This is a genomic window from Nostoc sp., from assembly GCF_036917755.1.
Classification (GTDB): Bacteria; Cyanobacteriota; Cyanobacteriia; order Cyanobacteriales; family Nostocaceae; genus Nostoc.
Genome location: NZ_JBALFC010000002.1, coordinates 57,672 through 114,613, shown reverse-complemented (window position 1 = coordinate 114,613; position 56,942 = coordinate 57,672). Strand labels below are relative to the sequence as shown.

Genomic DNA, 56,942 nt, shown 5'->3' with positions numbered 1-56,942 from the left:
TCCCCAACATCTTGACGAAAGGTATTTTTTAGGGCGTTGTTATACGCAATACTAAGATATTCTTGCTTTCTGCCCCAAGATTGTCATGGTTCAATTCGATGAACAGCTACGCCGCTTAGTTACCGAAGCCTGTGGACACCCGTCTGGAAGTCCTCAGCGTCAGAAGCTGCTCACGCAAATTATTCGCTTGACAGCAAGTAGACTCTGGAGGGAAAGTACTCCCTACTATCAAGATGCACTACAACAAACTTGGTTATATTTCTGCCGCAATGTTTGTGAAGGTTTGACAGGTCAAACCTATGACCCCACCTATGGCAGTGTCATCACCTGGCTGAATGCTTACTTAAAACGGAGATTACAAGACTTTTACATTAACCAGAACCGGGAACATGCCACAACAGTCCCTCTTCGGGTTCGTCAGTCTACATCGGGTGGAATAAGTGAAACTATTGATCCTGTAGATAACCTCCCAGCTATCCCCCAAGCACCTCCGATTCTGGAAGACTTGGAGATATGGGTTAAGACAGATTCTCAAGGAGAATTGCGTGGTACTTGCATTAAAGGGCATCCAGATGTGAATTGTCAGGTGTTAATTCTCAAACGCCTACCCCCGGAAGTTAGCTGGAGAGAATTATCTGAGGAATTTGGGCTGTCAATTCCGACATTAAGCAGTTTTTATCAGCGCCAGTGTTTACCACGTTTGCGTAAATTCGCCGAATTGGAAGGATTGTTATAAAAAAGGCATCTGGTGAAAAAAATATCGAGACGTAGCACTGCTCATGCGTGTCAACTTAAGCCAAAACCCTTTTAAAACCTCGTTTCTAGCCTCTGGCTAGAAATGCTCTTCAATTGCGGCTCTGTCGCAACTCCAGAGGCGGCAGCCCTCCCATTAGGTATTCCCAGTCTCTGACTGGGAATGAGATAATCTCTAAAAGCTGCTTCTAGACTGGCTTTCACGTTAAGTTGACACCAATGAACACTGCTACCTCTCTACAAGGGTTCTGGATAAAACATATTTAAATTTTGGAGATGTCTAAAGCTTATTCACTTGGTAATAGACAAAACCCAATCGCCTAAAAGTTGGTTTACTCTATCTGGTACTTCATCATGGGGACAATGACCTGCTGTTAAGAAATGTTCTGTGAGTTCAGGATAATATTGACGAAATTTTTGGGAACGTTCTCTAGGATTCATCCAAGGGTCAGCTTCTCCCCACAACATCAAAACTGGACAAGTTAATTGCTTTAGTAGCACATCAACTTTTTCCCCTTGAGGAGTGCTAAAGACTGACACAAATACATCCAACGCACCAGCGTCGTAAGCAGGGCGATAAATTTCTTCTATCAACTGGTCTGTAATCGCACTCTTATCAAGATAAACTTTTTCTAGAGTTTGGCGGATCACCCAACGTTGTCGCACGTATTGAAATAACAAAAACTGGGCTAAAGGTTGTTGAAGAATCCACTTAACACTCTCACCCAGAAGTTTCTGTAAAGAAGAGGTTTGTTTAGGTGGCTGAATTTCTGATTGTAAAGCTTCAGGCTCAGATGTCGGTTGGCTTTCGCTAAAAGGACCGGCACTATTGAGCAAAACTAAACCAGCCGCACTGTCAGGACGCTGTGCTGCCACACACAAGCCAGCATACCCACCAAGAGAATTACCCGCTAATACTGCTTTTTGACCAATTACTTCACTAATAAAATCATGGAGTTGGTCACGCCATAAGTCGCCACTATACTGTAATTTCGGTTTTGCCGATCGCCCAAATCCCAAAAGGTCGATCGCAAATACTTCAAAATTTTGACACAATCCTGTGATATTCTTGCGCCAGTGGTCTGTGGAAGCACCAAATCCATGTACCAAAAGCAAGGGCGGACGTTGCGATTGTTTTTCTCCCGCACGCACATAGTAAACGTTGTACCCTCGCCACTGCCAATATTTACCAGGAGTTGGGGCTGTAGTTGCCTGCATAATCAAAAGAAATGTTAAGTAGCTTTTAATAATTGTAGGCTAGTGGGGAGTGGGGATGGGGGAGATGAGGGGGATGAGGGGGATGAGGGGGATGAGGGAGATGAGGGGAATAACTCATGCCCAATAACAAATGACAAATGACAAATGACAAATGACTAAAGAAAGATTGATTACAGGCAAAACTAAACTGCTAGGGGTAATTGGACATCCAGTGGAACATTCGCGATCGCCACTGATGCATAATGCCGCGTTAGCGCAGCTCGTCGTTGGCGAAGCCTCTCGTAGAGAAGACATCGCACATTTAAAATTAGATTACGTTTATCTTCCCTTTCCTATCGAACCACAGAATCTAGAGATAGCGATCGCAGGTTTCGCCGCTATTGGTGTTGTCGGTTTTAATGTGACAATACCTCATAAACAGGCAATCATACCCCTTCTATCAGAAATTACACCCCTCGCTCAAGCTATAGGCGCAGTTAATACAGTTAGTCGCCAAAATAATAAATGGGTGGGGACAAACACAGATATAGAAGGATTTATCGCCCCTTTGCAAACAACCTATAAGCAGGATTGGAGCCAGAAAGTAGCGGTAATTTTGGGTAATGGTGGCGCGGCTAGAGCGGTTGTCGCAGGTTGTCATCAACTAGGTTTTGCCAAAATTTATGTGTTGGGGCGCAATGTGCAGAAATTACAAGCATTTTGCGATAGTTGGAGTAATTCACCTATAGAAGAGAATTTGCAAGTCGGTACATGGGATGAACTAGCAAAATTGATTCCTCAAGCAGATTTGCTAGTAAACACAACCCCTATCGGGATGTATCCCAAAGTTGATGAGTCGCCTTTGAGTGTTGAGGAAATAGCGAATTTACCAACGGGTGCGATCGCCTACGATTTAATATATATTCCGAAACCGACGCTATTTCTAGAGCAAGCAGAAAAACAAGGCGCAATTGCGATCGATGGATTAGAAATGCTAGTCCAACAAGGAGTAGCAGCCTTAAAAATCTGGTTGCAGCAGGAAACTATACCTGTAGAAGTGATGCGCCAAGCGTTGAGAGAGGATTTGGGCTTAGATTGATAAAGAAATAATTTCAAAGGGCGGTTAGAAACCGCGTGCCAGATGCAACAAGAGTGGCTCGCCGGGCGCCAGTCGCCTCAAGTCGGGAAACCCGCTCTTACCGCCTGGCTCCCCTTAATCCCCTGACGAAGCGTAGCTTTGGCGGGGTGGGGTTCTTCGGGTTTAATAAGTAATCAAGCGGATATGATATTACTCATCTCCGTGGGTTACAAACCCTCAATTTTTTCTTATACCATTTCTTTGTGAGGCTGCGCCAAACCCTTTTAACTTCTTCCTTTGCGTCCTTTGCGTCCTTTGCGGTTCGTTTTTCTTTCTTGTACTTAAATATGGTTTAGCGCATCTTCATACAGAATTGGTATTAGTCCGCGAAGGCGGACGAGAGTTTGTGTAGCCGCGAATTCTATGAGACTGTTGGCGAATTGATCGGAGGTCTAACCCATCAGCCCCAATCCATCTTAATTTCTTTAATTTCAGTGCGTTTCAACGTACTTTAGCTATTAGCCCGCAATTTATTGCAGGGCGGGAAAGCAACGCAAAGCCGAGGTTTTAGGGCTGGGGGGTTTAACCCCTCACTTATTCGCCAACAGTCTCATTCTATTCGCCAGGGCTACAGCATCGTCTATTTAACTGAAAATAGCTGTAACTATTGCCAACCTGAGCATTTGCGAATAAATTGTACTTCTTTAAGTCGTTATTACCGCACTTTAATTTATGTTTGCTAAACCAAAAATACTTTTATCATGGCTTGCATTATTACTCAGTTTTGCAAGTCTATTTCTTAGTTCTTGGATTATTCTTCCGGCTCCAAATATGTTTTTACTCACCCTAGCAGTGGGAGCGCCAGAAGTCAGTCCTTGGTTATTATTATTAAATTTGCTCTCTTTATTACTTTCTTTGTTCTACATTCGTCGCCGTCAACTACAACGCCTAGCTTGTATTTTCAGTTTAATAGGATTGCTAATTTGTGGATGGGTGCTAGTGAATATCCCACTAACTCAAATACAGATGGCTAAAGCAATGAAACAAGGGTTGGGAGCAGATTATCTAGAGCAAATTCCAGTCCAAGTAAGTGCTAAGATGCAAACCCATCCCTTTAACTTAGTTAATTTATTTCGCGGTATTCCATTAGGTAAAACGCGTCATCAAAAAGATATTCTCTTTGCTTCTCCTGCGGGAGTGCCTTTAAAAATGGAAGTTTACCAACCCTCAAAAGTGGGGAAATATCCAACAGTGGTAGTAATTTATGGTGGAGCTTGGCAATATGGCAATCCTCATGCAAATGCCGAGTTTAATCAATATCTTGCTAATCATGGATATACGGTATTTGCGATCGACTATCGACACGCACCTAAATATCGGTTTCCATCTCAGTTAGATGACGTGCGTACATCTCTAAATTTTATTCGTAAACATGCAGCCGAATATGAAGCTGATTCTGAACGTATGGTACTTTTAGGACGTTCTGCGGGAGCGCATTTAGCAATGTTAGCGGCTTATCAAACAGATGCACCACCGATTCGTGGTGTGGTGAACTATTACGGGCCTGTTAACTTAACTGAAGGATACAAAACACCGCCAAATCCCGATCCCATCAACACTCGCGCTGTTTTAAAAGCATTTATTGGTGGTTCTTTAGAAGAATTGCCTAATCAATATAAAATTGCTTCACCGATAAATTACATGACGCACCCTTTACCGCCAACTTTATTAATTTACGGTAGTCGTGACCATTTGGTAGAAGCGCGATTTGGCAGACAAATGTATAAACGTTTACATGACTCTGGTAATACTGCGGTTTTTCTAGAAATTCCTTGGGCAGAACACGCTTTTGATGCCGTTTTCAACGGTGTGAGCAATCAATTAGCGTTGTATCATACCGAGAGGTTTTTGGCTTGGGCGTTGTTCAAGCAATGATTTTATTAACATACAGCAGCAGTCAGAGTATAAAGACTCATCAACGAGTATCAAAGACTCATTAACGGAGTTCTGATGTGGATGAACGGAGTTCCGATGTGGATGAACGGAGTTCCGATGTGGATGAACGGAGTTCCGATGTGGATGAACGGAGTTCTGAGACTCAATTAGATTTACTCAGCACTCAGCACTCAGCACTCAGCACTCAATACTCAGCACTACTTTTGAGGCCAACGCCAATTGTAGCGATTCCATTCGTAGATTCCTTGAATTTCATACTCAGCACCATTGAAGAAGCGGACGACACAATTAGTAGAGGAATCATCGCGTAGGCGTAGCCCGTCGTAGACATCGCTAATTTCCTCGATCTGAATCACCATACAGGGAAACCATTCGCGCTTACAAGGCCCATCCTCTTGCACCCATTCCCATAGTGCATTGGAAACTTCAATGCGATCGCCTACTCTCAGCTTTAGTGCATCCTCAAAATAAGAATACTTATCAAAATGACATGACTCAACACGATTGAGCCACTGTAAACCATAGCGTTTGCGAATAAATTGTACTGTTCCAGAGTCATTTTCCAGCAGCCAGTCGTTGAGTAGTTGCACTTTCCAAGTGCGGTTGCGTTGTTCTTCATCCTTAACAAATTGTAAAAATGCTTCTAACTCCTCTGCGGTAAGTTCGTCTAAGGGATTAGCAATACCTGATGCCCCAGAGGGAGAATTTCCCTGAATTTGCTCTATCACTTGCAGTAATATCTGCTTTTGCGTGTCAGTGAGAGGACAGCTTACTGCATCACAACGATTAAAGGCTGCAAGCATAGCTGCTTCAATCTCATCTGGAGTCATAAGTTAATAGGAATTGAGGGTTTATTTCCCTAATTATTACAAATGTTAAATTAAAGTCTCCAATCCCCCTGTAGCTAAATTCAGGTAAGCTGAGGTTGTAAGTTATATAGCATCTTCAAAAATAAATGTAGAGAAGTAGCACTGCTACGTCTCTACAAGGGTTCTGGATAACGCATATTTAATTTCTGGAGATGTTATTGTTTGTTAAATTAAGTCACGGGGTATTTTATGCGGTTGCGCTCACTCACGGTCGTTTTTATTTCCTGTCTGATCACCTTTCTATCGTGGGCGATCGCTCCCCCAGTTGTAGCCCTGACACAGATTAAACTATTTGATGTTTCTTATAAAGATTGCCCACCAGAACTAGCACAAGGGGCTGTTATCAGTAGTGGTAGCGCAGCTGCCAATTGTTTTATGGTCATTGGCAAAGCCGAAAATGGCACTTACAAAACAGTCTACGACGCAGATATTTTTGGACGCATCTATGATGCCAACAATGACTCGGTGATGCAAAACCGCACTCGCTTAGGTTCTATTGCTGAGGTACCACCAGGCATTAGCGATTTTGAATTGAGAATTTCTGTACCTGCGAATCAGCCGTTACCTTTGAAGCTAAAGCAATTTAAAGCAGCCGGATTTAGCGGTCAAGTCCGGCGTTAAAATAATTCGTAATTCGTAATTCGTAATAGAGCCTCCGGCACGCTACGCGAACGTAATTAAGTTTTGTGACGGGGATTTCAATTAGGCTTCAATTCGCGCTGGCAATTGATAGCAGGGGACTTAAACCCCCAAACTTTGTTAAGATAGGACTCGTATTTGATTTTTGAAAAAAATCAGTACACCCCGAAAAGGCTTCTTCTCCACTCCCCACTCCCCACTCCCTACTCCCTACTCCCTACTCCCTGTCTACGCAAATAATTATGGCTACGCCACGCTGCGCGAACAAAAATCAAAGCAGACTGCTATAGATACTTTAAAAAGTCTGGACTAATTAGCCCAGACCTAAAATTCTTTACTTGAAGTGGAGGAAAATGCAAGTTCTGTGTTACTAGACGGCTTGTAGACCACCACCTACTACTTGAAGCAGTATAATAGCTAACATTGGCGAAAAATCCATACCGCCTAATGGGGGAATGATTGAGCGGAACAGATTCAGATAAGGGTCGGTTATCTGGCTCAAAGCGGCAAATGGTTGGTTGTACCAGTTGATATTGGGGAACCAGGTCAATAAAACCCGAATAATTAGCAAAACAGTATAAATCTGGATGAAAGTAGCCAGAGTGGTAATCAGAAGGTACATAGATTTATTGGTTTCCTACTTAAGTTTCAAACGCGGTCTTATCTTTTAATTTTAATTTAGTCCATGTCATCGTGTCTGCGGATTCCACATTTATCACACTTGACACTTTCACCACGCCTGACCAAATCTCAGGAGTCTTTAGTGAGGGAGCGATCATGGGTTGTTTCGGGTGAACTGCCATTGACATTTCCCAGTTGGTTCCGCACTTCATCAATTGTGGTATTTAGCTGGGCAATTTTATCTTCTAGCGATCGCCGGGCTGTTTCTATACCAATATTCTGACTTTCTGAGGCTTTCATCTGACGTCGCTTTGCTGCTATTTTCTTAGCTTCGGCTTGGCTATCTGTCAGTTCTGTCTCCTCCTCTGTGAGCAATTCTGGCTCGCGTCGAGAAGCAATTAGTGCCCCGATAACACCGCCAAATACGCCACCAACAAACGCCCCGGCTAAAAAACCACTACCAAAACCATCTCGCTGACTCATATCTTTACCGCCTTCAACAAACCTTGCAACTTTTACAGTAGTTATGCTATTTTCCTGCCCTAGCTGCATACTAGCTTAAGTCCCAAAGATGCGATCGCCAGCATCTCCCAATCCCGGTACAATATATCCCTTGTTGTTCAGTTTTTCGTCAATAGTCGCCGTGTAAATTATTAAACCTGGATAAGCTGCACTCAGTTTTTGCAAAGCTGGTGCAGCCGCCACTACACAAACAATCCGGCTCAGGGCTGGATCAGCACCCCGTTGTGTTAATTCTGCCATTGCCGCCATGATCGACCCTCCTGTTGCCAACATTGGATCGGTAATTAACACTCGTGTTTGGGGGTCAAATTTTTCTGGTAACTTGTTCAGATAACAATGAGGTTGCAGTGTCTCTTCGTCTCGTGCCAAGCCCAGATGATAAATCGATGCTAAAGGTAATAAAGTCTGCGCTCCCTCAAGTAATCCTAGTCCAGCCCGCAGAATCGGTACTACTGCTATAGGCACCTGCGGATCAATCACCGTTGCTGGACAGATATCCAAAGGACTCTGCACCGATATTTCTTGGGTCGGCAACCAGTCTCGCACAGCTTCATAAGTCAGCCATCTTCCCAACTCGGTCATGGCACTCCGAAATAATACTGAAGGTGTGCCTGCATCACGGGCAACTGCCAGCCAGTGTTTGATCAGAGGATGGGGTGGAACATAAACGCGCAATTGTAGCGTCATAGCCAGAAATAGGAGCCTTTTTATTGTATCAGAACTGAAACACCATAATACTCTTTCCTGCATCCGGCTGACAGCTAAAATTAACCTGAGTTCGATACATTTGGTCTGACCTGCTGTCACAAGCTGTATTCTGGTGCAACTTTGAGCTTCTGGCAATTTCTGATAAAACAGATGTTAACTCATCCCCCGGCTTGAAGCCAGGGGCAAATCGAAGTCATTAGTCATTAGTTGTTAGTACCAATGACTAATAACTAATGACTAAATCGGCGGGCGGCTATTCCTCCCATCCCTTGAAGGGATGGGAGGAATAGCCGATTTTCGTTGATCTGACTCTGCTGGGGTAAGGAAGTGTTCGGTTGAGCAAGAGCTAGTCACAGACATGATTGAACTAATCACCGTATTCTCAGCACGTCTATATGGCTCACCTAGTGGCAAAAACAAAAATCTACTGGATAATGTGGCTAAAGTCGTACAAGAATCTAGCTAAATATGTTGATGTTGGGTAGATATGGGGATATAGATATGGGGATATATTAGAGAAGTCAGCAAAACATTGAATGGTATTACGATGTTACTCAGTTTTAGAACAGCATTAATACCTAACAACAAGCAGATAACAGCTTTCCGTAAAGCTTCTGGCACTGCACGACACGCCTATAACTGGGCTAATGCTGCAATCATAGAGATTTTAAAAGTGCGGGAAAATGATAAATCTGTCAAGATTCCGTCTGCAATTGACTTGCATAAGAGATTAGTTGCAGAGGTGAAATCTCAACATGATTGGTATTACGAAGTTAATAAGAATATCCCACAAAAAGCAATAACCGACTTACGCCAAGCGTGGGATAGATGCTTTAAAAAAGTGTCTAAACAACCCAGATTCAAGAAAAAAGGTCAGCGTGATTCTTTTTATTTGGAATCTGGGACTAAAGCTAAACCAGCAATAAAAAATGATGAATTGCGTGTAAAACTTCCTACTATTGGATGGGTGAGATTAGCCGAACCATTACCAGTTACAGCTATTCATAATTGCGTTATTAGTCGGCAAGCTGATAGATGGTTTATAGCCATCAAATACGAAATAGAACAGCCTATTATCAATGCTGAACGCCCTACTGTGGGCGTTGACATAGGTATCAAAGAATTAGCTGTTACTAGCACAGGTATTGTATTCTCTAACCCCAAAGCTTACCGTCGGCTCAATAAGCGTTTAAAGCGCTCACAGCGTCGTGTAAGCAAGAAATTTATTGGTTCTAAGAATCGTGCTAAAGCTGTTAAAAAGCTTGGCAAGTTACACGCTAAAGTGTCAAATATCCGCAAGGATGCTATCCACAAATTGACTCAGTATTTAGCTAAAAACCACAGCGTCATAAAGATAGAAGACTTGTCAATCAAAGCATTCCTCAAAAACCATAAATTAGCAGGCGCAATTGCTGATTGTGGTATGTACGAGTTTCGCCGTCAGTTAGCATACAAAACTGAGAAATTCTCTAGCCAATTGGTTTTGGTTGATAGGATGTTTCCTAGCTCTCAAATTTGCTCTAACTGCGGTAATCATCGACATAAGATGCCACTTAAGAACCGCGTTTATATCTGTCCTGACTGCGGTCACATTGAGGATAGAGACTTAAACGCTGCCAAAAACATAGACCGATGGTTTGAGAATATTTTTATTCCTGAACGGTCAGAAACGGTAAGCTCTACCGGGATAGCCTGCGGAGTGGACAAACCTCTTAGGAATCATCCTAAGACCACTGTGAAACAGGAAGTTAACTCCAAAACTACTTTTGGCTAGTTTTGTCTAGACTTAGGTAGTTTTGGGTAGGTTTAACCGAGCGGCAAAATAGAAAACATGACGATTGAATCCAATTCTTCAAATCTACCAACCCCAGAACCAGTCCCCCAAAACGATTTGCAACCAGATGACTTTGACGGTAGTGCAACTGAGAAGAACCTAAGCTCAGAAGTACTGGCGACACAACAAGCTCTAGCAGCGATCGCATCTTTACAATCTCCCCAACATACAACTGCTCTCAAAGAAGCCCGTTCTGACTTCAAGCAACCCACTAGCAATCAATTTGCAGTTAAGCCGAGGGCATTGCTGATTACTCTAATAGCGATCGCTATCACCTTTATTGGAGTTATCCTGAATAACTGGCTCATCGGCATTATCGGAACGCTGATGACTTTGCTGTTATCCCTAGCGATATTATTACCTTGGTTCCTAGAAGTTTTAAACGAGTGGTTTTCACCCCAAGAACGCACGCTATTTGTGGCCTTTTTGGGACTAATAGTAGCGATTATCGGCTTGATCAGGTTCACCGGTGTCGGCGATCGCTTGCTACTTTGGGGACGCCAAATTAACTGGGAAATTGCTGGAACTCTTGCAGAATGGTTTGGCGCTTTGGGGCAAATTTTCATCGCGATCATTGCCGTTTACGTAGCATGGCGACAATATGTTATTTCCAAAGACTTGACAATTCAGCAAAACCTGCTAACAGTTCAGCAAAATATTATTACTCAGCAACAGACGATTGATTCCTATTTCCAAGGCGTTTCAGACTTAGTATTAGATGAAGAAGGATTATTAGAAGATTGGCCTCAAGAGAGAGCGATCGCTGAAGGACGTACTGCGGCAATTTTAAGTAGTGTTGATGGCAGTGGTAAAGCGAAAATTCTCCGCTTTCTCTCACGTTCCAAGTTGCTGTCACCCCTAAAACGCGATCAACGATTAGGTCGCCCCATTCTCGACGGAAGTGGCGGATATGCAGAAGACCGTCTGGAAGGTGTGCGTGTCATTGATTTAGGCGTAACGCTAGCCGCAGCAGACCTTTCTGGTACTGATTTGCGTTGGACTGACCTCAGCGAAGCTAATCTTGTCCGCGCTAATCTGTCCAGTTGTGATTTAGTAAAAGCCAATCTGTCCCGCACAATTTTATATAATGCTAATCTCAGTGGTGCTGACATGAATGGAGTTCGCCTATTTTACGGTGTAGTGGACAAAGCATCACCCCGCAGTCGCACTGAACGACCAGATTATCAAACCGGCGAACACACTGGCGCTGTGGTAGAAAATGCCGATTTCACGAATGTGCAACGGATGTCTGAGTCTACACGTTGCTACTGTTGCACTTGGGGTGGCCAAAAAACCAGAGGTACTATTCCTGGTGGTTGTGAAGGTATTCCTAATAAGTTGGGACGATAATTATAGTTCCAAATCACATAGTCAAATATAGTCAGACATTTGTGAAATTGGATTTCAGCAGTTTAAATATTTCTCCCCAGAGAGCGCCTAGCGACCCGCGACAAATATCTGTTCTGCGGTCAAATTCAGGTCTGGAAATGTTTGGGAGATGAGGCGTTCTGTTCCCCTAAACTGTTGTCCTTCATAAGTTCCATTGACTAAGTGATAAATCGTGATCACAGGTTGTTTAGACGAGCCGATGTAGCGTTTGCCTCCTAGCCCTAGATAATCTGCGATCCAATACTCCCCAATGCCTAATGTTTCGTAGTCTTCCACTTTCCGGGCATAGTCATTTTGCCAATTGCTACTGACAACCTCCACTACTAATTTAACAGATTTGCCTAGTGTAATAACTGGCTCAGTTTTCCATAATGGCTCATTCGCCAAAGCTGTCTGATCAAGAATCACAATATCAGGTCTAAAGGCTGAATTTTGACCTAATGGTTTAATCAGGCATTTCATCGGAATAAACCAAGGCAAGTTAAGCAGATCAATTGCTACATTGAGCTTACGATTAATTAACCCAGTTACCTGTTGATGAAGTCCAGTGGGTTCCAAGTCGATTAGTTCTCCATCGATTAACTCGTAGCGTAGATCATCCAGATAGCCAGCAACGAATTTCTCAGAACTAAGAGTACCTGTATTAATAGTGGCTGATACCATAGAGATTTATGCTTCCAGGTTCAGAACTAGAGCAGATATTGCTGCTCTTAATTATTCTAACTACCTTTGATCAGGCAAAAGTCAATTGACTAATGCGCTTCAAAATCTGGAGTACATTATATAACTCATTGCCACGGTTACGGACATCAAAAATATCTGAAGTGGCATAGCGAGGAGGATGATCTTTGAGCAGTTTAATGAACATAAAACTGCCACCAGAAGTAATCATGCCAAATACTACATCTTGTGACTGGGGAGCAGCTAGCATATATGCCAGAATTTGGTCAAGTCCTGCTTCTACCGAATAAGCAACCTGTTTAGACTCAATAACTGTTACCCAGAATTTTTGATTGAGAAGTAAGAAGTCAATTCGTCCTTTGATGATAGTTTGGTTGTCTTGGGTTTCAATCTCGATAGATTTCTCTAATTTGAGGTGAAAAGGAGGTAAATAAAACTTGCCAATGAATAGCAGTGGGGATAAAACAATCGTGTTGACTGTATTTTCTAATAAAGGCGGATAGTTTCGTAAATTTATGTAACCTGCCTTTATTTGATCTAATAGCTGCTTTTCTAAACTTGTCAGTTCTGGTAGGTCATCTTGCCACTCTCGAAAGAATTCTTCCGAATCAACTAACTCTAATCCATAGAGCAATATTAGTTGCTCAAGTGTGACGTTTTCCGCAGCAAGAGTTTGAACCATTATGTTAATCAAGTAGTAGAAAAATCAACTAGCCCAGTAATTCTCGCCTTCAGGTAGGGTGAGGATTTCAACGCCATCTTCAGTTACAGCTAAGGTATGCTCACATTGAGCAGAAAGTTTGCGATCGCGCGTCACAGCAGTCCATTTATCGCCCAAAACCTCGACTTCGTAAGTACCTTCATTAATCATTGGCTCAATGGTAAAAACCATCCCTGGTCTGAGGCGCTTGCCTTTACCGCGTGTGCCATAGTGGGGAACATCCGGCGCAGTGTGGAAAATGTTACTGATGCCGTGTCCCACGAAATCTCGCACCACAGAAAAGCCTTGGGCTTCAGCATACTCTTGAATGGCTGCACCAATGTCTCCAATGCGTCCCCCTGGTTTAACTTCAGCAATACCCAGGCGCAAACACTCTTCTGTCACCTCTACCAGCTTTCTGGTTTTTGGGGAAGGAGTCCCAACAAAAAATGTCTTGGATGTATCGCCGTGATAACCCTCAACAATCGGCGTGACATCAATATTAATGATGTCACCTTCCTTGAGAATTTGCTTGGCGTTGGGAATGCCGTGACAGATTACCTCATTTACACTGGTGCAAATCGACTTAGGATAACCCTTATAGCCAAGGGGTGCGCTTTTTGCTCCATGCGCTTGCGTCCAACGTTCGGCTTCATCATTGAGTTCGAGAGTGCTAACCCCTGGCTTCACGAACGGTTCCAGATGCTGGAGAAGCTTGGCTGCTAAACGTCCAGCTTGACGCATTTTGTCTAATTCGCGTTGGGATAAAATAACAATTAGTTCAGTTTTCATCAACTTTTTTCATCAACTTTTATAGAAACACTTGGTAAGGGTAAAACTCAGTCCCTTTTGTCAACAAACAACGGTTTGGTTTAAATCCCCGGCTACAAGAGAAGCCGTTAGTATGTAAGTCTTGTTCTGTCTTGCAAAGTTGCTCCTCTTGGGGATACCCCAAGACCACAATACAGCGCTAAATTCCCGTTACAAAATTGTACTTCCGACTTCCGACTTCCGACTTCCGACTTCTTTAACTAAAGTATCTTTCATAAATATAGTTATCCCTGTCTGTGCAGCTCTTTGTGCAGCATCAGCAACCTTTAGGGTATACAAGCTCTCCTCTGGGGTAACGTACAAAGGAGTGCCATCAAAAAGATGGTCTAACACCATACTCGTGTCTTTGGCGAACAAACCCCGGCGAGGTCCAACCTCTATAGGTATTGTTTCCCCTGGCTGGATCAGAAATCCTGTGTCGCCATCAAAAATTAAACCACCTTTTTCCCCGTGAACTTCAAACTTGCGTTCTGATTGCCAAATACTTTCGCCTTTGCCATAAACTACTTGGGCTAAAAGTCCACTGTTAAAGCAAAGGTCACTAGTGCAGAAACAGGTTTGGTAATATTCCGGTTCTATTTCCCAATATCGCTGGTGACAGTTAACTGTAAATACTTTACCAAACAAATCAGTGAGACGATGTAGGCGAGACAGGGCACCAATTAACGGAAAGCCGAACAACTCGTGGTTATAAGTCCATTTGCGGGGTGCAGGATTCTGGGCATTGATAGTGCTGTAGCGAACATAAAACACCTCACCAATTTTGGCTAAGTTTTCCTTCAAGGCTTGATGTAAACCACCCAAAATTTCTAGATGTTCAACGTGCAGAAGTTTTTGTTGGGCTTTGGCTAAGGCAATCAGTTCTTCAGCTTCGACTACATCCAATGAAAGGGGATACTCTACAATTACGTGTTTGCCGTTGGTAAGGGCTGCACGAGCGATCGCACCATGATCTCGATTAATAGTGCAAATCACTACTAGGTCTATATCTTCACGCTCTACTAGCTCTTGCCAAGAACTCAACGCTTCAATCTGATATTGTTTGGCAAAGGTTTCTGTTTTTTCTGCCCAATGACCAACAACTGCGACTAAATGCGATCGCTGATCGTCAAGAAATGCCTTAGCCCGAAACTTTGCCGCATAGCCAGTACCTACCAAACCTACACGCACTCTTGCTTTTTCCAAAGCTGCTTCTGGATTATACATGATCTTCACTAGTTCTGTTTTTCATCCTGCCAGTTTCCTAAAAGGCGCTAATTTACAAGCGTCTAACCCCAAAAAATCAGGTGATTAAAAAATCTGATCCAATAATTATCATAGCGATCGCAGAGCGTCTTGTAGAGAAGCGCAGAAAGCACTTACAGCGCATTTCAAGGAAGGTGAGGTACACAACCAAAGTCTCAAACCCTGGTGTAAAAGCTGTTTTACTTCTGAATTCTGACCCCTGAATTCGGAATTCTGCTGTAAATTTACGGAGTCCTTGCGGTAATTTTTTCGATTACCAACTTAAAGCTTATTTCTCGCTCATAATAATATTGACAAAATCTCTACCTGCTCGAATGAAACATCTCTGCTTTTTAAGGGAAGTTGAGGATCTCTTCTGCGTAAGTCCGACAAAATATCAACAAAAATCGGCGGGAATACCATCCCTTCAAGGGGTGGGAGGGATAGCCGCCCGCCGATTTAGTCATTAGTCAAAAGTCATTGGTCATTGGTACTAATGACCAATGACCAATGACTAATGACTTCGATTTGCCCCCGGCTTCAAGCCGGGGGATGAGTTAATGGCATTAATCCTATTCATGTTTTTTCATCCCTAAGATAGTTTTTTTTAATCACAGCCTGACTAGGGCAGGAAATAATATAAATAAAACTTATCAGGATTAAGCAACTAAATTTCATTACTAATCGGGTTCAATTTCCAGTTACATCGTTTAATTTTTCTCGTAGTATCAGAATTGAAGCAAATTTTAACGAGCGGCTAATCCCACAGAATAGCCGTGACCTTTGCCTTAAGATAACTTATACTGCCCTTTGCAAAAGAGAGGATTACTCAATGGCAAGTTTTAAAGTCACACTAATCAACGAAGCCGAAGGACTGAACCAAACACTTGATGTTGATGACGATACCTATATTCTAGACGCTGCTGAAGAAGCTGGTCTTGACCTGCCTTACTCTTGCCGCGCTGGTGCTTGCTCGACCTGTGCAGGTAAACTCATAAAGGGTACCGTAGATCAGGGTGATCAGTCTTTCTTAGATGACGATCAAATAGAAGCTGGATATGTACTGACCTGTGTCGCTTACCCAACCTCTGACGTGACAATCGAAACTCACAAAGAAGAAGAACTCTACTAAGAGTTAGTCCCCTCAACAATAAACCTCTTGCAAGAGTTAATGATGTTGACAAAATAGAAGCAGGGCATTTAGGGTCAACACCCTTTCAATGCCGTGTGTACCTCTTAAAGCGACTTTGACAAAAAGCCTAATTTTGTGTTGAGCAGGAACACAGTAAATTTTGTGTTCCTGCTTAATTTTTTAAGTATGCTTAAAGTTTAGTCTCTTTGCTGAGAATTTGAATCTGAGTGCCAGGATAGTAGAATTGGAGAATTTTTGCACTTGACCAACCTAATTTAGCTAAATTTTGAGCGCCAGTTTGACTCAAGCCAACTCCATGTCCTAATCCACCACCAATAAAAGCGTAGCCCCACAGTTCGGGTTTGCCTTTGTTCAGAGGTTCTATGTAAAATAGCGTACTCTTAGGAGCAGCAAAGGCACTACGAACTTCATCTTTGTGGAGAACAAAGGTGCTGTGATCAGTTTTAACCGCGAGTTCAAGGATGCGTCCACTCTGGCTTCGCTTCACTACTGCCATCGCCTGAATTGTCTTAAATTTGGCATCGGGACTGTTTTTCACCTGCAAAAATTTCTGCAAGTCCTTGGTAATATCCTTTAAAGGAGTTTCCTTGTGCCAACGAAACATATCCCACTTGCTTTCATTAAATCCTTGTTGCGTATTAATAAATTTTTGGAAGTTCTTTTCATCTGCTAAACTCTGCTTAGACAAGTTCCAAAAATTAGTCGCAGCATCCAGTACAGGGCGCAGATAAGGACGATCATCGCCATTCCAGACATCGCTGAAGGAGGCGGTGACGCCACCAGTCGTGGAAGAATACAGGGCGTCTACTAGTTCATTTTTATATGTTAGTACCTTACCCCTGGTTGAGGCGATCGCCAGGTCTGTTTTGGCAGCCGCTCCATTCAGTCCATAATAAACTTGGCAGTGAGTATCAGCACACAACTGATAGTTATCTGCGGCAAACCTGCGTAAATTTCTCAAGGCATAAGTTCGCGCGAGAATTGCTTGAGCTTGCAGGGACGCTGTTGGTGCATCCGTGCCGATTTCGTAAGGCAAAACCCCACGCAAATAAGTTTCTAAAGGTACTTGATTAACTAGAGTGTATGTACCGTAGGCATTTGGCTGCAAATTCAGTCGCCCGGCATAAAGACGAGCATTTTCTGGCTTTTCGCTTTTATTCACCCGAATCAAATTTTTATCAGTGCTAATTTCTAAATCATTCGGGCTGTAGCGTTTACCATCCACCACCCAACTCACTCGCGGCACTTGCTTCAAAATTTTAGTATCAAGATATACTTTTTCTTTGGTAGAAGCTTGGATGTTCTGCAATAGCAAGCGTCGCAGTAAAGGAGTGCCGTAAACATCTCGTTTTGCCCAAACCTGCCAGCGTTCTGGCTGGGCTATTTCCACTTCTATTCCCTGAGAACGCCATTTATTAGCACTGTCTTCGGCAGTTTCAAAGGTGCGATATGTGCCTAAAACTACCACTTCTTCGACTGCTGACTGGGGTAAAGCTTGTATTACTGTTTCCAGCTTTACAGGGTTCTTGGTAACTAGGATTTGCTGATTGTTGCCCGTTTTAAATTTTAGCTTTAAGCGATCGCCTTTTGTGGGTTCCAGTTGCAGCTTGGCTGTGGGTTTATCGCCAAATCGCTGCACAATCCCAATTTTCAGTTCCATATCCTGGATGTTGCTCTCAGGTCCTGATGCAGCAGTTAGTCCCAATAGACAAAATGTTGTCAGCAGAGTGTGGGAAAAACGCCAAAACGAAAATTTCATGGCTACCTGATTCTGCCCCTGAATGCGGCGTTGGAGCTGATTTTCCAATTGCTTTATAGCGCGGTTTTTTTGTCCCATGAGTGCTCCAATGATACCATTACCAGTTTTGCCCAAAGTACTTGCAAAACGAAGTCATAATGACTATGATTTATTTAGAGACAGAAAACAGAACTAGTTGGATAAACTCCTTATGGTTAGAGTCCAAGAAATTCCATTAAATCAGATAAAACGGCCATTGCCCCGTGTAAACGATCCAAATAAAGTGCAAGCCTTAATGGAATCGATTGCGGAGATTGGGCAGCAAGAACCTATAGATGTCCTAGAAGTAGATGGACAATATTATGGTTTTTCTGGTTGCCATCGGTATGAAGCTTGCCAGCGTTTAGGCAAAGAAACCGTTTTAGCCAGAGTCCGTAAAGCACCCCGGAGCGTTTTGAAGATGCACTTGGCATAGGGAGTGGGGAGTGGGGAGTGGGGGGATGAGGGGGATGAGGGGGATGAGGGGGATGAGGGGGATGAGGGGGATAACTCATGCCCAATGCCCAATGCCCAATGTCCCATGCCCCATGCCCCATGCCCAATCCTCAAATTACATATAACCTAATTAGGAGAAAATTATGTCATCGAAAGTAACAGTTAAAAATATAAATATCGGCATTAACGAGGCGAGTAGGGCTAAAATTGCCGAGGGTTTATCTCGCCTGATTAAACAGATCGCTTAAGAGGTTAACGAGTGTTAGGGTATTCATGCACATTATCTGATGGTTTTTTATGCAATGGCAACCAATAGAAGATTTACCATCCAACTGGGAAAAATTGGCTAATACTGAGTTCCCACCTTTACTTACTGTTTGGAATGAACAAGCACAGCGTCTTCGTTCCTCTGGCGAGTTCAAAACTTTTATGGAAAGGTTACGCCGAGAGATCGCCATAGAAACTGGAATAATTGAACGATTGTACACGCTAGAGCGAGGAATTACTCGCTTGTTGATTGAAGAAGGAATCAATGAGGCTCTAATTCCTCATGGAGCTACAGATCGCCCAGTTAATTTTGTTGTATCTCTAATCCAAGATCAAGAAGCAGCAATTGAAGGGCTGTTTGATTTTGTAGGTGGACAAAGAACTCTAACGACTTTCTATATTAAAGAGTTACATCAACTTCTAACCCAGAATCAAGATACTACAGAAGCTAAAACATCAACAGGACAAATTACTCGCGTTCCTCTTATAAAAGGTGACTGGAAAAAACTACCTAATAACCCTGAAAGACCTGATGGCTCCATGCACGAATATTGTCCTCCAGAACAGGCCGCCTCTGAAATGGATAATTTGATTCAATGGCATCATCAACATCAAGCAAGACAAATTCCTCCTGAAGTTGAAGCCGCATGGCTGCATCATCGCTTCACACAAATTCATCCATTTCAAGATGGCAATGGTCGAGTTGCTCGCTGCCTCGCTAGTTTAGTTTTCATCCAAGCTGGATGGTTCCCTTTAGTTCTAACTCGTGACGACCGAGGAGTCTATATTGCGGCTTCAGAGCAAGCAGATCAAGGTGATTTATCAAATTTGATTAGCTTGTTTTCTAGGAGTCAAAAGCAAGCATTTATTCGTAGTCTTGGTTTATCTGAACAAATCTTGTCAGAAGGGCGACGCGCTCAAGTTGTTATTGCTTCTATAGCTGACAAGCTGAAGCAAAATAAATCGGCAACTATTCAGGATCGTTGTCGAAAGGTTGAGAGTTTTGCTGCAAACTTGTTTGAAATTGCATCTGAACGTTTACAAGATATTGCTAATGAGATCAGATTATCTGTTCAAAATCTAATAAATGATCCTCGCGTTTTTAGAGTCTCAGCTCCGGCTGGTGATCCAAAATCCTACTATCATCGCTACCAAGTTGTAGAAACAGCTAAACAGCTAGGGTACTTTGCAAATCTTCGTCCATATCACAGTTGGATACAATTAGGTATCGATATAGAATCAACAACAACAATCCTATTATCTTTTCATGTTCTTGGACATGAGTATCGTGGTATACTTGTATGTTCTGCCTGTGCATACCATAGAGATAATGCAGAAGAGGGTGAACGAAATATTAGCGAGATCCAAGCATTAACTGATTCTCCATTTCAGTTTTCCTATGCTGATGAGGAGAGCAATCTTACAGAGCGTTTTAAGCAGTGGTTGGAAGATGTGCTTGTAACTGGTTTAGAGTATTGGAACAAAAGCATCTAAGCTCGACTTTATCCATTTTTTGGCAACGCTCTAGCTGACGCTAAAACCTTTGTGGGACGGTAGCTTTACTTTTTAGATTTCAACGATAATCTGTGACGTAGCGATCGCTCGGATTACGTGCTATGTAGCATGGTAGAAAATAACTGAGAATCATCAATGCCCAATATTGATTTCACCCAAAAGTTGCAAGATTTAATGCAACAGGTGGGTATTTCTAGTTTTAAAGGGCTGAGTCGCGCTGCTGGCGTCTCAGAGCGTCAAGTTTTGCGGTTACGCCAAGGAAAACTAGAGCAGATGCGGTTAGATGTGCTGCTCAAGCTGTCGCCAGTGCTACAGATGCCTTTGAATGAATTAATCGCAACTTTTTCAACCGTAGAGTTGTTACAACAGAAAGCAGCACCTACTCAGGAATTATTAGAAGAAATTGCAGATTTAAGAAAAGAGTACCAGCGATCGCAGCTGCAACTAGAACAGCAGCGAGAGATATTACTACAAGAATTCCAGCAGTCGAATTTGCAACTGCTGGAGTCTTTATTATTGCAATGGCCAACAGCAGCACAGAAAGCGCAAGAAAATCCCCAGCTAGCAGCAGTCAAAATAGTACCGTTGGTGCAGAAACCCCTAGAAAAACTTTTAGAGGCGTGGGGAGTGGAAGCGATCGCACCCGTGGGAGCAGAATTACCTTATAACCCCCAACTGCACCAATTGATTGATGGAACTGCACAACTAGGTGAAATAGTCAAGGTGCGCTACACTGGCTACCTTCAAGGTGAGAAGCTGCTTTACAGAGCCAAAGTCAGTCCTGTTTGAGTAAAATCAATATCTTTATGCCCCAGGTATCGCTCCCCCAATCGCAGCATCCAGACCTACCCCTCACGGCTCTTGCGCCGATGCAGGATGTAACAAACCTCTGGTTTATGAAGGTGATTGCCCACTACGGCAGTCCTGACTACTTTTTCACCGAGTATTTCCGCGTCAATGAAACCTCACGGCTCAATCGTAGCATTCTGGCAGCAATCACCGAAAACGACACGGGTCGCCCCGTTTTTGCTCAAATGATTGGCGAAAGCATTCCAGACTTAGTAAGAACAGCAAAGGAACTCTGCAACTATAATATCGCTGGAGTTGACTTGAACATGGGCTGTCCAGCACCTAGAATCTATCGCAAAAATGTTGGGGGTGGATTGCTACTCTTACCAGAAAAAGTGGATCGGATTTTGGGAGAACTGCGTTCTGCTGTCAACGATCGACCTTTGACCGTCAAGATGCGCGTAGGGTTTGAAAATACAGATAACTTTTACGAAATTCTAGATATAATCAATCGCCACAGCATTGATTTGCTCTCTTTGCATGGTCGCACTGTCAAAGATATGTACCACGGGGCAGTGAAATATGATTTGATTGCTGAAGCGGTAAGACGAGTCGATTGTCCAGTGCTTGCCAATGGTAATATCGACTCTGCGACAACTGCTGTTAAAGTGCTTTCTCAAACGGGGGCGGCGGGTGTGATGGTGGGACGCTGGGCGATCGGCAATCCTTGGCTTTTTAATCAAATTCGGCAGGCTTTGCGCTTCGAGACGATCGCACCCGTTCCTTTAGTAGAGGTACGGAACTATATTGATCGTTTATGGCAAACCCCCACAGCAGCAACCATGCCAGAGCGATCGCGCGTAGGCTACCTCAAAATGTTCCTCAACTACATTGCCCTGAATGTTGACGCTGAAGGTGATTTCTTGCGGCTGATGCGACAGACCCAAACCGAGGTAGAACTGTTTAACCTCTGCGATCGCTTTCTCCTTGCTGATCAAAAGAAAACTTTAGCTTTAGCACCTTCCTTGAGCGTGTAACTGTGGACAACAATCTGATTCTGCCGCAGAAATTTAATAATGACTCATTACTAACTTTGACTACTTTGATTATTTTTTCAATTCTTCTAAATAAACAGCAACGTTTATCATAATGCTGTTACCTTTTTGTTAAGAACAGAGCGATCGCACCCCCACAACCTAACGTTTCATCATCAGGATGGGGTGCGACGATTAGTGCCGGAGTAGAAGCGATCTCGTTAACTTGCGAATCTCACGAAGCGGCTGACGCCAAAGGGGAGAGGTTTGGAAGCGGGGTTTATAGTATACTTTACGACTTTTCAAACATCCTCTTATATGATTAGGAAACGCTGTAATTAAACTACACCACTCCCCACTCCCATTTATTAATTTTTAACTACTCGTTCTTGGTATTCCTGCTCAGTGATCATATCGAGAGTGTTCTCTAAACGATCTACAAATACAATACCGTCGAGATGATCGTACTCGTGTTGAAAAATCCGAGCGATAAAATCGGTTAATTCTTGCTTTTGTAAGTTGCCTTGAGAGTCAGTGTATTCCACTTCAATAGCTTTATACCGAGGAACTAACCCCCTAATCCCTGGAACACTTAAACAACCTTCCCAATCTTTGATAACTTCAGTTGAATGAGCAATGATTTTGGGATTAATCATTGCAGTAGGTTCCATTTCCGGGGCGTTGGGATACCTAGCATTAGGATGAGAAGCCACAATAAACAAACGATAGGATTGTGCTACTTGAGGCGCAGCAATTCCCACCCCGTTAGCCTTGGCAACAGTGGCGATTAAGTCTTCAATTAGTTTTTGGATATGCTCATCTTGAATATTCTCAACCCAAGCAGCTTTTTGGCGCAATGTTGGATTGCCTAATTGAATGATTGGCGCTAATTCACTCATGATAAAACTCCTTTAGATAATGGGGCATTGGGCATGGGGCATTGGGCATTGGGCATTGGGCATTGGGACTAGGGAGTATGTCAGTTGTTTTTCTAATGACAAATGACAAATGACAAACATCATTCTTCCCGTCTCATAGGCAAAGCAGCAGGTTGAACACCTACTTGGACAATTTGCCCATTGCGTTCCACTTCTATTGGTAACTTAGTACCGATTTTGCTATTTTCTACTAGCTTTTGTACTTGTTCAATTTTACTAACAGGCTGGTTATTAATGCTTTTAATCACATCACCAACTCGTAGTCCAGCCACAGATGCAGGCGATCGCGGCACAATCTCAACCAGCAAAACCCCCTCATCTGCTGTAAGATTGAAGCGATCGCCTGCTATATTTTTGATTCTTTCTTTATTTTCTGGTGTCAATGTCACCATCTGAACACCCAAATAAGGATGATCGACCTTGCCTGTAGCAATTAATTCTTGGGCAATTTTTTGCACAGTGTTGATGGGAATAGCAAATCCCAAACCTTGAGCGCCTTGGATAATCGCTGTGTTCATCGCAATCACTTGACCACGCGTATTTAACAGCGGCCCACCAGAGTTACCAGGGTTAATCGCAGCATCCGTTTGAATGTAATCAACTCGCTTGTCGCTAGCACCGATATCGCTACTAGAACGACCTGTAGCACTAATAATTCCAGAAGTGACGGTATTATTCAAGCCTAATGGATTACCGATGGCAATTACAGCCTCTCCTGGTTGCAAAGAATCGGAGTTACCCACAGATAGAGTTGGCAGATTATTAGCATCAATTTTAATCGTAGCCACATCTGTTACTGGGTCTTCACCTAACACTTTACCATCAAAAGTCCGGCCATCTTTGAGTGTGACAGTCACTCGATCAGCACCATCTACCACATGGGAATTAGTCACAATTTGACCAGAGGAATTAATGATAAATCCAGAGCCACTACCCCGCTCTACCCGTTGTCTAGCTTGTGGCGCACTGTCTCCAAAAAACCGCCGGAAAAATGGATCGTTAAATTCGTCTGGTACGCGAGAAGTGATTGTTCGGGAAGAATCAATGCGAACTACCGCAGGCCCCACCTGTTGCACTACTTTTACCACAAAGTTAGGATCTCCAGACGACGAAATAATTGGCGGGGGGACAATTACCGGGTTGGGTTCTATTCTCTTTTGAGCTTGAGTATCACTTGGCTGAGTCTCAAAGGTCTTGGCTGGTACAAGAGAGCAGCTCCCCAAGAACACCACTGCTACCCCATATGAGAGCATCCACAATTTGTAGGGTAAACCCCTGGTATCTATCTTTTTGGACGCTGAGTGATGGTTTGTTGTCTTCATGTGTCGTTGCTTCTCCGTGTCAGTGAAGAGTGCTGAGTTAACAATGCTGTTAGCGGTAGCTAAGGTTTAGCCCATGCTGAGTTAAAAGACCGCTCATAAGGGACGAGGCATATACTGGGTAGGAAAGCTCTGAGAAATTTTTACTTTACTCAGCACTTAGTACTCAGCACTCAGCACTCAGTTTGGTCGGTGGGTGTTAGGATCTTGCCTACCGAGTATGTCCCAAAATGATTACAACTTAAAAGCTTATTCTAGGTCTAGCGTGTCTGAATGCTAAATTGGTGCTTTCTCTTCTATTGTGACAATTAGCAGCAAAGGTGGTGGATAATGGAAATTCCCATAGAAAGTCTGTGGAGTCAGGTACTAGAGCGCCTACAGCTTGAACTATCCCGACCCACCTTTGAAACTTGGATCAAAACTGCTAGTGCAGAGCGATTAGAAAATAATTGCTTGGTTATCCGCACTCCTAACCCATTTGCTCGTAATTGGTTACAGAAGTATTACATCAACACTATTGCTCATGTAGTACAAGATATTCTGGGTCATCCTGTGGGAATTTACATTACCGTTGCTCAAGGTGATGAAGTTTCTCATTTTAGTGAACGAGAGGTTTCTTGGGAATCACCAAATCCCAGCAGTATTTCTGAAGCTGTCCCTAATCACAATCAAAAAACTACTGAATTGAACTCTAAATATGTCTTTTCGAGATTTGTAGTTGGTGCTAACAATCGGATGGCTCACGCTGCTTCTTTGGCAGTTGCAGAATCTCCAGGTAAAGAGTTTAATCCTTTATTTTTATGCGGTGGCGTAGGTTTAGGTAAAACTCATCTTATGCAAGCTATTGGTCATTATCGCTGGACAATTTCTCCTGATTGTAACATATTTTATGTTTCAACTGAGCAGTTTACTAATGATTTAATTACAGCAATCCGCAAGGATAGTATGCAAAGTTTCAGAGAACATTACCGAGCTGCTGATGTTTTATTAGTTGATGATATTCAGTTTCTTGAAGGAAAAGAGTACACACAAGAAGAATTTTTTTATACTTTTAATACTTTACATGAAGCTGGTAAACAAGTTGTGATTGCTTCCGACCGTCCTCCTAACCAGATTCCTAGTTTGCAAGAACGTCTTTGTTCTCGGTTTTCTATGGGGTTAATTGCAGATATCCAAAAGCCGGATTTAGAAACTAGAATGGCAATTTTGCAAAAAAAAGCCGAGGATGAAAATATTAGTCTTCCCCGCGATGTGATTGAGTATATTGCTTCTAACTATACTTCTAATATTAGAGAATTAGAAGGAGCTTTAATTCGGGCGGTGGCTTATATTTCTATTTGGGGCTTACCGATGACGGTGGAAAATATCACACCAGTTTTAGAACCGCCTAACGAAATAATGGCAGCTACCCCAGAAGCAATTTTAAAGGTTGTAGCTGGGAATTTTGATCTTTCAATAGACGACCTCAAAAGTAACTCACGTCGAAGAGAGATTAGCTGGGCGCGTCAAATAGGAATGTATCTAATGCGTCAACATACATCCCTGAGTTTGCCGAGAATTGGCGAGGAGTTTGGTGGTAAAGACCATACGACGGTGATCTACAGTTGCGATAAAATTACCCAACTTCACCAGAGCGATCGCACCTTATCACAAACTCTACGCCAACTGAGCGATCGCATCAATATGACTAGCCGTTCCCAAAAACCATCGTGAAGATTTATTTTAAGTTTTCCACAACCAGCACTCTGATAATTAGCATTGACGGCTGAATCCTGACGTCGAAAATATTAAGTAATGTATAAAAATTGATTAAAATTAACTTAAATTAGGGAAAAAACATTACTTTTTGTGGAAAAAACTGGGGAAAACTTGATATTTTCTAGTAAAACTTAATTAAGTATAATTACCTTGTGGAAAAGTACTTGAGTTTTTCCACAAGTTTTCCACAGATGTAAAGTTGCCTAATGTATGATTGCAACAGAAATTGTGGCAGGTTTTCCGCAATTTACTGGCATCGCTATTGCAAATACTCTGCTCACTCCACCGACAACTCACCCACCACCAAAATCCTCAACTCCATCACCCGCTTCAAAGCTGTATCATTGGTCAAAAACGTCTCACAACCAGCAATTATTGCCGCCGCCACCTGCAACGCATCGGGTAACTGAAGGTTATAACGTACCCGAATTCTCGCAGCTTCTCGCGCAATATTAGCATTAATCTCCACAAAAACTACTTCATCTTGTTGCAAGACATCGACAAAAGCCTGCTCTAAATCCACTAACCCCAGACGTATTATAAAACTTCAAGCAAAATATAGTCTAACCTACTCAGATATAGTCTTTCATGTCCTCATTGAATGGTAGAATAATCTTGTCCGACAAATCAATAATATGCGTCAAGTAGAAAAGCACGTAATCAAAGAAGGACATGAATGGTTTGATTACTGCACTGATATAACTACTATTTCCCGACAGCTTTATAACACTGCTCAATTCACCCAACGCCAAGGTTTATTCTATGGTTGGGGGACTCAATCACAAGCTAGCTTAGATAGTTTATTTAAGCAAAACGAGAACTACAAAGCCTTACCCGCAAAAGTAGCTCAACTCGTATTAAAACAGAATGCAGACGCGTGGATTGCTTACTACAAAGCATTGGCAGCTTATAAACTTGATTCAACTAAGTTTACAGGTAGACCAAAGCCACCTAATTATGTAGACGATAAAAACCTAGTTAAGTTCAATAATCAAGCAATTGGTAAAAGAGAATTTAGTAAGGGTACAGTTGTCCCATCAATGTCACCAATCAAGATTCCGGTTAAACCTGGACTAAAGTTTGATGACTTGTGCGAAGTGCGAATTATCCCAAAAACGGGATGCTTTATTATCGAAGTAGTTTATGAAATTCCCAAAACATCAGACTACAATTGTCGCTTAAATCCTGGTTTGAATGCGGCGATAGACATTGGTTTAGATAATCTAGCGACGATTGTTTTTAACGACTTAACAATACAGCCGATTATTGTAAATGGGAAACCATTAAAATCAGCAAACCAATTTGACAACAAGCAGATTGCCAAGTTTCGGGGTTTTCTGCACGCCACTTCCCACAACGGGGGGAACCCCCGCAAGGGAGTGGCTCCCAAGGGTAAAGGCTCGTCAAGACGAATTGCAAACATCGTTCGGAATCGGAATCAATTTGTAGATTCATATTTACATCAGTCCACAAAAATGATTGTGGATGAATTTCTGTCTCTTGGTGTAACTCACGTAGCAATCGGGAAAAACGAACAATGGAAAACACATCTTAACTTAGGTAAACGTACAAACCAGAATTTTACTCAGATACCACACCTCTTATTTATCAAGATGTTGACTTATAAACTAGAACGAGTCGGCATCACCGTTAAGGTTGGAGAAGAATCTTACACAAGCAAGGCATCTTTTATTAATTGGGACATTATCCCAACTTATGACCCTAACAATAAGGTGAGGCACATTTTCTCAGGGAGACGTGTTGAACGAGCGTGGTATGTCAGTAAAAATGGTTTGAAGATTCATGCCGATGTGAACGCTTCTTTCAATATCGGCAGAAAAAGTAATCCTGAAGGGTTTGACTCTATCAAGTCCATTCTAAGGGATAGGGGATGTCAGGTAGTACATCCAAGGCGGATAACTCCACTATTTAAGCGTGTCCATGCTGAAAGTAGAGTCGCTTAAAACCGAGTTGCATAAGTCTGACTATATTTGACTATGTGATTTGGAACTATAGCACCCACCAAACACTCTGATAATGTTATTGCAGATGCTACTGCTGTAATGTCAGCTTCTAACCGATCAAAAATTGGATCGACTAAATCCACAAACTGCGGATTGCGTTCTACAAAATAAATTACGGGTGCTGTATCGAGAAACAAGCGAGAAACATTTGCTAATGCATCACTAATCTTCATTCCTCTCCTCGCAACAAGCGTTCTCGATGCTCATCTCCTTCCCGTCGAGTGCGCGAAACCCATTCCTGAGCATCCTCACCCAATAGCGGATAAGATGCCATACCCTTCAAATTGCTCCACTTGCGTTTTGGTTGCGCTTGAGTGATATGTTTCTTCATGCGCTCCACCAAATGCCCCATCACCGTCAATTGCTCCTCTGGAGTTAATTGCTCAATCTCGCTTAAAATTTTTTCAAGTGACGGACTCATCAACCTAACCCTGATCAACTGCTGTAAATTTTAGCGTCTTTACTCTTGGATATATCCCATCCTTTAAAGGTTGCAAGCACATAACTATGTTTTAGTTTCTGGATCTCTTAGTGAGCTTTCTGCTCTAATACTTGTAAAATTAGTAGAATGGTAAAACAAAATTTTCAACCGGAACATACGCCGATACCTCCGTTAGATGGGTCTGAGAACCTCTCAACTACCATCAAGTTCAGCGAGATATGCAAATTAAGCGAACTTTCCTTTGACCCAGACGCTTTACCTATTTGGGAATTGGTAGCTGAAATCTCTGGCCAAGTCCCTGATGAAGAATGGCAAAAACTACCCACAGACTTAGCTAGGAGATTTGATTACTACAAGAAACAGAAGCAAGGAAAAGATTAATGCGGGTTGTGTTTGCAGATACGGGGTACTGGGTAGCGTTGCTTAATCCTCATGATGATTTACATAACAAAGCGATAAATCACCTAGAGCCAAGGCGAATGGAATTCGCGGCTACACAAGCAAAGTCCACCTCCGTGGACTAATACAAATTCAAAGGCTTTTAACCCACGGAGGTGGGTTTTGTCTGTGTAGCCGCGACTTCTAGTCGCCCAGGCGAGTAATCAACGCTTCTAACTGAGCTAATTTTTGGTTTGCATACCTTGCTACGATTAAACCATCTAATACATCATATAATTCTGTAATTATCCGATTTCCTAGCAAGAATTTATGATCTCTAGGCAGACGATTTAAAATTGGCACATACCACTTGATTAAATCGTATGTTTTCTGTATTATCGGTAAATCACTCATTCAGAATTTAGCTAAAAAAATTTGATCGCGCAGAGCGCGAGACAAAACAGAGAAGAAGAAGGGAAAAGAAAAAAGCGAAGAAGGCAAAAGGGCAAGAGTGTAAAGAGCTACTAAGTCCTGGGGGGAGCCGCAACCACAACCCGAAAACCCACGTTGCTGTTCCTACCGTCACGCGCGACCCAGCAGCGATTCGCCGAACGGCAGAACCTCGGAACGTTGCACCACGAACCACCGCGCAGCACCCGATCATCATTATCACTCATCCAAGCGCTACCGTCTGCTGGCGCTCCGTTATAATTTTCGTGCCAAGCATCCTGACACCATTCCCATATATTACCATGCATATCAAATAAAGCAAAGGGGTTTGGTGGAAATTTTCCGACATCTGTTGTTTGCTCACGAAATTCACCTTTGGGGCCTTGACCATAATTACCTGGGTACAATGTCCCTTCATAATTCCAATCTGTCCCCCGATAATTAGCTAAATCAGTCGTAATCGTCTCACCAAAATAAAATGGGGTAGTCGTTCCCGCACGACAGGCATATTCCCACTCTGCCTCACTAGGTAAGCGATAGGGTTTCCCAGTCTTATTAGACAATCTGGCACAAAATTCAATTGCATCATCCCAAGATACTTGTTCAACAGGTCGATTAGCACCTTTAAAGTTGGATGGGTCGGGATTTAAATCAATATTTACCTTTTTCAGCGCCGCTACAACAGCCCATTGGCTTTGTGTAACTGGAAATTTACCCATAAAAAAGGATTGAACGGTGACAGTGTGCTGTGGACTTTCAGAATCGTATTGTTTTGGCTCATTCTCTGGGGAACCCATTAAGAATTTACCACCAGGAATTGCAACCATTTCCAGAACTACACCATTACCCAAATTTTCTGAGAAAAACTCGGCTCGTTTGCGACTACGATTAATTTCATAGGTTTTTCCTAAGCCAAACATTCCTGATTTTTTTACATTGATGGTGGCGGTGTCAAACTCAAACGACTGAGTTTGAATGCCTGGGGGAGATGGCGGTTGAGGAACAGTTTTAGGTGGTTCTTTATCTGGCTGTTTAGGTAATTCCGCTTGCTGCCTTTGATATTCTGCTCTTTCTCGCTCTCAGCGTAATCTTTCTATTTCCTGCTGGCGCTCATATTCTGCTTGTTTTGGCGCAAGCACTCGTTGTTTTATAGAAGCAATATCTTCATCCCTCAATCCTAGATGTTGCTGATATTCTTCCAGTTCCTCCTCATTAAAAGGATATTCTTCACCGACTGCATGAGTCAGCGCCTCTTCATACTGAATTAGTTTACGCTCATACTCTCGATATGGTTGCAGAACTTCTTCTCGGATTGCCTTTGCCTCATCCTCAGATAGCCCCCAATCAATCCGCTTAGATTCTAGTATTCTCTCAGCAAAAACAGAAAACTTACCCTTACCCGACTTACCGCGACTTTCGGCTTCCTTGCGATACTTCAGTTTGGGGTCATCCTTGGGCGACTTTGCTAGATAAATTTTATAACCTTGCTTAACGGGATAGAACTCTGGTGTCATTGTTGGAGATACTTCTCGAACCTTGCTGCTGGCATACCCATGCAACTCATCGACCGATATCAAACCATCCCCGTCTTGATCTGCTGCGCCTTTTTCAATACCCTCAACTAGGTATTGAGTGTAAATTGAAAGTTCAAGACCTTCTTGCTCAAATGCATATTGTGTCGAAGTCGAAGCAGTAAGAATTGCCCTTCCTTCACCCCCCAAATGCTGTTCCAGATTGACACTACCGCTATCTTTAGCTGTCAAACCTTTGGTAAAAGCTGCACCAAAGCAGCAGTCTAAAATTACAACGAGTCGCTTGGACTTGCTTGCGTTCATCCAACGATGCACTTCTCTGGCTGCTACAGCCGTGGTTGGTACTAATTTTCCTTGCTGGTCTTTACGAGTTTGGCGAGTCGATAGGTAAAACTCACCTCCACTATCAGTTATGCCATGACCAGAAAAATAGAGCAGCAAGACATCATCCTGATTACGATTGCTGGTATATAAATCATAAATTTTATCTTCCATTTCCTGCCGTAAGGGATTTTTTAGCACCTCGGCCTCGGCAAAGCCACCCATTTCTGGGTTCACCAACACTCGCCTCATAGCCTCGACATCTTTGACAGCACCAGGTAGCGGGTTCAACCCCTGTTCATACTCGCTAACCCCAATTAGTAATGCTACTTTTGCCATACTTGCTGTCTTAGATATCTTTGGTATTTTTTATAAAATCCTCAGCTTGGCGTCTGGCAAATTCAAACTCTTCCTGATTACTGGCTTTGACTTCGAGTTTCTTGCCATTAACTTCTACTTTAATTTCAATGGTTTTTCCAGAAAGTCTAGTACTCAAAAACCCAAACAAAGGCTTTATCAAAGCTGGATTGCCCACTGCCTTCAATGTTGCCAACAAAAAACCCCCTAAAGCCTTTGAACCTTGGGGGACTTCTGTAACTGCCACTAAATCTGCATCTTCTACTCCATCCACTTCTTTAATCTGTGGAAGCAAATTTTGCACTTCTGTTTGCAACTCCTCATCGTTTAAACCGGGTTCGGATAGGGAAATAGTCACCTGAATATTAGATGTCGTTGCCATTTGAAGCGTCTCAGTAGTGTTAAAAGTATCTCTAATTTTACTATTTTTTGAGATGTAAGATATTATTACACCGAGCGAATGGAATAGAGCCTCCGGCACGCTGACGCGTAGCTTGCTTCTCCGTAGGAGTACGCGGCTACACAAACAAAGTCCACCTCCGTGGACTAATACAAAATCAAGAGTCTTAACCCACGGAGGTGGGTTTTGCCTGTGTAGACGCGGTTTCTAACCGCCCTTTTAAAACCCTATTGTATTTTAGCTAGCTAACTTACGATGTCTACGACGGGCTACGCCTACGCACCTAATGCCCCATTCATAGATCCGTTTACAGAAGAAAGCTCAACAGAATCGCTTGCTAAAAGATTAGTGAGTTTGATATTTCCCGGTGTACGTTGCTTATTCTTGTTATTACCCCGTCGCACACCACCCGCCATCTGGTATTGCTGGCTGGTTTTACCGTAACGGCTACCAACTCCTAGTAACATTTTTTCTGACATTGCTGTTACAATCTTTTCTGCGTTCTTCACGTCATCTGTGAGTTTGTCAATGGTGGATAAAGCAGTGTTGTAGGCAGCAAGCGTAGACCGGAGATCGTTAATTGTGATAGTGTAAGCTTGCATAGTCAGTCCTTCGCCAAAGTCAAGTTCTACGCTGATAGATTCTAAACTTTCAATCCGGCGATCAGCTCGTTCTAAAACGCTGGAATTTCTTTTACGACGTGCCATGATGCATCTCTTCTACTAGGTTAATAGTACTGTTTTATACAAAAATATCTTAGATTGTCATCGGAAAATACAGCATAGAGGCGCGATCGCATTTACAAAACTTTAGTCAATTTCACTTAGATTATTATGAGATTTCCGGTAATAAATCAATTCATTAGCTCGTTACAACGATTGTTGCAATGACTTAAACGTTTCTTATACATGGAGAAGTAATTGTTGCAAAGTATTAAGCGTTTGCTGTAACTGATTATATGTTTGCAGGAAATACTTAAACGTTTGTTATATATGGAGGAGTAATTGTTGCAAAGTATTAAGCGTTTGTTGTAACTGATTATATGTTTACAAGAAATACTTAAACGTTTCTTATATATGGAGGAGTAATTGTGGCAAAGCATCAAACATTTGCTAAAACTGCTTCTACATTTGCAATAAATGCCTAAACGTTTCTTATATATGTCAGAGCATAAGCTGCAAAGTATCAAGGGTTTGCTGCAACTGCTTCTAGATTTACCAGAAATGCTTAAGCGTTTTTTATATATATCAGAGCATAAGCTGCAAAGGTTTAAATTTTAACAGATAAAATAGAGTGCATCGCGGATACAGCAGAGCCACCAACAGGAATCACGTTATTGTAACCAACCGTTTAAACAAGTTTTCTACCCTTAAGCAACTTCGTGAGCGATGCCTATGGCAGGCGTAGCTGCGGCACTAACTAAAAAAACAGCGATCGCGATCGCCTGAACTCTTACAATAGAATTGCCTCTCAAAGCCTGTTAGCGTGATAAGTGAAGTCCTGTTGGTATTGAAGCAGATAATTTATGACAGCCAGAGAGCAACTTATTCAGGAAATTGAGCAGGTTTCAGATTCTTTAGTGGAAGAAGTGCTAGACTTCTTGCTATTCATAAAAGGTAGACAGGCTCAGAAAAATTCCACGTCTGATGATGAGAAAAGCATTCTAGAGCGGATGGGAGGAATTCCCCAGCATTTGCTCTGTGTTGGTAATTTGTCAGACCGAGACGTTCGCAGAGCGGTTATTGCATCGCGGATACAGCAGAGCCACCAACAGGAATCATCACCGAGTTCCTCGCGCCGTGGAAGCCCCTACTTTCAAGTATGGGGGTAAGGCGCAGGCGATTTTATAGAGCCTCCGGCACGCTGACGCGAACGCCGTCAAAAAATATTTTTCACTTGTGATACAATAGATAGTATGGAGCAAGTGCTGACATTGGTTTGTAAGCTTAACCCCACATCTGAACAGGTTGTCAAAATAGAGGCGACACTCTCAGCGTTTGCAGATGCTTGCAACTACGCTAATCAGCAGGTTAAACCCCAAATTACAAGTAAGACAACCATTCAGAACATGGTCTATCAAGACCTGCGCTTGTTGTTTGGGTTGTCTGCTAATTTGGCTGTCAGAGCTTGTGCCAGGGTAGGAGCTAACCGGAAAACGGCAAAACAACAAGGGAAACAAGTTAAATCTATCAAACCAACCAGCGCCGATTACGACGCGAGGATTTTTGCATTTAGAGAAAAAGATTGGACTGTTAGCTTGAATTTGCTTGCCTATAGGGAACATATCAAAATGGATATTGGTAATTACCAATTGGGGAAACTCAAAGGTAAAAAACCAACATCGGCACAGTTATGTAAACATCGGGATGGTTCCTACTATATTCATATTCAAATCAAAGATGAGGTTCCCCAAGCACTCAAAGCAACCAACGTTATTGGTGTAGATTTTGGGAGACGGGATATTGCTGTAACTAGCAATGGGGACAAATGGGACGGTAAACAGATAACTGATATTCGAGATAGATACGCCAAAACTAGAGCTTCTTTGCAACAAAAGGCCACGAAAGGCACAAGGTCTACTCGCCGACGTGCGAGACGGATTTTGCAACGGCTGTCGGGAAAAGAGAGAAGATTCCAGCAATGGCTCAACCATCAAATCAGCTACCGCATTATCAAGAAAGCACGCTGCACAAATGCTATTGTTGCAATTGAAAACTTGACTGGAATTAGAGAACGTACCAACTTTCAACCTAGAAATAAAGTTGAGCGTAGACGTTCTAATTCTTGGTCTTTTTATCAATTGCGCTTTTTCCTTGAGTACAAAGGAATTAAGGAAGGAGTAGAAGTAATTGCTGTGCCACCTGCCTACACAAGTCAGACGTGCCACCAATGTTTGCACATTGGCTTGAGGTCTGATAAACGTTTCAAATGTGGTAATTGTGGCTGGCATGGTGATGCTGATTTGAATGGTGCAAAAATGATTTCTTTATTGGGGCAATCTGTAAGCTTGCCCGGAGGTTCGAGATGTTTATGTTGTTCTCTCAATATAAATAGCTTAGGGCTACTACAAAGCCCCGCCCTTTAGGGCTGGGGTTAGCTTACTGAAGTGATGTGGCTATTAGCCTCTGACTGGCAAGTGCAAAACGAGTTTCTGTCCCACCTGGCAAATCGCATCTACGAGTGTGAATCGCTTAGGTCTCAAGATTTTGCTCGGATTGCTGAACTGAATGCCCAGTACGCTGATTTGCCAGCAGATTTTTCGGATTTGTCCCTCGTGGTAATTTCTGAACGCCTGAATGTCGCTGTGATCGCCACACTGGATAAAGATTTTGATATTTATCGGCGCTATCGGAACCAACCATTTAAACGAGTTTTCTACCCTTAAGCAACATTGTCAGCGATCGCATCCACTTAAGTGGACTTAAGCTATTAGCCAATAAATTTATTTCTTGGCGGGAGATTGAGCAGATGCAAGATATAAGCAAACAAACAACACGCCCACCCGCTACTCGCCTGGGAACAATAAGGATGTTAAGATATCTTTCACCAGCTGAATCTGACTTATGAAATTAGTTTGCTCCCAAAGCGATCTCAGTACAAATCTCTCGCTCGTCAGTCGTGCAGTACCCTCACGACCAACTCATCCGGTACTTGCCAATGTGCTGCTACAAGCGGATGCTGAAACTAACCAAGTCAGCTTAACAGCCTTCGATCTCAGCTTGGGAATCCGCACCAGCTTTAACGCAGAGGTATGGCAAGGAGGCGCGATCGCACTTCCTGCTAAATTACTTGTAGACATCACCTCTCGTCTTCCAGAAGGCGAAATCACTCTCGATGATGAATCAGCCCTCACAGGTGCAACATCTAGTGGGGAAGGTTTAATTGTCACACTCACACCCAAGAGTGGGCATTACCAAGTACGAGCAATGGAGCCTGGAGAATTTCCCGAACTACCTGTAATTGAAAACACGGAAGTAATCCATCTCACCACCGCCTCATTAATTGAGGGCTTACGCGGTTCATTATTTGCTACCAGTGCTGATGAAACCAAGCAAGTACTTACCGGAGTGCATTTAACAGTTAAACAAGATACCCTAGAATTTGCAGCTACCGATGGACATCGCCTAGCAGTGGTAGAAACTAGCAACGAGCGTCCTTTAGGCGGAACTAGTGAACTAGAAGTGACAGTACCAGCTAGAGCATTACGCGAACTCCAACGAATGCTAGCTCATAGCGCCTCATCAGATGAACCTGTAGCTTTATATTTCGATCAAGGTCAAGTTGTGTTTGCATGGCAAAATCAACGCTTGACTAGTCGCACATTAGAAGGGCAATATCCTGCCTATCGACAACTAATCCCGCGCCAATTTGAGCGACAAGTGACAATTGATCGGCGACAATTCGTCAGCACTTTAGAGCGGATTGCTGTGCTAGCTGATCAGAAAAATAATATTGTCAAGGTAAGTATTGACAGTGAAGCTCAAGAAATTACTTTATCTTGTGAAGCTCAAGATGTGGGCAGTGGTAGAGAGTCAATGCCAGCACAGATTTCTGGGGAAAATATTGAGATTGCCTTTAACATTAAATATTTAATGGAAGGCTTGAAAGAATTACCATCTTCCGAAATTCAAATACATTTAAATCAAAGCCTGACTCCAGTGATTTTTACACCATTGGGTGGTTTAAAAATGACCTATTTAGCTATGCCTGTGCAACTTAGAAGTTAAAAAAAATGCTATAAACCCAACAAATGCTTTATTACCCAATACGCTTGGGTTAAGATTTGATCCTGTCTCACCCTCCTAAAAAAGGAGGGAATTGAGTAAGGCTTTTTAACAGTTATCAGTTATGGCGTTTGTCAGTTGAGTTCAATACAGACCTAACCCCCAATCCCTTCCCTTATGGGAAGGGGAGTAAGATTCAAAGCCTCTCTCCTGTTTGGAGAGAGGTAAAAGTGTATTCCATATAAATGAGCCGCAGCTACGCCCGTCGTAGACATCGCTATAAGTCAATACAGTTCAGTTAAGCATTTCTTCCTTCTCTTTCTTCTCTTCCTTCTCTTCGAGACGCTCCGCGAACGCGTCCTTCTCTACGAGACGCTACGCGAACGCGTCCTTTGCGGTTCGTTAAAAAAATTGACTTTGACAAAGAGTTAAGCCTTAACTGAACCGTATTGCGCTATAAGTAGTCAGCCTCTTCATCGCTAACTAATAACTGTTCACTTATTTAAAGCGTCGTTTATCCTCAATTAATTCCTGTAACTTTCCTACTTCCTCAACTGTATAAAACGTCTAATTTGGTTCAGACGTAATTTTATCCATCAATGCGTGAAAAGCTTCAGCATCGTTGCGATGTTCTAACAGATAAGCCTTCAACTGGGACTTGCTCATCGCCGCAAAATTGGGTTTTGTCATTCGTCATATCTCCATTTGCGATCGCATGTGATTAATATACCCGTTTCCTCTCCAGCCAGAATATAAATATTGCCAGTGCGTTGATCGATTCAGACTATAAAAATCGGTAAAAACAGACTTGTAACATTTTGACAAAGGATAAAACCAGGGTAAGCTCATCTAACTTGGTGTAATTTTAACTTGATCAATCAAATAAGATAAGCCTAAAGGAGTGTGTGAAAAACTTTAGATAAGTCGTAGAATCACTTAAGTGTTTTCTGACATGAAAATATGGAAATTCTACGCATAAGTCTGGGATTGCTTTTTGCTACTTTTCTAATGTTTTTGCTGCTAACCGGCAAAGGTCGGTTTTTGCTGAAATCGATGGTAGTGGAGATCAAGCAGAGAATTCGGAGTTTAAAAAATCTCAAATTATGGTCTTTTAATCACCGAGAGTCTCGTGGAGCATCATCTAAATTTCCAGTTGATACAAAGCGTAAAAGGTGGGAATCTGGTTATGCAAAACCTAACGGGATAGTATCAAGACTTTCAAAAACTATAACAATTGCTGCGATCGTTGTGGGAGCAGTAATAGCTGGAAATACTGTATCTGCTCAGGTTACGGCGTTGCCACCTCTAGCTTCTCTCAAGACTGTTTCGGTTCCAGAGCCTGATAATCTTGGAGACTTTGTAAAAGACAAAGTAGCCGCCATTAAGTTAGGAAAGGCTCTTTTTTGGGATATGCAAGTTGGTAGCGATGGACAAACCTCCTGTGCTACTTGCCATTTCCATGCCGGAGCCGACAGCAGATCAAAAAATCAGATATCTCCTGGTCTTATGCGGCTCAACGCCGATCGCACAGAAAACCCAGATCCGGTTTTTAATGTCGGCGGTGGGCCGAACTACCAGCTCAAGCCAAAAGATTTTCCCTTTCACAAGTTGTCGAATCCAAATGATCCGACAACTGTTGTGTCTGACCGGAATGATATCGCCTCCTCTCAAGGAGTTATCAATACCAAGTTTGTTGATGTAATACCTGGCAATGCAGAAGACCAAGTAACGCTTAAACCAGATCCGGTGTTTAACGTGGGAGGTATAAATGTACGTCGCGCCGAGCCACGTAATGCGCCAACTGCGATTAATGCAGTATTTAACTTCCGCAACTTCTGGGACGGTAGGGCGCAAAACATCTTTAATGGAGTGAATTCCTTTGGTTTGAGAGATTCTCATGCTTCTGTCGTGAAAGCACAGACTCCAAATCAGCTAGAATTTGTCAAAGTCAGCCTAAATAATTCGTCTTTAGCTTCTCAAGCAGTCGATCCACCACTTAGCTCCTTCGAGGAATCTTCTGATGGTCTTAACTTTCAAGAAATAGGTGATAAGTTTGGACAAATTGATTACAAATCCGGCAGCGTTGGCAAGGGTAAAAAGCTCCCCAGAAAACTTGCTAAAAAGTTATTTCCTCTCAGGCCGCTAGGGAAACAACTTGTACATCCACAAGACAGTGTTTTAGGTACAGATAGCAGATGGCCTGAACCCGGACTGAGAAATAAAAGCTATGATCGCCTAATTAAAGATGCCTTCAAGCCGGAGTGGTGGAAGTCTAATCAACTGATTCAAGTTGATGCCAAGGGTGTCAGAACTTTTGTTAAAAAACCTGATCGCTCTTTGGAAACCAATGAGTACAGGTTAATAGAGTACAACTTCTCGCTATTTTTTGGGCTGGCAATTCAAATGTACGAATCTACGCTCATCGCTAACGATACCCCACTTGATCGCTTCTTGGAAGGAAACACCACTGCCCTAACTGGGCAACAGCAACGGGGGAAACAACTGTTCGAGGGTAAAGCTCAATGCAACCTTTGTCATAATGGGGCAGAACTTAGCAGTGCTTCTGTGAGTTCTGTGCAGAAACAAAGGATTGGGATTCTTAACATCCCTAATTTGAGGAGATTCGTCTTTGACAATGGCTTTTTCAATATCGGCATCAGACCGACATTAGAAGATGTTAGTGTTGGAGGTAATGACCCATTTGGGAATCCGCTTTCTGAAACGAGACTGGCTCTACTGGGAACTTTCCAGCAACTTCTCGGTTCCCCATCAAATACCACAGTTAGCTCTAAGGACACAATACTTGCGGATGGCAGTTTCAAAACTCCTGGACTCCGCAATGTCGAATTAACTGCCCCTTATTTCCACAATGGTGGTTCTTTAACTTTGCAGCAAGTGGTAGACTTATACAATCGTGGCGGAGACTTTCGTCAGCAAAGCGCCCTCGCCGTGTTGGGACTAACTGAACCCGAAAAAAATGACTTGGTAGCCTTCCTCAAATCGCTCACTGATGAGCGAGTCCGCTATGAAAAAGCGCCATTTGATCACCCACAACTGTTTGTTCCAAATGGACATCCGGGTAATTCTACATACGTGATCAATGATGGTACTGGTAAAGCCACAGATAGTCTACTGGAAATTCCTGCTGTTGGTAGTAATGGTGGTAATGGCACTCCAAATTTCCTTGCCACTTCCAGACAGTGGTAAATAGCGTATAATCGCTAACCTGACAACATTTTCGGTGTTGGGGGCTTTTAGCGGCAGAAACCCGGCACTAACTCCCCAACACCGAAAATTATCCAAAATCTTGAAATCGGGTTGACAGGTGGTTTGAGAGGTAGGTGGGCTAACAAACCTTTGAACACCTTTACTGAAGCAATAGATGCTTTTAGAACCGTTAGCGTAGCATGTGCTTTGCACATATGGTTAACTCTAAATCGTGACCTATTTGCTTTTTATAAAGCCAGTTTGGGTTACATTTGGGCCTAATTTTTGTTTAAGTTCCGTTATCTACAACGCACCCAGTCAACCGCCGACGCTATTGAAGTCCTCAATCCCCTTCAGCTTCGCATAATGAGCGCTAAATCACCCAAACGACCCAAGATATTAACAGTTAGTTGGTTGCGTAGACGCGGAGCCAATACAGTTCAGTTAAGCATTTCTTCCTTCTCTCTGTGTTCTCTGCGCCTCTGCGGTTCGTTAAAAAAATTGACTTTCACAAGGAGTTTTAGCCTTAACCCAAGCGTATTGGACGCGGAGCGGCTTTTCGCTAGACATCGCTTGTTTAGGAGGTTACTTAGAACATCGACATAAAACCGCTATTGGTATCCAGGTACTGTAGCGGGGTGGGTTAAATAATTCGTAATTCGTAATTCGTAATAGAGCCTCCGGCACGCACTCGCGTTCGTAATTAAGTTTTGTGACGGGGATTTAGCGCTGCATTGCGGTCTTGGGGTCTCCCCTCTTGTGCAACGCAAGCAAGACAGACCCAGACCCAAAACTTACCGGTTATTGAACCGGGGGACTTAAACCCACGGTACTGGGTTAAAATTGCACGACAAGAGTGAGGGTTGGCAGCGATCTTAAGAGACTTAACGGGAAAAGTCAGGGCGGTGGCTCCCCAACCTACGGGAGTTGATGGTGCGATTTGGTGATTTGTATCACCGGAATTTCAATCCAAAATTCTGTACTTAACCCCGGCTGGGAATCACATTTAAACACACCACCGTGTTTATCCACGACAATCTGATAACTAATTGACAACCCCAAACCAGTGCCTTTTCCCACTGGCTTAGTAGTGAAAAATGGGTCGCAGATTCTTGCTTTTAGAGGCTCCGGTATTCCTGGGCCATTATCTGCAATGCGAATTACTACGCTCTTGACATTGCCTTCCATCTCTCCAAGAGCAGTACTGATGGTAATTTGATTGCTATGAGATTTTGATTGAGATTCGCTGTAATCTTCTAGAGCATCGATCGCATTGCTTAAAACATTCATAAATACCTGATTTAATGGACCAGCATAGCACTCGATCAAGGGAAGGTCGCCGTATTCTTTGACTATTTTAATATCCGGGCTTTCCGGCTTTGCTTTCAAGCGATGCTGCAAAATTAACAAGGTGCTATCAATGCCCTCGTGAATATTAACTGGCTTCATTTCCGCCTCGTCAAGGCGAGAGAAATTCCGTAAACTCAAGACAATCTGACGGATGCGCTCAACCCCAACTTGCATGGAAGATAAAGTTTTGGGCAAATCCTCGATCAGAAATTCTAAGTCTATCTCGAATGCGCGATCGCGAATCTCAGGGCTGGGGTTAGAGTCATTTTGCAAATACAGGTCTAGAAGACTGAGTAAATCTTGGGCGTAATTGTTGACATGATTGATGTTGCCATAAATGAAGTTTACCGGGTTATTAATTTCGTGAGCAACACCAGCTACCAGTTGACCCAGTGAGGACATTTTCTCAGTTTGGATCAGTTGGATTTGAGTTTGCTTTAAATCATCCAGAGCTAGAGTCAATTTTTCGGTCTGCTCCTTGGTCTGATTATGCAATTGAGCTTGTTGAAGTGCGACTCCAAGCTGATTGGCAATTTGAGTGATGAACTGAACTTCTGAGCTTTCCCAATGGCGGGGTGCAGAGTTCTGATAAACTGCTAGTAAGCCCCATAGCTGTTGCCCGACAAATATGGGTGCGATCGCATAAGCTCTTGCTTGAATTTGCTCTAGAGCCGTAACGTGGCATTGAGAGTGGCCAGCTTTATAGATGTCATCAACTGCAAAGCTTTCATTGTGACGATATCGCCCACCTTGGGTTTGCTGTAAATAGCTATCTTGCCAAACTGTCTTGGTATGGTCACTGACTACTTTGACCCAGCTATCACCTACAAATTCGGCGATATATTCACCACTCCAATCAGCATGGAACTGGTAGACTGCAACTCGATCTACTTGTAGTGATTTACAGATTTCTTGGGTGGTTGTCTGAAAAATCGCATCTAGATTAAGAGATTCCCTAACTTTGGCAACAACTTCAAACAATGCCCGTTGTTGTTCTGCTGCTTGTTCTAAATCTAACGCTTGCTGCCGGGTCTGAGTAAGTAAATCAGCTTGCTGGACTGCTACTCCCATTTGAGCTGCAATCTGACTGAGAAAGTTAACTTCAGAAGCTTTCCATTGCCGAGAGCCAGTGTGTTGATAAGTTGCCAACAAACCCCAAAGCTTTTGTCCAACAAAAATCGGAGCAAGCACAAAAGCGTGAATTTGAAATTGCTCTAGATTGTCGATATGACACTGAGCAAACCCCATCTTGTAGATGTCATCGACTGCAAATGTTTCGTTGTTGCGGTAGCGTCCTCCCTGTGTATTTTGTAAGTATGTGTCATTCCAAACTGTATTAATACCTAGTTCGGACTGATTTGACCAGTATGGACTAGCAGCCTCGAAATCCCCGACAAATTGACCACCCCAATTAGAATCGAAACGATAAACAGAAACGCGATCGGCTTTGATTAATTGACAAACTTCTTTAGTAGTGGTTTTAAAAATGGTATCTGTGTCAAGAGATTCCCGAATCTCGGCAATAACTTGAAACACAGCCTGTTCTTGTTCAGATGTCCGTTGTAACTCAACTGTGCGTCTTTTAACTTGTTTTTCTAAATTTTCATTGAAGACTTGTACTTGTTGGTATAGTTCATATTGCTGAACTGCTGAAGCAAAGTGTTTACCGAGGTCTTTAGCCAGTTCAATCTCTTCATCCGTCCATTTTTGAGCTTGTGCTTTTTTAGATTCACGCCAAACCTCAAAGGATAAACGGGGGTACAGTTGCCTTTGATCGCTGTCATACTGCCCCGCCCAGAGAGTCTCTGTATCTATTTCGTCACGGAAAATACTTAAGTAGCCCAGCAACTGCTGACGATATAGGAGTGGGATAATCAAGATGCTGCGAATTTTAGTTGGTTGAAAAGCAACTTGCAAAGTTCGCAAGCTAGAAGTTTTATATATATCTAAAATCGCCCAAACATCGTAGTCACTAGACTTGTAGTGTTCCTGCCAGACACTATACTGCTCGATCAGTGGATATATAGTTTGTTCTGGCATCACAGGTTGCTGTCCACAGATATAAAGCTTGATACAACTATTTCCTGGTATTAAGCATTCTGTTAAGCTGGTGACGTTGCCATTGTGGTAATCAAAAGCTTCATTTCTAATGCAAAGCCTGCCACCAACACCATTAAAGGCAGCAACAACAGCTTCTAGGGCTGGTTGTAGTACAATTGTCGGTAATGAATGTAGTAGGGTAGCAACGCGGTTAATGATCGCTTCCCGTTCGGCTGTTTTACGGACTTGAGTTAGAAGGGTACTTTGAGCGATCGCCACTGACAGTTGATCCACTACCATCTGTACTGCTTCTAGTTCATATTCTGAAATCAAACGCGCTTGGGAATTATGAGACACCAGCAGCCCCCAGAGTTGATCTTGATAGAGAATAGGCGCTACTACAGAGGACTTTACCCCCATTGCTGTCAAATATTCAATATGACATGGGTCTACAGGGCGGTAATGAATCTCCTCTGATCTAGTTTCTCCATTTTCCAAGTCATAGAGGTGACTTTGACCAATCTCTTGAGTATCAACATTCACAACAGAACGCACCCGTGATTTCATAAATAGTTCACGGGCGGCGAGTGGAATATCATCAGCAGGGAAATTTAGCCCCAGTAGGGACGGCAACCGATTTTCGTAAATTGACTCAGCAATCACTTCACCACTGCCATCGGCATGAAATTTGTAGATCATCACTCGGTCAGTTTTTAGTAGCGATCGCACCTCAGCCGTTGTTACAGTGATAATTTCTTCCAACTCTAAGCTTCGTCGGATACGGTTTGTTATGCGGCGGAGTAAACTTTCTTCATGGCGACATAAGGACAAATCTTGTTCAGGGTTGGAGGTCATTGCTTATAGCAAAATAAATTAATAATTTGCAAACTGAAGATAATTAAATCTAAAGCCATTTTGAGATTTATTTAATCAATTTGTCTTCAGTAAAACTACGGGCAAATCATTAATAAAAATATTTATTTTCCCCTTAAGAACAATTCACCAAAACATCACAAAAACAGACGCTAAAAGAATGGCGTCTGTACTAGCTACAAGAAAATATTCTTGCTTTTTAGTGTTGAGTTTTTGTCAAACATTGCCGTAGGAACAAATCAAACTCTTATGTTGTCAGCAAAGCGGATTTTAAGATAGTCGTCTTCCATCTTTGCCCCTGCTGGTTGTAGTGCTGCTAAGGCTTGGGGCAAAACTAAGTTACGACGGTGGTTGCCAATAGTAATGTTTAATTCGTCCCCATTTTTGCTCAGTTGAACTTGGTTTTTAGGAATCCCAGGTAAGTAAATTTCTAAGCTGTATTGGTTCTGCTCTTGCACGACTCTCATAGTCGTTTCTTTGTAATAAACCTGAGTTGGATCTTCATCTTTATAGAGCGTTTCCTTCAGGCGTTCTAAGGCAGGCAATCCGCACATTTCCTCAGAAAATAGTGGAACTTCTTTCACAGGTAGAGGGTGGAAATTATCATGGATTTCCTGGCGATATTGCTCCTGACTTTCCTTCCAACGTTGGAAAAATGGGTCTTGGACAACACTAGGAATAATCCGATTAGCTACTATTAAATCTGTTGCAACATTATACAAACTCAGATAAGCATGGGCACGAAGAGACTCTTTAATCACCATCTTTTCGGGATTTGTTACCAGACGCACTGAGGTTTGAGTATTGTCTGTTAATACTTTTTCCAGAGCTTCAATTTGTTCATAAAACTCATAAGGTGCATCCATCACTTCTTTATCTGGTAGCGAAAAACCAGCAATTGGTCTAAAAAAAGGTTCAACCAAAGGCCGAAGTGCTACGGAGATGTTTTGAAATGGTTTGTAAAAACGGCGCATATACCAGCCACCGACTTCAGGTAAACTCAGCAAGCGCAGTGCTGTGCCGGTGGGGGCTGAGTCGATAATTAAGACATCAAACTCACCTTCATCGTAATGGCGTTTCATCCTTACCAAGCCAAAAATCTCATCCATGCCTGGTAAGATGGCCAATTCTTCCGCCTGTACGCCGTCTAAACCCCTTGCCTGTAAAACTTGGGTAATGTAACGTTTCACAGCCCCCCAGTTTCCCTCCAATTCTTGCAGTGCATCCAGTTCAGCACCCCACAGATTTGGGCGAATTTTTTGGGGTGCATGTCCCAGTTCCATATCAAAACTGTCTGCCAGGGAGTGAGCGGGATCTGTACTTAAAACCAATGTCTGATAGCCTAGTTCCGCACAACGGAGTCCAGTTGCAGCAGCGACGGAAGTTTTGCCCACGCCGCCTTTACCGGTCATCAAAATTACACGCATAGATGCTTCTGTCCTGCCTGAGGATTTTATTACATTTATTTACAATTTAGCCTATATTGCTATAACTTAGTAAATACAAGGCTTTTAAACACATAGACAAAGTAGTGTCTAATTCTTATCTCAATTAGATTTAAAATGGTTGCCAAAAACCGTATTTGTTAAAAAAATATGCTCTCTAGAGAAATAAACATAAAAAAGTCCACAGGTTTATGATGCCGTGGACTAGGTGCTTTTGGGTCGTAAACTGATTTACTGGTTTAACAGCCCGATAGCCATCTCAAGGTGCATCTTAGCCTTGTGCAAGTTCAGTAAACTCTCTTGGTCGTATCTGTCAGGATAGCTCATCGCTTTGCCCTCCATCGTTAGCTTAATCAGCGCCGCTTGCTCATCAGTGGGTGAATTCATCTCATCTACTACCCCTTCGACGAATTGAATAACGCTGAAGCCTGGTGACTTCAATCCTCTTCCTTGCCTGAGTTGAGCGAGTGCTATCTGTGGGAATGCCATCAAGGTAACAATCCAACTAGTTTTGTACCCTCCATTCCCAGTAGGCTTTAGTCCGTAACGCCTACACAAGTTTCTCAACTCAGCAATGGTTTTAATTTCGAGTTCTGACCTTGTGAACATAAAATAGAGTTATCCATTTGTAAAAGTGGTATCGGTGGTGAACTTGTTTGACCGACTATGAACACCACCGATTAAACACTCTAATTCCGTGCTTGCCTCGAAACAAGCTATATTTACATTTCTAAACAATGCCCAATCCTAAAGGTAATCCTCAAAATTTTGAGAATCAACCAAGCAGAGATTTGACAGAAAATGTTACTTTTAGAGCTACAAAGGAAATGAAAGAAGAGATACAGAAACAGGATAACCCGGCACAATTTTGCAGGGATGCTGTCCAAGAGAAGCTAGATAGGAATAAAGGGAAGTAGTACTTAATTATTTAACTATTATTAATCTGAGTAAATAAAAATACCTCTAGATATCAGTTCTAAAGGTATTTACTATGATCGGTTTTTATTGTTGCCAATTCAAATGCAATCAGTGTTCTGCACATTGCTTACCAAGTTGCTTATAAGTAAAAGATTTCCACCATTAGCCCTGGCTCTAAGTTTACTTCTTATTCCAGAGACTTAAAAATGCTTGAGAGATAGCTGGGGTGATCTGACTTTGTAAGTAAGTTAGTGCATCACGATGGTTTTGATTGTTGTCATCATAATAAGTGAACACATTCGTCAGCTTGACAATTTCAGGATTTTGATCATTTGTCCCCCTCCATTTGTTAGTAACTTTGTGTAAAATGTCCTTGGGTATATTTTGTTGTAAGTTATTTAACGCTGCGATGTAAGAAGGATTTTGAGGATTCTTTTTGAATTGGAAGCACAAATCTATCAGCTTAAGTTGTGACTGGGGCTGCGGCTGTGGCTTATCTGTTAAACTAGGTTGCTGTAGAATTTGACGCTGTTCAATAGTGGCAATGCCATTTTCAGTTAAACCCTGAGATTTCTGAAATTTCTTGACTGCTGTATAAGTGGCTGGCCCATAAAAAGGCAAGTCTGAAGGAATTTCGGCATTGGTTGCAAAACCGTGAAACTTCAATCTATTCTGAAGTCCTTTAACTGTATCTTCCATTACAGTTCGAGTCTCGGAATCAGCGTTACCATTAACCACAAGTTTTTGTGAGTATTGTTTCTGAAACTTTTTTATCGCTTCTTCAGTAGGATCATCTGTCAAGGAGTTGTTATTCCGCTTCCAGGGAGCAAATTTTGTGAGATCAGGCTTAGGATCAATCTCAGGAGCTAAATATCCCAGCCCGATCAATATATGACGGATGACTTCAGGGCTACTAACGGCCATTCTTTTTGGTTCCTTTGCTACTAAACTACCATTTAATGTTGTATCTTGTTTTACAAAGATTACGTAAGTAGAAATAAACAAATCTAACATGTCTTATTAAGGCGTTGCAAAAGTCAAGCGATGTGTGACGACAAGCTGGTTCTCTAGGAGACGTTTGGCGTGGGCGACTACACACCGGGAAAAAGAAAGATGGTTTTAAGTCTTGGTGGGCGATCGCTTCTTCTCAATTATTGATGATACTACGCAATGTTTCCTTGACACCAGCTTGCAAGCGGCTCTCCGTAGTTGTGCGATCGCTCTGAAAAATGCCCACCTCGATCAGCAAGCGCAGACTTATACTCAAAAATTGGAGCGATCGTTTTTAGCATCTCATTCCTCAGTAGCCAAAAAACCAAACTCCGATTTAATATTCCAGCGCTTACCGTCGTGAAGCAGTAGCGTTAATTTATCGGCAGTAAATTCAAAATGCAACTGACGCTTTTCAAACTCTGGCCAAGCAGCTTTAAAGTTTTGCTTTGTTAAATCCCGAAATGCAACCGTTATATGGGGCGCAAAAGGGCGGGTTTTAGAAACCTGATCAACAATTCCCAAGTTGCTTTCTGTATAAGCCATTAAATCAGCTTGCAAACTTAAAAGCTCTTGACTTTTGACTACATTAATGTATATAACACGAGGCGCAAAGGCATCAAACCCCATGAGTGTAATTGCTACTGGCTGTTGTCCACTAGCAAACTCCTTCAAAGATGCTTCTAACTGTGGCAAGTTAGCATCTGCCCATTCAAAGGGCGGTTGCAGGGTAATATGAGGCGGAGACTTTAGCGCTCCACTACTAGCATAGCGATCGGCAAAGTAGCGCTTAATCTCGTTGGCGTAGTCTTGAATGTCTTGCGGTGGTAAAAGGGCGATAAAAAAACGGCTCATTCCATTTTAGATTTTGGATTTTAGATTTTGGATTATAAGATTATTGCTGTTGAGTATTGAACGGCAAATGCCCAAAGGATATTACAGATGATAATAGATATAGCGGTGCGTTACGGCTGGATGATCTGCGATCGCACCTAGATATCTAATAGTCACAGATGCGTCCCCTATTGGCAGATAGTAGGCGACATATCCATGAGCAAGAAATCGCTGTAGTTCATGTATATTGCTACTCAAATGCTACTCAAAAATAGTAATAACTTAAGCAGGATGTCTGTTGTAACTGGAGTAAATAAGCTGATGCCGTGGTTTGTAAAGATTGAAGAAGGCAAAGTTGACAAACCGACCTTTGACCAATATGTACCTGCCCATAAAGCCTACATTCAGGACTTGATTGCTAAAGGACATAAAGCTCGAACAGGCTATTGGGCAAAGCAAAGAGGCGGGATGTTGCTGTTTGAGGCAGCCTCAATGGATGAAGCAGAAGCGATTGTGGCTGATGACCCCTTGGTGCAACACGGTTGCGTCAACTATCAGCTTTATGAATGGCGAATTGTTATGGAATAACACACACTTACTGACTTTTAATGTTATGCTTTTAGAAGACCTGGATCTATGCGATCGCAACACCCAAATCTTGTCAGAACCGGAAGGTAGCAGCAACACGGGAGGCTTGTGGTAGGCGTAGTCTCCGGGTCGCCCTATTTTTAGGAGCGGTCAGCAATCATGCCTGGTTTTGGAGATATTGTTCAAAAAGCTTTTTACCTCGGTGTTGGATTAGCTTCTTACGCAGGTGAGAAAGCAGGGGGAAAATTAGCCGAAGTGCGATCGCAAGTCCAAAAACTGGCAGATGAAATGGTGGCAAAGGGCGAAATGAACACAGAAGAAGCCCGCCGCTTCGTTGAAGATATGATGAAGCAAGCCCAACAGCCCCAAGCATCTGGTGAAACCTCTGACAAAACACCCGCTTCTGAACCTCGCCGCATTGAGATTTTAGAGGAAGATGAAGAACCAACGGTGAAAGAGGCATCAAATGATGAGAATGTGGATAAATTACGCGATGAAGTGCTAAAGCTGCAAGACGAGTTAAAACGATTGCAACGTGATTAATAAAAAGCATTCTTTGATCGAAATATCACTTCAGATAGAAACTTGATAAGATACATTGCCTAGTGTGTACTTTAGTGCTTCAAGCCAGATAGCACAAACCGTCTTGTTTATAGCCTGTAAGGGCGTCAAGTTTATGGAACAGTGGCAAAAAGATTTAGTAGAAATCGTCGAAACAGTGGCTGATGAAGTAGAGCGTTTCTTCCTGGGAATGAGTGAAATGGTAGACGCTTTTTTTGAGATAACGGAAGAAATGACTGAGCAAGTCCCTAATATTGTCACTGAAGTCGATCAGTATTTACAGGATTTGGCTGAACCAATGTTAGAAGCTTACTGGGAACTGGAAGACATTGTAGCAGATGTAGATCCGGGTTTTCCTTATTCAGTTGAACCCACTGCCGAAAAAAATCCTGCCTGTATCGGCTGTACTCACTACCACGGGCAAGTTTATAGTGGTAATTTGTTAGTTTGTGCCATGCATCCCCACGGTTGTGAAGATGAAAATTGTCCAGACTGGGAGAAGGAAGAGTATTGAGTGGGGAGTGGGGAGAGACGCGATTAATCGCGTCTGTACAGGAGTTATAAAATTAATAAAAAGATGTAAAGACAAGTAAAATAACCAATGACAACTGATAAATTAACTGAAAGTGTATCCCAGGCAAGCCAAGAAATTAAGTATGGCGAACGCGACATTGCGGAAGGTAAACTAATTACTTTTCCGAATCCGCGTGTGGGGAGGCGATATGACATTAACATTACTTTACCGGAATTTACTTGTAAATGTCCGTTTTCCGGTTATCCTGACTTTGCGACAATTTATGTTACCTATGTGCCTGATGAACGAGTAGTAGAATTGAAGGCGCTTAAGCTTTATATTAATAGTTACCGCGATCGCTACATTTCCCACGAAGAATCTGCTAATCAAATTTTGGATGATTTTGTCGCTGCTTGTGATCCGTTGGAAGTCACGGTGAAAGCAGATTTTACGCCTCGCGGTAATGTCCATACTGTGGTTGAAGTCCAGCACCAAAAGTAATATCATCACTGATTAGCGCAGACGGCATTAATCGGCTTTATTCAGCAATTTTCTTTGCAGCTGTCTGCACTTGAAGCACAACTTTTTTAGACAAAGGAATATATCCGAGTTCCAAACTAGATTTTTGCCCGTCAATCACAGCCCAATTAACAAACTTTTTCAGCGCTTGCCCTTTGACTCGGTTTGGATATTGGTGATAAGTTAAAAGCCAGGTGTAAGTGACGATGGGATAAGATTGGGCATCTGTAGGATCGGCGATAAAAGCAATCAAGTTATTGGCGGGTAATTTGACTTTCTCTAAGGTTTGAGCTACAGATTTTGCTGTCGGGGTAATATAATTACCAGATTTATTTTCTAAAGCAGCTACAGGAAGTTTATTTTGTTTGGCGTAAATATACTCTACATAGCCAATAGCCCCTGGTATCTGTTGAATCAGGGCGGTAACACCTTCGTTACCCTTTCCACCAATTCCCACTTGCCATGCTACAGATTTACCAGCCCCAACTTTGCTTTTCCATTCTGGACTTATAGCACTTAGGTGTTGCGTCAACACGCTCGTAGTCCCACTACCATCAGTTCGGTGTACAACCTGAATTGGTAAATCGGGCAAACTTACCCCTGGATTAGCTGCGGCGATTCTAGGATGATTCCAATTTGTAATTTTTCCGAGAAAGATATCTACGTAAACTTGGCGTGGGAGCCTGAGAGTATTTGCCACATTGACTTGAGGCGACTGGTGTGCAACTGGTGTGAGGTTATAAGCCAGCACAATAGAACCGGCAGTTAGAGGTAAAGCAATCACTCCCCGTTTTATCTTGGCTGCTTGTTCATTTGTAATTCCCACATCACTAGCTGCAAAGTCTACAGTACCTTCGATGAGCTGTTGCACTCCAGCACTGCTCCCTATAGCTTGATAGTTAATTTCTACATTGGGATTTTTCTGGTTGTAATCTGAAAGCCAGCGCTCGTACAAAGGTGCGGGAAAACTTGCGCCGGCACCAACGAGGGCAATATGTTTGATGTTTCGATTATTCGTAGTGCAAGAAGCGATACTCAACAAGATAGCGATTAGGGGTAGAAGGTAAACGCGTTTATTTAATTGAAGTTGAGCAGATATAGAAATCTTTTGTTCCAATGTTTAATAAGTACCTCTAGTGATTTCCCAATTTGTAGGCGTGTGGGCGTGATTAATTGTAATAAATAACTTTTAAACGCAAAGGGGCGCAAAGGAAACCGCAGAGGAACGCGGAGGTTTGCGTTAACCTTTGTGTTCCTTGGCGTTTAAACTTCGATCGCTGTCTCTTTCTGCTCACCTTTTGGTTGTGAACTCAGCCGATCTAAAATCTCTAAAACCTCTTGTTCAAAAGCAACTTGGGCGCGATTTGTTTTGCCACCCACATACAAGCGATCGCCTTTTTGCAATGCCCATATTTGCGAGTGGGAAAAATAACTCATCACCACACCCAACATTAGTAAGCCAAACCCTGAGTAAACAATTGGTATGCCTGGATCGGCTTTAATTTGTAAGCCAGTGCTGCCAATTACTTCCAGAATTTTCAGCTTCACGCCATTGATTTGGGTGGACATCCCAGCGCGGACAGTATCAACGAGTTTGCCAGTGGCATCATAAATTAATACCATCCCTTGCAAGTCTTTGGCTAATAGGGAGACACCCTCACTCAAATCCGGTTTAGTCGGAACCCACGTTCCCCAAATTCGCCCCTTACCGTTGGTGTTCAATTGCGCCATTGGTAGCTGAAAAATCGGGCTATTGTTAAATTGGACGCGAACGGCTGCAAGTCCCCAATCTGTTTGATAGAAAGTTACGCCATGATAGCGCAGAGGCTGGTTGACAAAAATCTTCTTGTGGTCAACTTCCTTTCCCTGATTATTCAAGACAGACAAATCTGAATAAAATTGATCAATGCCGCCAGATGGTGTGTAGTCAATCCAAAAACGATTGACGCGCACAGACCAATCTTTCGGGACTTGGGCTGCTGCTAAGGGGCCAGCATCTACAATATTTGTCACCTTAAATGTATCGCCACTGGCAACCATTTCTTGAGCAAGAAACCCAGTCATTGCCCCCCAAATTCCCCCTAGCAGAATAGCGACGATGCCAATATGAACGATAATTGGGCCGATGCGTCCGACTATTCCTTTGCGGGCGTAAAGGAGATTTTCTTTTTCTTGATCTTGAAAAATTTTATAGCGGCGTTTCTGTAATATTTGACTGAGAGAATTCAAAGAACCAGTATCTAGTTCTGCACTCAAAGCTAACTTTTGAAATTGCCGGGGTTCTTCGTAATATTTCCAGCGCTGGGCAGCTTTTAAGGCTGGTAACTGACGGGTAAATGAACAAGCAGTTAAGCTAGTACCAAATAAGATGAGTAATGCCAGAAACCACCAGGTACGATATACGTGGTCTAACCCAACTACCTGAATTACCTTCCAAGTTAAGAAACCAAATAAAGCTGGATGTTCTGGATAGTTGGCTTGGTAGAATGCGGGTGACTGACCTTGTTCAATTACAGTACCGGTAGAGCTAAAGATTGCAATCAATAGCAGTAGCGCGATCGCTAGTCGTAAGTTGGTCAGTACAGGCAAAAGCTCTTGTCGTAAGAACTGCCCAGGTAATCCCCACCATTTTAATTCTTTTGACGCTGAATCTTCTAAAGTCATTACGTGTAAAATCTAAAAAAGTATTGATATTAAAAACTGCCAAGGGGAATCCGAGAAATTAAGGAAAATACACCGAATCCTACCAACAGCGCCCCGCTAACTGGGTTAATCCAACCAGACCAGCGACGCAATTCTAGTAACTTTTTAATTGAAGCTGTAAAAGTACCCGCCAAAATCAATGGTGCTACATAACCAGCTGTATAAGAAAGTAGCAAAACAGCGCCTAAAATTAAGTCTTGTGTATTGGCAATCCAACCTAGTAAGCTGGCTAAAACAGGTGTACTACAAGGGGATGCGACTAAGCCAAAAGTCAGCCCCAGCAAATAGGAACGCAATCCTGCTGGTAAATCTGGCGAAATCCAATTGGTTTCACCCAAGGATGGAAATTGCAGAGGTAGTGCTTCTAATAAGTTCAGTCCCATGAGAATGGCGATAATGCTGACGATAATCGGCAAACCAATTCCCACTTGACCGTAGACTTTTCCCACAAAAGCTGCTATAATCCCAAGTCCTGCCAATGTAGTTGCTAATCCGAAAGCAAACCAAGTTGATTGGGCTGCTGCTTGCAGACGGCTTTTAGCTTCATAACCGCCGATATAACCAATGGTAATTGGTAGCATAGAAAGCATGCAGGGTGTGAGACTGGTGAGCAAGCCAGCTGCAAAGATGATACCAATACTCATCACGCTAAGGTGTGTCAGTTGGTTAGAAACAAGGCTGTTGGCAAATTGTTCTAGTTGGTAAATTTGGGTTTGCAGGTTATCAAGCATGGAAAGTTTCTGAGCGGGAAATGCTTACTCTGCTTGAATTGTAGCTTATTTTTGGATGTAGAGTCAGCATAAATAATTATCTGAACCTGATATCATCGAAATTTAACAAGAAAGAATTCTGAATTCTGAATTCTGCATTCTTCTTTCACCTTCCCAAAGAAATGTATCTAAAATACAGCTAATCTCGCATTATTCCTGAAGAAGCACGCCTGGAGTATTTGGCATGATGATTGCATTACCCGGATTTCAGATTGCCACTTTGTTAAAAGCAGGGGTAAAAGCAGTCATATACCGTGGAATTAAAGTTAAAGATCAGTGTCCGGTAATTATCAAAGGGCTGCGTCCAGAACAGTGTACACCAAATAATATTGAACAACTCAAACATGAGTATGCGATCGCTCAAAGGTTAAACACCACAGCAGCACTCATTGCCTACGCCTTGGAGATGCACCAGGGAATCCCTTATTTAATTATGGAGGATTTTGGCGGGCGATCGCTCGACCAGTTGCTAGACCAATTTCAACAGCCTGTTCCATTTCTGAAGATTGCTATTGAAATCACCAGCAAACTCGCACAAATCCACACTTGTAACATTGTCCACAAAGATATTAAGCCGCAAAATATCTTAGTTAACCTCGAAACTAATCAGGTTAAAATCGCCGATTTTGGAATTGCTGCCTTCATTCCATACCAGCAGCAAATAGTTAGCAGTTCCAGTCGCATTGAAGGCAGTTTACCTTATTTGTCACCTGAGCAAACCGGGCGGATGAATCGAGGAATTGATCATCGCAGCGATTTGTATTCACTGGGAGTCACCTTTTATGAGATGCTCACAGGTCAGCTACCATTTCAAGGTCAAGACCCCTTAGAGTGGGTACATTGTCATATCGCCAAATCTCCGCCATCCCCGACAAAGCTGAACTCTGATATTCCGCAAATGCTCTGTGACATCATTATGAAATTGCTGTCGAAGGTTGCAGAACAGAGGTATCAGAGCGCTTTAGGTTTGCAATTTGATCTGGAACGGTGCTTAAAGCAATTGGAGACAACCGGAGAAATCCAATCCTTTGTTTTGGGTGAACAAGATATCTCAGAACGCTTTCAAATTCCTCAAAAATTGTATGGGCGAGAACCAGAAATTGCTAAGCTTTTACAAGCATTTGAGCGAGTTGTTAGTCAAGGAAAACCAGAAATCGTGTTAGTTTCTGGTTATGCTGGCGTTGGTAAATCTTCTATTGTGAAGGAGATTCACAAGCCGATTGTCAGAGAACGTGGGGCTTTTATCTGTGGTAAGTTTGATCAGTATAAACGAGATATTCCTTATTCCACCATTGTTCAAGCTTTTCAAACACTGGCTCGACAAATTTTAACAGAGCCTAAAGCTCAACTTGCTACCTGGAAAAAGCGAATACAAGCAGCATTAGGGAACAATGGTAGACTAATTACAGATGTAATTCCAGAAGTTGAACTAATCGTTGGAGAACAGTCTCCTATACCAGAGTTGGGGCCTGCCGAATCTCAAAACCGATTCAACTTGGTGTTTCAGAATTTTATCAATGTCTTTGCTAAAAAAGAGCATCCACTCACTGTTTTTTTGGATGATATGCAGTGGGCAGATAGCGCTACTTTGAATTTAATTCAAACTATTATTACTGGCTCTAGTATCCAATATCTCTGCTTCATTTTGGCGTATCGAGATAACGAAGTAGATGTTGTACATCCCTTTAATTTGATGATGGAGAAGGTTCGACAGCATGGAGCAAGAACGACTAAAATTATTCTTGCACCGTTGAATCTTATCTATGTAAATCAGTTGATTGCTGATACCTTACATAGTTCAGCAGAACAAGTAGAACCCCTCGCCAAATTAATTATCCAAAAAACTGACGGTAATCCTTTTTTTGTCAATGAGTTTCTGAAAACACTGCATCAAGAAAATCTACTGAATTTTGATCGCCAACATCGTATTTGGCAATGGAATCTAGCTGAGATTGAAGCCCAAGGTATTACAGATAATATTGTCAGTTTGATGATTGGGCGGATGCAAAAACTGCCAAAAGCAACTCAACAGGTGCTGAAGTTAGCCTCTTGCATCGGTAATCGCTTTGATTTAGAAGTTTTAGCGATCGTTGGGGAACAATCTATTGAAGAAACCGCAAATGCACTGGTTGAAGCAATTTTAAGAGGATTAATTATCTCCATTGAGTCAGATGAAAGTGTTGATAAAAACTATCGTTTCTACCATGACCGAGTTCAACAAGCTGCTTATGCCTTAATTGCCGATGAATCAAAGTCGGCTGTTCACTTGAAGATTGGGCAAATTTTGCTGAAGAATGCTAGTCATGAAGAAGTGAATGAGCAAATTTTTAATTTAGTCAATCAACTCAATCTCGCTGTGGATCTAATTATTGAACATACAGAAAAAGATGAATTGGTTCGATTGAATTTAATCGCTGGTAATAAGGCGAAAGCTTCTACAGCCTACACTCCTGCTAAAAGTTTTTTTAGTGTTGCCAGGAATCTTTTAGCTGAAAATGCCTGGATTGAACAATATGAACAAACATTTACTTTATTTAGAGAATTGGCTGAGTGTGAATTCTTAACAGGAAATTTAGAGCAAGCGGAAGAATTATTTGATATCCTATTGCTCAAAGCCGAATCTTCTATTGACAAATCTAATATTTATATACTGCAAATTAGACTCTATCAAGTTGCAGGTAGGTATGAAGAAGCGCTGACATTGGGATTAGCAGGTTTAAAACTTTTTGGGGTGACATTCCCTGATTTAAATGAGCAGGTAGAAAGTGCAATCGCTATTGAGAAAAATCAGGTATTAATAAATTTAGGTGATCGACAAGTCTCTGATTTAATTAATGCTCCGGTAATCCAAGATCCAAATATTAAGACACTGATTAGTCTGTTGACGACATTGGGGCCACCTACTTATCTCGGTAAACCTCATCTCTTTCCGTTAGTCGTACTCAAAGCAGTTAACTACTCACTCAAGTTTGGTAATACGGAAGATTCCTGTTT

The 56,942-nt window shown here is 42.5% G+C and carries 55 protein-coding genes, 1 other RNA gene and 4 pseudogenes (1 of these 60 only partly in view); 29 read left to right on the top strand and 31 right to left on the bottom strand.

Translation table 11 applies throughout. The features are described from left to right. Nucleotides 1–85: 85 nt before the first annotated feature. Nucleotides 86–736, top strand: a complete 651-nt coding sequence (locus V7L05_RS01315) for a sigma-70 family RNA polymerase sigma factor (RefSeq protein WP_335161084.1) — start codon at nt 86–88, stop codon at nt 734–736. A 308-nt stretch (nt 737–1,044) separates the two neighbouring features. Here the strand turns inward: V7L05_RS01315 and V7L05_RS01310 are convergent, their stop codons facing one another. Further along, nucleotides 1,045–1,971 carry an alpha/beta fold hydrolase gene (locus V7L05_RS01310; RefSeq protein ID WP_335161082.1) on the bottom strand — a complete coding sequence of 309 codons (927 nt, stop codon included), beginning with the start codon at nt 1,969–1,971 and terminating at the stop codon, nt 1,045–1,047. A gap of 151 nt (nt 1,972–2,122) precedes the next feature. On the opposite strand from V7L05_RS01310, the gene V7L05_RS01305 reads away from it, so the two are divergent. Both V7L05_RS01305 and V7L05_RS01300 read left to right on the top strand, forming a co-directional pair. Next, complete coding sequence (locus V7L05_RS01305) at nt 2,123–3,049, top strand: shikimate dehydrogenase (RefSeq protein WP_335161080.1); 927 nt, start codon at nt 2,123–2,125, stop codon at nt 3,047–3,049. Nucleotides 3,050–3,760: 711 nt separating this feature from the next. Further along, on the top strand, nt 3,761–4,963 hold the full coding sequence (locus V7L05_RS01300) for an alpha/beta hydrolase (RefSeq protein ID WP_335161078.1): 1,203 nt from the start codon (nt 3,761–3,763) through the stop codon (nt 4,961–4,963). A gap of 218 nt (nt 4,964–5,181) precedes the next feature. Here the strand turns inward: V7L05_RS01300 and V7L05_RS01295 are convergent, their stop codons facing one another. Then, nucleotides 5,182–5,814, bottom strand: a complete 633-nt coding sequence (locus V7L05_RS01295; RefSeq protein WP_335161077.1) for a hypothetical protein — start codon at nt 5,812–5,814, stop codon at nt 5,182–5,184. 228 nt (nt 5,815–6,042) lie between these two features. Between V7L05_RS01295 and V7L05_RS01290 the strand changes: the two genes are divergently transcribed. Continuing rightward, nucleotides 6,043–6,474, top strand: coding sequence for a biotin carboxylase (locus tag V7L05_RS01290; protein ID WP_335161075.1), 432 nt, complete (start codon nt 6,043–6,045; stop codon nt 6,472–6,474). A 388-nt stretch (nt 6,475–6,862) separates the two neighbouring features. Here the strand turns inward: V7L05_RS01290 and V7L05_RS01285 are convergent, their stop codons facing one another. The 3 genes from V7L05_RS01285 to upp form a co-directional block, all read right to left on the bottom strand. After that, entirely contained in the window at nt 6,863–7,114 is a 252-nt protein-coding gene (locus V7L05_RS01285) for a YggT family protein (RefSeq protein WP_334952251.1), read from the bottom strand. A 128-nt stretch (nt 7,115–7,242) separates the two neighbouring features. Further along, the gene (locus V7L05_RS01280; RefSeq protein ID WP_335161111.1) at nt 7,243–7,596 is read right to left on the bottom strand and encodes a hypothetical protein; all 354 of its coding nucleotides are present in this window, start codon (nt 7,594–7,596) and stop codon (nt 7,243–7,245) included. Nucleotides 7,597–7,671: 75 nt separating this feature from the next. Beyond that, a complete protein-coding gene (upp, locus tag V7L05_RS01275; RefSeq protein ID WP_335161109.1) occupies nt 7,672–8,322 on the bottom strand; it encodes a uracil phosphoribosyltransferase in 651 nt (216 codons plus the stop codon). 358 nt (nt 8,323–8,680) lie between these two features. Between upp and V7L05_RS01270 the strand changes: the two are divergent. The 3 genes and pseudogenes from V7L05_RS01270 to V7L05_RS01260 all read left to right on the top strand — a co-directional run. Then, a pseudogene (locus V7L05_RS01270) lies at nt 8,681–8,809 on the top strand (IS607 family transposase); the annotation flags it as partial. An 81-nt stretch (nt 8,810–8,890) separates the two neighbouring features. Next, nucleotides 8,891–10,117 carry an RNA-guided endonuclease InsQ/TnpB family protein gene (locus tag V7L05_RS01265; RefSeq protein WP_335161073.1) on the top strand — a complete coding sequence of 409 codons (1,227 nt, stop codon included), beginning with the start codon at nt 8,891–8,893 and terminating at the stop codon, nt 10,115–10,117. Between the two features lie 57 nt (nt 10,118–10,174). Then, nucleotides 10,175–11,527, top strand: a complete 1,353-nt coding sequence (locus tag V7L05_RS01260; RefSeq protein ID WP_335161071.1) for a pentapeptide repeat-containing protein — start codon at nt 10,175–10,177, stop codon at nt 11,525–11,527. Nucleotides 11,528–11,614: 87 nt separating this feature from the next. On the opposite strand, the gene V7L05_RS01255 is transcribed toward V7L05_RS01260, so the two are convergent. The 4 genes from V7L05_RS01255 to V7L05_RS01240 all read right to left on the bottom strand — a co-directional run bounded on the left by V7L05_RS01255 (nt 11,615) and on the right by V7L05_RS01240 (nt 14,984). Beyond that, a complete protein-coding gene (locus tag V7L05_RS01255) occupies nt 11,615–12,229 on the bottom strand; it encodes a Uma2 family endonuclease (RefSeq protein WP_335161069.1) in 615 nt (204 codons plus the stop codon). A gap of 70 nt (nt 12,230–12,299) precedes the next feature. Then, complete coding sequence (locus V7L05_RS01250) at nt 12,300–12,929, bottom strand: restriction endonuclease subunit R (protein WP_335161068.1); 630 nt, start codon at nt 12,927–12,929, stop codon at nt 12,300–12,302. A 24-nt stretch (nt 12,930–12,953) separates the two neighbouring features. After that, nucleotides 12,954–13,739 carry a type I methionyl aminopeptidase gene (gene map, locus V7L05_RS01245; RefSeq protein WP_335161066.1) on the bottom strand — a complete coding sequence of 262 codons (786 nt, stop codon included), beginning with the start codon at nt 13,737–13,739 and terminating at the stop codon, nt 12,954–12,956. A gap of 189 nt (nt 13,740–13,928) precedes the next feature. Continuing rightward, the gene (locus V7L05_RS01240; RefSeq protein WP_335161064.1) at nt 13,929–14,984 is read right to left on the bottom strand and encodes a Gfo/Idh/MocA family protein; all 1,056 of its coding nucleotides are present in this window, start codon (nt 14,982–14,984) and stop codon (nt 13,929–13,931) included. Between the two features lie 850 nt (nt 14,985–15,834). Here V7L05_RS01240 and V7L05_RS01235 point away from each other — a divergent pair. Further along, nucleotides 15,835–16,134: a ferredoxin gene (locus V7L05_RS01235; protein ID WP_335161062.1), complete on the top strand. Its 300-nt coding sequence runs from the start codon at nt 15,835–15,837 to the stop codon at nt 16,132–16,134. A gap of 190 nt (nt 16,135–16,324) precedes the next feature. Here the strand turns inward: V7L05_RS01235 and V7L05_RS01230 are convergent, their stop codons facing one another. Next, a complete protein-coding gene (locus tag V7L05_RS01230) occupies nt 16,325–17,992 on the bottom strand; it encodes a SpoIID/LytB domain-containing protein (RefSeq protein WP_335161060.1) in 1,668 nt (555 codons plus the stop codon). Nucleotides 17,993–18,104: 112 nt separating this feature from the next. Between V7L05_RS01230 and V7L05_RS01225 the strand changes: the two genes are divergently transcribed. The 5 genes from V7L05_RS01225 (at nt 18,105) to V7L05_RS01205 (ending at nt 21,996) form a co-directional block, all read left to right on the top strand. Then, nucleotides 18,105–18,368 (top strand): ParB N-terminal domain-containing protein, encoded by a 264-nt coding sequence (locus V7L05_RS01225; RefSeq protein WP_094329374.1) that lies wholly within the window; start codon nt 18,105–18,107, stop codon nt 18,366–18,368. Between the two features lie 3 nt (nt 18,369–18,371). Next, nucleotides 18,372–18,518: a histidine kinase gene (locus V7L05_RS01220; protein ID WP_335161058.1), complete on the top strand. Its 147-nt coding sequence runs from the start codon at nt 18,372–18,374 to the stop codon at nt 18,516–18,518. A 167-nt stretch (nt 18,519–18,685) separates the two neighbouring features. Further along, nucleotides 18,686–20,149, top strand: coding sequence for a Fic family protein (locus tag V7L05_RS01215; RefSeq protein ID WP_335161056.1), 1,464 nt, complete (start codon nt 18,686–18,688; stop codon nt 20,147–20,149). Between the two features lie 156 nt (nt 20,150–20,305). After that, on the top strand, nt 20,306–20,959 hold the full coding sequence (gene grpE / locus V7L05_RS01210) for a nucleotide exchange factor GrpE (RefSeq protein WP_335161054.1): 654 nt from the start codon (nt 20,306–20,308) through the stop codon (nt 20,957–20,959). A gap of 17 nt (nt 20,960–20,976) precedes the next feature. Next, nucleotides 20,977–21,996 carry a tRNA-dihydrouridine synthase family protein gene (locus V7L05_RS01205; RefSeq protein ID WP_335161052.1) on the top strand — a complete coding sequence of 340 codons (1,020 nt, stop codon included), beginning with the start codon at nt 20,977–20,979 and terminating at the stop codon, nt 21,994–21,996. Between the two features lie 365 nt (nt 21,997–22,361). Here V7L05_RS01205 and def read toward each other — a convergent pair whose 3' ends face one another. Together def and V7L05_RS01195 are read right to left on the bottom strand one after the other, a co-directional pair. Continuing rightward, nucleotides 22,362–22,892 (bottom strand): peptide deformylase, encoded by a 531-nt coding sequence (def, locus tag V7L05_RS01200; protein ID WP_335161050.1) that lies wholly within the window; start codon nt 22,890–22,892, stop codon nt 22,362–22,364. 119 nt (nt 22,893–23,011) lie between these two features. Further along, nucleotides 23,012–24,253: an HhoA/HhoB/HtrA family serine endopeptidase gene (locus V7L05_RS01195; protein WP_335161048.1), complete on the bottom strand. Its 1,242-nt coding sequence runs from the start codon at nt 24,251–24,253 to the stop codon at nt 23,012–23,014. 327 nt (nt 24,254–24,580) lie between these two features. Between V7L05_RS01195 and dnaA the strand changes: the two genes are divergently transcribed. Further along, nucleotides 24,581–25,963 carry a chromosomal replication initiator protein DnaA gene (dnaA, locus tag V7L05_RS01190; protein WP_335161046.1) on the top strand — a complete coding sequence of 461 codons (1,383 nt, stop codon included), beginning with the start codon at nt 24,581–24,583 and terminating at the stop codon, nt 25,961–25,963. A 322-nt stretch (nt 25,964–26,285) separates the two neighbouring features. On the opposite strand, the gene V7L05_RS01185 is transcribed toward dnaA, so the two are convergent. Then, nucleotides 26,286–26,531 carry a type II toxin-antitoxin system VapC family toxin gene (locus tag V7L05_RS01185; RefSeq protein ID WP_335161044.1) on the bottom strand — a complete coding sequence of 82 codons (246 nt, stop codon included), beginning with the start codon at nt 26,529–26,531 and terminating at the stop codon, nt 26,286–26,288. 112 nt (nt 26,532–26,643) lie between these two features. On the opposite strand from V7L05_RS01185, the gene V7L05_RS01180 reads away from it, so the two are divergent. Then, complete coding sequence (locus V7L05_RS01180) at nt 26,644–27,972, top strand: RNA-guided endonuclease InsQ/TnpB family protein (RefSeq protein ID WP_335161042.1); 1,329 nt, start codon at nt 26,644–26,646, stop codon at nt 27,970–27,972. Here V7L05_RS01180 and V7L05_RS01175 read toward each other — a convergent pair. After that, nucleotides 27,969–28,205 carry a hypothetical protein gene (locus tag V7L05_RS01175; RefSeq protein ID WP_335161039.1) on the bottom strand — a complete coding sequence of 79 codons (237 nt, stop codon included), beginning with the start codon at nt 28,203–28,205 and terminating at the stop codon, nt 27,969–27,971. The genes V7L05_RS01180 and V7L05_RS01175 overlap by 4 nt on opposite strands. Beyond that, nucleotides 28,202–28,453, bottom strand: a complete 252-nt coding sequence (locus tag V7L05_RS01170; RefSeq protein WP_335161037.1) for a hypothetical protein — start codon at nt 28,451–28,453, stop codon at nt 28,202–28,204. Before V7L05_RS01170 ends, V7L05_RS01175 begins: the two co-directional genes overlap by 4 nt. 147 nt (nt 28,454–28,600) lie before the next feature. On the opposite strand from V7L05_RS01170, the gene V7L05_RS01165 reads away from it, so the two are divergent. After that, nucleotides 28,601–28,855 (top strand): hypothetical protein, encoded by a 255-nt coding sequence (locus V7L05_RS01165; protein WP_335161035.1) that lies wholly within the window; start codon nt 28,601–28,603, stop codon nt 28,853–28,855. 210 nt (nt 28,856–29,065) lie between these two features. On the opposite strand, the pseudogene V7L05_RS01160 reads toward V7L05_RS01165, so the two are convergent. The 5 genes and pseudogenes from V7L05_RS01160 to V7L05_RS01140 all read right to left on the bottom strand — a co-directional run. Further along, nucleotides 29,066–29,266: pseudogene (locus V7L05_RS01160) on the bottom strand (diversity-generating retroelement protein Avd); the annotation flags it as partial. A gap of 110 nt (nt 29,267–29,376) precedes the next feature. Then, complete coding sequence (locus V7L05_RS01155) at nt 29,377–30,222, bottom strand: formylglycine-generating enzyme family protein (protein WP_335161033.1); 846 nt, start codon at nt 30,220–30,222, stop codon at nt 29,377–29,379. A gap of 159 nt (nt 30,223–30,381) precedes the next feature. Next, the gene (locus tag V7L05_RS01150; RefSeq protein ID WP_335161031.1) at nt 30,382–31,494 is read right to left on the bottom strand and encodes a caspase family protein; all 1,113 of its coding nucleotides are present in this window, start codon (nt 31,492–31,494) and stop codon (nt 30,382–30,384) included. Between the two features lie 10 nt (nt 31,495–31,504). After that, on the bottom strand, nt 31,505–31,894 hold the full coding sequence (locus tag V7L05_RS01145; protein ID WP_335161029.1) for a sugar ABC transporter permease: 390 nt from the start codon (nt 31,892–31,894) through the stop codon (nt 31,505–31,507). A 293-nt stretch (nt 31,895–32,187) separates the two neighbouring features. Further along, nucleotides 32,188–32,619, bottom strand: coding sequence for a hypothetical protein (locus tag V7L05_RS01140; RefSeq protein WP_335161027.1), 432 nt, complete (start codon nt 32,617–32,619; stop codon nt 32,188–32,190). A gap of 818 nt (nt 32,620–33,437) precedes the next feature. Between V7L05_RS01140 and V7L05_RS01135 the strand changes: the two genes are divergently transcribed. The 4 genes and pseudogenes from V7L05_RS01135 to dnaN all read left to right on the top strand — a co-directional run bounded on the left by V7L05_RS01135 (nt 33,438) and on the right by dnaN (nt 36,639). Beyond that, nucleotides 33,438–33,743 (top strand): hypothetical protein, encoded by a 306-nt coding sequence (locus V7L05_RS01135; protein ID WP_335161025.1) that lies wholly within the window; start codon nt 33,438–33,440, stop codon nt 33,741–33,743. 84 nt (nt 33,744–33,827) lie between these two features. Further along, the gene (locus V7L05_RS01130) at nt 33,828–34,997 is read left to right on the top strand and encodes an RNA-guided endonuclease InsQ/TnpB family protein (RefSeq protein ID WP_335161023.1); all 1,170 of its coding nucleotides are present in this window, start codon (nt 33,828–33,830) and stop codon (nt 34,995–34,997) included. A 12-nt stretch (nt 34,998–35,009) separates the two neighbouring features. Next, nucleotides 35,010–35,297 (top strand): annotated as a pseudogene (locus tag V7L05_RS01125) (type II toxin-antitoxin system VapC family toxin); the annotation flags it as partial. Between the two features lie 178 nt (nt 35,298–35,475). Beyond that, nucleotides 35,476–36,639, top strand: coding sequence for a DNA polymerase III subunit beta (dnaN, locus tag V7L05_RS01120; protein ID WP_335161019.1), 1,164 nt, complete (start codon nt 35,476–35,478; stop codon nt 36,637–36,639). Nucleotides 36,640–37,203: 564 nt separating this feature from the next. On the opposite strand, the gene V7L05_RS01115 is transcribed toward dnaN, so the two are convergent. Together V7L05_RS01115 and V7L05_RS34585 are read right to left on the bottom strand one after the other, a co-directional pair. Beyond that, complete coding sequence (locus tag V7L05_RS01115; RefSeq protein WP_335161017.1) at nt 37,204–37,326, bottom strand: DUF6887 family protein; 123 nt, start codon at nt 37,324–37,326, stop codon at nt 37,204–37,206. Continuing rightward, nucleotides 37,323–37,415 (bottom strand): DUF6888 family protein, encoded by a 93-nt coding sequence (locus V7L05_RS34585; protein WP_442937825.1) that lies wholly within the window; start codon nt 37,413–37,415, stop codon nt 37,323–37,325. The genes V7L05_RS01115 and V7L05_RS34585 overlap by 4 nt, the downstream gene beginning before the upstream one ends. A 181-nt stretch (nt 37,416–37,596) precedes the next feature. On the opposite strand from V7L05_RS34585, the gene V7L05_RS01110 reads away from it, so the two are divergent. Both V7L05_RS01110 and V7L05_RS01105 read left to right on the top strand, forming a co-directional pair. Next, nucleotides 37,597–39,843 carry a cytochrome-c peroxidase gene (locus V7L05_RS01110; RefSeq protein WP_335161015.1) on the top strand — a complete coding sequence of 749 codons (2,247 nt, stop codon included), beginning with the start codon at nt 37,597–37,599 and terminating at the stop codon, nt 39,841–39,843. 111 nt (nt 39,844–39,954) lie between these two features. Beyond that, nucleotides 39,955–40,125 (top strand): annotated as a pseudogene (locus V7L05_RS01105) (IS701 family transposase); the annotation flags it as partial. A gap of 636 nt (nt 40,126–40,761) precedes the next feature. Here V7L05_RS01105 and V7L05_RS01100 read toward each other — a convergent pair. The 3 genes from V7L05_RS01100 to V7L05_RS01090 form a co-directional block, all read right to left on the bottom strand. Next, nucleotides 40,762–44,088 carry a GAF domain-containing protein gene (locus V7L05_RS01100; RefSeq protein ID WP_335161013.1) on the bottom strand — a complete coding sequence of 1,109 codons (3,327 nt, stop codon included), beginning with the start codon at nt 44,086–44,088 and terminating at the stop codon, nt 40,762–40,764. Nucleotides 44,089–44,345: 257 nt separating this feature from the next. After that, a complete protein-coding gene (locus tag V7L05_RS01095) occupies nt 44,346–45,533 on the bottom strand; it encodes a TRC40/GET3/ArsA family transport-energizing ATPase (protein ID WP_335161011.1) in 1,188 nt (395 codons plus the stop codon). 249 nt (nt 45,534–45,782) lie between these two features. After that, nucleotides 45,783–46,160, bottom strand: coding sequence for a hypothetical protein (locus V7L05_RS01090; RefSeq protein ID WP_335161009.1), 378 nt, complete (start codon nt 46,158–46,160; stop codon nt 45,783–45,785). Between the two features lie 128 nt (nt 46,161–46,288). Between V7L05_RS01090 and V7L05_RS01085 the strand changes: the two genes are divergently transcribed. Next, nucleotides 46,289–46,468, top strand: a complete 180-nt coding sequence (locus tag V7L05_RS01085; protein WP_335161008.1) for a hypothetical protein — start codon at nt 46,289–46,291, stop codon at nt 46,466–46,468. A gap of 181 nt (nt 46,469–46,649) precedes the next feature. Here the strand turns inward: V7L05_RS01085 and V7L05_RS01080 are convergent, their stop codons facing one another. The 3 genes from V7L05_RS01080 to V7L05_RS01070 all read right to left on the bottom strand — a co-directional run bounded on the left by V7L05_RS01080 (nt 46,650) and on the right by V7L05_RS01070 (nt 48,551). Beyond that, the gene (locus tag V7L05_RS01080; RefSeq protein WP_335161007.1) at nt 46,650–47,483 is read right to left on the bottom strand and encodes a peptidoglycan-binding domain-containing protein; all 834 of its coding nucleotides are present in this window, start codon (nt 47,481–47,483) and stop codon (nt 46,650–46,652) included. Nucleotides 47,484–47,762: 279 nt separating this feature from the next. After that, nucleotides 47,763–48,314, bottom strand: a complete 552-nt coding sequence (locus tag V7L05_RS01075) for a 2'-5' RNA ligase family protein (protein ID WP_335161005.1) — start codon at nt 48,312–48,314, stop codon at nt 47,763–47,765. A gap of 81 nt (nt 48,315–48,395) precedes the next feature. Beyond that, complete coding sequence (locus V7L05_RS01070) at nt 48,396–48,551, bottom strand: hypothetical protein (RefSeq protein ID WP_335161003.1); 156 nt, start codon at nt 48,549–48,551, stop codon at nt 48,396–48,398. A 63-nt stretch (nt 48,552–48,614) separates the two neighbouring features. On the opposite strand from V7L05_RS01070, the gene V7L05_RS01065 reads away from it, so the two are divergent. From V7L05_RS01065 to queF, 5 genes are all read left to right on the top strand, one after another. Next, complete coding sequence (locus tag V7L05_RS01065) at nt 48,615–48,881, top strand: YciI family protein (protein ID WP_335161001.1); 267 nt, start codon at nt 48,615–48,617, stop codon at nt 48,879–48,881. Between the two features lie 37 nt (nt 48,882–48,918). Beyond that, an RNA gene (ffs, locus tag V7L05_RS01060) (signal recognition particle sRNA small type) lies at nt 48,919–49,015 on the top strand. A gap of 25 nt (nt 49,016–49,040) precedes the next feature. Beyond that, a complete protein-coding gene (locus V7L05_RS01055; RefSeq protein ID WP_335160999.1) occupies nt 49,041–49,424 on the top strand; it encodes a phasin family protein in 384 nt (127 codons plus the stop codon). Between the two features lie 133 nt (nt 49,425–49,557). Beyond that, the gene (locus tag V7L05_RS01050; protein WP_335160997.1) at nt 49,558–49,956 is read left to right on the top strand and encodes a hypothetical protein; all 399 of its coding nucleotides are present in this window, start codon (nt 49,558–49,560) and stop codon (nt 49,954–49,956) included. A gap of 87 nt (nt 49,957–50,043) precedes the next feature. Beyond that, nucleotides 50,044–50,457: a preQ(1) synthase gene (queF, locus tag V7L05_RS01045; RefSeq protein ID WP_335160995.1), complete on the top strand. Its 414-nt coding sequence runs from the start codon at nt 50,044–50,046 to the stop codon at nt 50,455–50,457. A gap of 37 nt (nt 50,458–50,494) precedes the next feature. On the opposite strand, the gene pstS is transcribed toward queF, so the two are convergent. The 3 genes from pstS to V7L05_RS01030 form a co-directional block, all read right to left on the bottom strand. Beyond that, the gene (pstS, locus tag V7L05_RS01040; protein WP_335160993.1) at nt 50,495–51,592 is read right to left on the bottom strand and encodes a phosphate ABC transporter substrate-binding protein PstS; all 1,098 of its coding nucleotides are present in this window, start codon (nt 51,590–51,592) and stop codon (nt 50,495–50,497) included. Between the two features lie 146 nt (nt 51,593–51,738). After that, nucleotides 51,739–53,139 (bottom strand): cytochrome c biogenesis protein, encoded by a 1,401-nt coding sequence (locus V7L05_RS01035; protein WP_335160991.1) that lies wholly within the window; start codon nt 53,137–53,139, stop codon nt 51,739–51,741. A gap of 29 nt (nt 53,140–53,168) precedes the next feature. Continuing rightward, nucleotides 53,169–53,909 carry a cytochrome c biogenesis protein CcdA gene (locus tag V7L05_RS01030; RefSeq protein ID WP_334826939.1) on the bottom strand — a complete coding sequence of 247 codons (741 nt, stop codon included), beginning with the start codon at nt 53,907–53,909 and terminating at the stop codon, nt 53,169–53,171. A 223-nt stretch (nt 53,910–54,132) separates the two neighbouring features. On the opposite strand from V7L05_RS01030, the gene V7L05_RS01025 reads away from it, so the two are divergent. Next, a protein-coding gene (locus V7L05_RS01025; protein WP_335160989.1) for an AAA family ATPase crosses the window boundary here: on the top strand, nt 54,133–56,942 show its beginning. It continues 4,303 nt past the right edge of the window; the window shows 2,810 of its 7,113 coding nt (coding positions 1–2,810); the start codon lies at nt 54,133–54,135; its stop codon lies beyond the right edge, outside the window.

Excerpts from the sequence above, each read along its gene's own strand:
- V7L05_RS01315 (WP_335161084.1), top strand. The coding sequence starts at position 86 with ATGGTTCAATTCGATGAACAGCTACGCCGCTTAGTTACCGAAGCCTGT.
- V7L05_RS01310 (WP_335161082.1), bottom strand. The coding sequence starts at position 1,971 with ATGCAGGCAACTACAGCCCCAACTCCTGGTAAATATTGGCAGTGGCGA.
- V7L05_RS01305 (WP_335161080.1), top strand. The coding sequence starts at position 2,123 with ATGACTAAAGAAAGATTGATTACAGGCAAAACTAAACTGCTAGGGGTA.
- V7L05_RS01300 (WP_335161078.1), top strand. The coding sequence starts at position 3,761 with ATGTTTGCTAAACCAAAAATACTTTTATCATGGCTTGCATTATTACTC.
- V7L05_RS01295 (WP_335161077.1), bottom strand. The coding sequence starts at position 5,814 with ATGACTCCAGATGAGATTGAAGCAGCTATGCTTGCAGCCTTTAATCGT.
- V7L05_RS01290 (WP_335161075.1), top strand. The coding sequence starts at position 6,043 with ATGCGGTTGCGCTCACTCACGGTCGTTTTTATTTCCTGTCTGATCACC.
- V7L05_RS01285 (WP_334952251.1), bottom strand. The coding sequence starts at position 7,114 with ATGTACCTTCTGATTACCACTCTGGCTACTTTCATCCAGATTTATACT.
- V7L05_RS01280 (WP_335161111.1), bottom strand. The coding sequence starts at position 7,596 with ATGAGTCAGCGAGATGGTTTTGGTAGTGGTTTTTTAGCCGGGGCGTTT.
- upp (WP_335161109.1), bottom strand. The coding sequence starts at position 8,322 with ATGACGCTACAATTGCGCGTTTATGTTCCACCCCATCCTCTGATCAAA.
- V7L05_RS01265 (WP_335161073.1), top strand. The coding sequence starts at position 8,891 with ATGTTACTCAGTTTTAGAACAGCATTAATACCTAACAACAAGCAGATA.
- V7L05_RS01260 (WP_335161071.1), top strand. The coding sequence starts at position 10,175 with ATGACGATTGAATCCAATTCTTCAAATCTACCAACCCCAGAACCAGTC.
- V7L05_RS01255 (WP_335161069.1), bottom strand. The coding sequence starts at position 12,229 with ATGGTATCAGCCACTATTAATACAGGTACTCTTAGTTCTGAGAAATTC.
- V7L05_RS01250 (WP_335161068.1), bottom strand. The coding sequence starts at position 12,929 with ATGGTTCAAACTCTTGCTGCGGAAAACGTCACACTTGAGCAACTAATA.
- map (WP_335161066.1), bottom strand. The coding sequence starts at position 13,739 with ATGAAAACTGAACTAATTGTTATTTTATCCCAACGCGAATTAGACAAA.
- V7L05_RS01240 (WP_335161064.1), bottom strand. The coding sequence starts at position 14,984 with ATGTATAATCCAGAAGCAGCTTTGGAAAAAGCAAGAGTGCGTGTAGGT.
- V7L05_RS01235 (WP_335161062.1), top strand. The coding sequence starts at position 15,835 with ATGGCAAGTTTTAAAGTCACACTAATCAACGAAGCCGAAGGACTGAAC.
- V7L05_RS01230 (WP_335161060.1), bottom strand. The coding sequence starts at position 17,992 with ATGGGACAAAAAAACCGCGCTATAAAGCAATTGGAAAATCAGCTCCAA.
- V7L05_RS01225 (WP_094329374.1), top strand. The coding sequence starts at position 18,105 with ATGGTTAGAGTCCAAGAAATTCCATTAAATCAGATAAAACGGCCATTG.
- V7L05_RS01215 (WP_335161056.1), top strand. The coding sequence starts at position 18,686 with ATGCAATGGCAACCAATAGAAGATTTACCATCCAACTGGGAAAAATTG.
- grpE (WP_335161054.1), top strand. The coding sequence starts at position 20,306 with ATGCCCAATATTGATTTCACCCAAAAGTTGCAAGATTTAATGCAACAG.
- V7L05_RS01205 (WP_335161052.1), top strand. The coding sequence starts at position 20,977 with ATGCCCCAGGTATCGCTCCCCCAATCGCAGCATCCAGACCTACCCCTC.
- def (WP_335161050.1), bottom strand. The coding sequence starts at position 22,892 with ATGAGTGAATTAGCGCCAATCATTCAATTAGGCAATCCAACATTGCGC.
- V7L05_RS01195 (WP_335161048.1), bottom strand. The coding sequence starts at position 24,253 with ATGAAGACAACAAACCATCACTCAGCGTCCAAAAAGATAGATACCAGG.
- dnaA (WP_335161046.1), top strand. The coding sequence starts at position 24,581 with ATGGAAATTCCCATAGAAAGTCTGTGGAGTCAGGTACTAGAGCGCCTA.
- V7L05_RS01180 (WP_335161042.1), top strand. The coding sequence starts at position 26,644 with ATGCGTCAAGTAGAAAAGCACGTAATCAAAGAAGGACATGAATGGTTT.
- V7L05_RS01175 (WP_335161039.1), bottom strand. The coding sequence starts at position 28,205 with ATGAAGATTAGTGATGCATTAGCAAATGTTTCTCGCTTGTTTCTCGAT.
- V7L05_RS01170 (WP_335161037.1), bottom strand. The coding sequence starts at position 28,453 with ATGAGTCCGTCACTTGAAAAAATTTTAAGCGAGATTGAGCAATTAACT.
- V7L05_RS01165 (WP_335161035.1), top strand. The coding sequence starts at position 28,601 with ATGGTAAAACAAAATTTTCAACCGGAACATACGCCGATACCTCCGTTA.
- V7L05_RS01155 (WP_335161033.1), bottom strand. The coding sequence starts at position 30,222 with ATGTTTGGCTTAGGAAAAACCTATGAAATTAATCGTAGTCGCAAACGA.
- V7L05_RS01150 (WP_335161031.1), bottom strand. The coding sequence starts at position 31,494 with ATGGCAAAAGTAGCATTACTAATTGGGGTTAGCGAGTATGAACAGGGG.
- V7L05_RS01145 (WP_335161029.1), bottom strand. The coding sequence starts at position 31,894 with ATGGCAACGACATCTAATATTCAGGTGACTATTTCCCTATCCGAACCC.
- V7L05_RS01140 (WP_335161027.1), bottom strand. The coding sequence starts at position 32,619 with ATGGCACGTCGTAAAAGAAATTCCAGCGTTTTAGAACGAGCTGATCGC.
- V7L05_RS01135 (WP_335161025.1), top strand. The coding sequence starts at position 33,438 with ATGACAGCCAGAGAGCAACTTATTCAGGAAATTGAGCAGGTTTCAGAT.
- V7L05_RS01130 (WP_335161023.1), top strand. The coding sequence starts at position 33,828 with ATGGAGCAAGTGCTGACATTGGTTTGTAAGCTTAACCCCACATCTGAA.
- dnaN (WP_335161019.1), top strand. The coding sequence starts at position 35,476 with ATGAAATTAGTTTGCTCCCAAAGCGATCTCAGTACAAATCTCTCGCTC.
- V7L05_RS01115 (WP_335161017.1), bottom strand. The coding sequence starts at position 37,326 with ATGACAAAACCCAATTTTGCGGCGATGAGCAAGTCCCAGTTGAAGGCT.
- V7L05_RS01110 (WP_335161015.1), top strand. The coding sequence starts at position 37,597 with ATGGAAATTCTACGCATAAGTCTGGGATTGCTTTTTGCTACTTTTCTA.
- V7L05_RS01100 (WP_335161013.1), bottom strand. The coding sequence starts at position 44,088 with ATGACCTCCAACCCTGAACAAGATTTGTCCTTATGTCGCCATGAAGAA.
- V7L05_RS01095 (WP_335161011.1), bottom strand. The coding sequence starts at position 45,533 with ATGCGTGTAATTTTGATGACCGGTAAAGGCGGCGTGGGCAAAACTTCC.
- V7L05_RS01090 (WP_335161009.1), bottom strand. The coding sequence starts at position 46,160 with ATGTTCACAAGGTCAGAACTCGAAATTAAAACCATTGCTGAGTTGAGA.
- V7L05_RS01085 (WP_335161008.1), top strand. The coding sequence starts at position 46,289 with ATGCCCAATCCTAAAGGTAATCCTCAAAATTTTGAGAATCAACCAAGC.
- V7L05_RS01080 (WP_335161007.1), bottom strand. The coding sequence starts at position 47,483 with ATGTTAGATTTGTTTATTTCTACTTACGTAATCTTTGTAAAACAAGAT.
- V7L05_RS01075 (WP_335161005.1), bottom strand. The coding sequence starts at position 48,314 with ATGAGCCGTTTTTTTATCGCCCTTTTACCACCGCAAGACATTCAAGAC.
- V7L05_RS01065 (WP_335161001.1), top strand. The coding sequence starts at position 48,615 with ATGCCGTGGTTTGTAAAGATTGAAGAAGGCAAAGTTGACAAACCGACC.
- V7L05_RS01055 (WP_335160999.1), top strand. The coding sequence starts at position 49,041 with ATGCCTGGTTTTGGAGATATTGTTCAAAAAGCTTTTTACCTCGGTGTT.
- V7L05_RS01050 (WP_335160997.1), top strand. The coding sequence starts at position 49,558 with ATGGAACAGTGGCAAAAAGATTTAGTAGAAATCGTCGAAACAGTGGCT.
- queF (WP_335160995.1), top strand. The coding sequence starts at position 50,044 with ATGACAACTGATAAATTAACTGAAAGTGTATCCCAGGCAAGCCAAGAA.
- V7L05_RS01035 (WP_335160991.1), bottom strand. The coding sequence starts at position 53,139 with ATGACTTTAGAAGATTCAGCGTCAAAAGAATTAAAATGGTGGGGATTA.
- V7L05_RS01030 (WP_334826939.1), bottom strand. The coding sequence starts at position 53,909 with ATGCTTGATAACCTGCAAACCCAAATTTACCAACTAGAACAATTTGCC.